The sequence below is a fragment of the Metabacillus sp. RB-C-LZQ-3-1 genome (assembly GCF_058315175.1).
On the sequence record NZ_JBZFLI010000010.1, the window covers coordinates 1 to 57,671 of the forward strand.

A 57,671-nucleotide genomic window follows, 5' to 3' on the forward strand; every position below is an offset into this window, starting at 1 on the left:
AGAAGAGCGAAAAAGATCAGTAGAGATACTGGTCTTTTTTTGTTGGTAATAAAAGAAAACCGAAGGTTTTCCGTAAAGAGGTAGAGACAAAATACAATTCCTAGCCTGAGGCTTGGGAGAAGCAAGAAGATCTAGGAAGCGCAGAAAGAGAAGACCGGAGTGTGCGTAGTTGGCACATGAGGACCTGAACGAACAAGCTGACGCGGAGATTCGCCGCTTATCGCAAGCCGAAATCCGAACACGGAAGTTAAGCTCTCAGCGCCGATGGTAGTTGGGGGTTTCCCCCTGTGAGAGTAGGACGTTGCCAGGTAAGGAAAAAGGAACAGTAGAGATACTGGTCTTTTTTTCGTTAAAAATAGGCACAAGCAAAAGGTAAAGATAAGGTTTTGTGAGAAGCAAGTTAAAAGATTACTAGAATAAATTTGATTCAGGGAATTGATTTATCCTTAAATAAAATCTCCAATTTCTTACAACTGTTGTGTTATATTAAAGAAAACATATAGGTAGGTGCGAAATGGAGAGAAGAAATCATTGGGATGCACATTTATACGATCAGCATCATTCATTTGTCTCTGAGTATGGTCAAGATTTAGTGAAGCTGTTAAATCCGACGTCGGGAGAGAGAATACTTGATGTTGGATGTGGTACAGGTGATTTAATGAATTCCTTGGTTCACCTAGGTGTATCTGTATTAGGTGTGGATCTATCTGAGGCGATGATAGTGAAAGCCAAAGAAAAGTATCCGGAATTAAACTTTGCAGTTAGGGATGTTTTGGAGCTGGGTTTTCAAGAAGAGTTTGATGCTGTTTTTTCAAATGCCACTTTACATTGGGTAAAAGAGCCGATGGTAGCTTTAGAAAAGATGTTTGATAGCTTAAAGGCAGGAGGACGTTTTGTTGCAGAGTTTGGGGGAGCAGGGAATGTGGAGCTGATTTTGAGTGAGTTTAGAAATCAGTGTAAACAAGAAGGGTATCCTGTGACAAGTGAATCACTTCCGTGGTATTTCCCTAGTATTGGTCAATATACTTCATTAATGGAGGATGTTGGTTTTAAGGTGACGTATGCTATACATTTTAGCAGACCAACGGCTCTTGATGGCGAAGAGGGGCTTAGAAACTGGTTACGAATGTTTATGCCAGATTTCCTTCATTTATTGCCTGATGATGTGGAAATGAGGGTGTTAGCGAACGTAGAAAATAGCTTACGTTCAATTTTATATAAGGATCAGCAATGGGAAGCAGATTATAAACGTATTAGGGTTATGGCTATTAAGGAGTAAAGTTATTCAATTATGTTAAGGGAGCTTGTTCAATGATAAAGGGGATAAACCATCTTTTATTTTCTGTATCAAACTTAGAGATTTCGATTGATTTTTATCAAAACGTTTTTGGGGCAAAATTACTAGTCAAGGGTAGAAGTACTGCTTATTTTGATTTAAGTGGGATTTGGTTAGCTCTTAATGAGGAAAAAAATATTCCGCGCAATGAAATTGAGGTCTCTTATACACATATTGCATTTTCAATAGATGATGAAGATTATGAACGGTTATATAGAAAGTTAACTGATTTAGGCGTTCGGATTTTAGAAGGGCGTCAGCGAAATGAAAAAAAAGATAAAAGGTCTATTTATTTTACTGACCCTGAAGGACATAAATTTGAATTTCATACTGGGACTCTTCATGATAGATTAACGTATTATAAACAGGAAAAACTTCATATGGAATTTTTTGATGATGAGAATGACTAACTTGGGATATTTCCCAAGTTAGTCATTCTTTTTTTTGATTTAAATAGTCACTTTTAATTTAAAGGATATATCCTCATAAAAAGTGGTAGAATGTAGAATACATAGGATTGTGAGCATGGAGGTAAGAAGATGACATCAAAGCCAAAAAAGAAGAAATTTGTTGTTGAGGAAAATGAGACGATTGATGACTGTCTCAACAGAATGAGTAAGGAAGGCTATATGCCTATTCGAAGAACTGAACAGCCAATTTTTAAAGAAGAGATTCGAGATAATGCAGTTGAGCATGTACCATGTGGAAGAATGATTACATTTGAAGGGAAACTTCTGTAAAAGCCGAACAATAATGAACTATTAAAATAAATCGTTCGATTTTACGTTGACATTGATAAGCTTCATTGTTAATATAAAACATGTAAATAAGTAATTAAAGTGAACCTCATATATAATTGGGAATATGGCCCAGAAGTTTCTACCCGATAACCGTAAATTATCGGACTATGAGGGAAAGTGAATGTATATACGATTCGGAATTAAGCAAAGTCCGAAGCTCGATATATCTAACTTTCTCTATTAGTGGAGAAGGTTAAATATCGAGCTTTTTTTGTACTATAAAATAGGATAAGAAAAGATTTAATAAAGGTGGGGAAAAGATGGATCCGGTTGTTGGAGTCATTATGGGAAGTACATCTGACTGGGGGACTATGAAATTTGCTTGCGATATACTAGACGAGCTTGGTATACCATATGAAAAAAAAGTAGTTTCTGCACATCGTACACCAGATTATATGTTTGAGTATGCTGAGAATGCTAGAAACAGAGGCTTGAAGGTTATTATTGCTGGTGCAGGTGGAGCCGCCCATTTACCAGGTATGGTTGCAGCAAAAACAACTCTGCCGGTCATTGGTATTCCTGTTCAATCAAAGGCTTTAAATGGTCTAGATTCATTACTTTCAATTGTTCAAATGCCAGGAGGTGTTCCTGTAGCAACTGTTGCAATAGGCAAAGCCGGAGCTACAAATGCAGGGCTGTTAGCTGCTGAGATCCTCTCGACAAATGATCAATCACTAGCTGATAAATTAGATTCAAGAAGAGAAGAAGTACGCTTAAAAGTTTTGGAGAGCAGTGATGAGCTTGAATAATCAAACGATCCTACCAGGAAGTACTATTGGCATAATCGGCGGTGGACAGCTAGGAAGAATGATGGCAATTGCAGCTAGACAGCTAGGCTATCGTATTGCTGTTTTAGACCCAACTAAGGATTGTCCTTGCGGTCAAATTGCTGATATAGAAATAACAGCTAGCTATGATGATTTAGAAGCCATTAAACAGCTAGCTGAGGTTAGTGATGTGATCACATATGAATTTGAAAACATTGATTACAAAGCTTTGCGTTGGTTAGAAGAAAATGCATCATTACCACAAAAAAGCTCATTGCTTTTACTAACTCAAGATCGTGAAACTGAAAAGGCTGCGATCGAAAAGGCTGGATGTCAGGTAGCTCCTTATAAGATTATCCACTCAGAAGAGGAGTTACGTCAGGCTGTGGAAGTTCTCGAATATCCATGTGTTCTAAAAACTTGCCGAGGCGGGTATGACGGTAAAGGACAAGTGGTGCTTCGAAATGACCAAGCTCAATTGAGAGCTAAACAATTGCTAACTCACGGTACTTGTATCTTGGAAAAATGGGTTCCATTCGAGAAAGAAATTTCAGTAATTGTGACAAGATCAGTTAACGGAGAAACAAAGGTGTTTCCAGTAGCTGAAAATATTCACAAAGACAATATTTTATATCAAAGCATCGTGCCTGCTAGAGTATCAGAAAGTGTTATCCAAAAAGCAGAAGAATTGGCTATTAAACTTTCAAATAGCTTTGAACTTGTAGGAACGCTTGCTGTGGAAATGTTCTTAACGAACGATGAAGAAATTTATATAAATGAGTTAGCACCTCGACCACATAACTCTGGACATTACACAATTGATTTATGTGAAACAGATCAGTTTGAACAACATATACGTGCTGTATGTAATCTTCCTTTAGGTCAAACGAACCTACTGCAAAGTGGTATGATGGTGAACCTTTTAGGGGAAGATTTATCAATAGTTAGTGAAAATCTTTCTCTCCTGCAGTATGCTAAACTTCATCTTTACGGCAAAAAAGAGCCCGCCTCTAAACGTAAGATGGGACATATAACATTTATTATTGAACCAATTCAAGATAATATAGAGAAGATCAATAAAATTTGGGGTCAAAATTGAACGGAGGCAAAAGAAAATGATTGAACGTTATACAAGACCAGAAATGGGTGCAATTTGGACGGAAGAGAACAAATTTAAGGCATGGTTGGAAGTTGAGATCCTTGCATGTGAAGCTTGGGCAGAGCTTGGAGTTATTCCAAAGGAAGATGTAGCTCTACTTCGTAAAAATGCATCTTTTGATGTTAATCGCATAAATGAAATTGAGCAAGAAACACGCCATGATGTTGTAGCATTTACAAGAGCTGTTTCTGAAACACTAGGTGAAGAACGTAAATGGGTTCATTACGGTTTAACATCAACAGATGTTGTTGATACAGCTTTATCTTATTTATTAAAACAAGCAAATGATATTTTATTAAAAGATATCGAAAACTTTATCCAAATTTTAAAAGAAAAAGCGCAAGAGCATAAGTATACAGTCATGATGGGACGTACGCACGGTGTTCATGCTGAACCAACAACATTTGGATTGAAGCTTGGTTTATGGTATGAGGAAATGAAGCGTAATTTAGATCGTTTTAAACGTGCAGCAGAAGGTGTAGAGTACGGGAAGATATCTGGTGCGGTAGGAACTTATGCAAATATCGATCCTTTTGTTGAAAAATACGTTTGTGAAAAGTTAGGTACTAAACCGGCTCCAATCTCAACACAAACTTTACAACGTGACCGTCACGCTGATTATATGGCCGCAATTGCTTTAGTTGCAACATCAATCGAGAAGTTTGCAGTTGAAATTCGCGGGTTACAAAAGAGTGAAACACGTGAGGTGGAAGAGTCATTTGCAAAAGGTCAAAAAGGATCTTCAGCAATGCCTCATAAACGTAATCCAATTGGTTCAGAAAATATGACCGGTCTTGCACGTGTCATTCGCGGTTATATGTTAACAGCTTATGAAAATGTTCCGTTATGGCATGAAAGAGATATCTCTCACTCTTCTGCTGAGCGTATTATCTTACCAGATGCTACGATTGCACTTAACTATATGTTAAATCGTTTTGGCAACATCGTGAAAAACTTAACGGTATTCCCTGAAAATATGAAGCGGAATATGGAACGTACACAAGGTCTTATTTACTCTCAACGTGTTTTACTAGCTTTAATTGATACTGGTATGACAAGAGAAGAAGCATATGATCTTGTTCAACCAAAAGCAATGGAAGCTTGGGAAAAACAAGTACCTTTCAGAGGCTTAGTAGAAGCAGAAGAAAAAATTACTTCCAGACTTTCTAAAGAAGTAATTGCTGATTGCTTCGATTATAACTACCACCTAAAAGGTGTAGACACAATTTTTGAACGTCTTGGTCTTTAAAATAAAATAGTAGCAAGGGTCAGCAAAAGTCCCTTGCTATCTCTTTGAAAAAATAACATGGTAAGAAAATGTAACAAACAATAATCTAAAGGTTCCCAATATTCAGTTTAGGAGGGCTTCCATGAGTACAGAAAAGCTTGAATTACTATACGAAGGTAAAGCGAAACAGATTTACAAAACGAATGAACCTAATATTCTATGGGTCTCTTACAAAGATTCCGCAACTGCCTTTAACGGGGTGAAAAAGGAAGAGATTACAGGTAAAGGTCGTTTAAATAACGAAATTTCAACATTAATTTTTGAAAAGTTAACAGCAAACAACATTGAAAATCACTTTGTAAAAAGATTATCACCGACAGAGCAACTTGTTAAGAAAGTAACAATCATTCCTTTAGAGGTTGTTGTAAGAAATGTTGTAGCAGGAAGTCTTTCTAAACGAATTGGTATTGAAGAAGGAACAGAGATTAAGAATCCATTAGTTGAGTTTTACTATAAGGATGATGACTTAGGGGATCCACTAATAACAGAAGATCATATCGCTTTATTAGAAGTGGCGACACCAGAGCAGGTTCAAACATTGAAATCACTCGCTAAGCAGGTAAATGAAGTACTTAAGGCTCACTTTCTTTCCTGTGATGTACGCCTAATTGATTTCAAACTAGAGTTCGGTATCACTGATGAAGGCAAGATCATTCTTGCTGATGAAGTATCACCTGATACATGCCGTTTATGGGATATCAACACAAATGAGAAGTTTGATAAAGATGTTTTCCGTAGAGATATTGGTAGTTTAACAGATGCATATGAAGTTATTTTAACTAGACTTGGAGGCCAATCAACATGTACAAAGTAAAAGTTTATGTCACGTTAAGAGAAAGTGTATTAGATCCACAAGGAAGCGCAGTAAAGAGTGCATTACACAGCATGGACTACAAAGAAGTTCAAGATGTCCGTATCGGGAAATACATGGAGTTAACAATTGAGAAGTCAGATCGTGATCTAGATGTAGCTGTTCGTGAAATGTGTGAGAAATTACTTGCTAATACAGTGATTGAAGACTTTAGCTACGAGGTACAGGAGGTTGTCACAAAGTGAAATTCGCTGTGATCGTATTCCCAGGATCTAATTGTGATATTGATATGTATCATGCAATTAAAGATGAGCTCGGTGAAGAAGTAGAGTATGTATGGCATGATGAAACAGATTTAAGCCAATTTGACGGAATTCTTTTGCCTGGTGGTTTTTCATACGGAGATTACTTACGCTCAGGAGCTATTGCCCGCTTCTCAAATGTGATGCAGGAAGTCGTGAAAGCTGCTGAAGCTGGTAAGCCTGTACTTGGTGTATGTAATGGATTCCAGATTTTATTAGAAGCTGGATTACTTCCAGGTGCAATGAAACGAAATGAAAACTTAAAGTTTATGTGTCGCCCAGTTAATTTAAAGGTTGTAAACAACCAAACAGCCTTTACTTCAGCTTATGAAAAGGATGAGGTAATCTCAATTCCTATCGCACATGGAGAAGGGAATTATTATTGTGATGAGCAAACACTTCAAACGCTTAAAGAAAACAATCAAATCGTGTTTACGTACGAAACGAATCCAAATGGCAGCTTAGTTGATATTGCAGGGATTACAAATGAGCGCGGAAATGTATTAGGGATGATGCCACATCCTGAGCGTGCTGTTGATGAGCTGTTAGGAAGTGCAGACGGGTTAAAATTATTTCAATCGATCGTAAAAAACTGGAGGGAATCTCATGTCACTACTGCTTGAACCAACTAACCAGATGATTAAGGATGAAAAAATCTACAGACAAATGGGTGTAAGTGATGACGAGTTTGCTCTGATTGAAAAAATTATTGGACGTCTTCCAAATTACACAGAAATCGGGATTTTCTCTGTTATGTGGTCTGAGCACTGCAGCTATAAAAACTCTAAACCGATTTTAAAGAAATTCCCTGTAACAGGTGAAAAGGTATTACAAGGTCCAGGTGAAGGTGCAGGGATTGTCGATATTGGGGACAATCAAGCGGTTGTATTTAAAATCGAAAGTCATAATCACCCTTCAGCGATTGAGCCTTATCAAGGCGCAGCAACAGGTGTAGGTGGAATCATTCGTGATGTTTTCTCAATGGGAGCTAGACCGATCGCAATCTTAAACTCACTTCGCTTTGGAGAACTAAAAACACCTCGTGTGAAATATTTATTTGAAGAGGTTGTTGCAGGTATTGCGGGTTATGGTAATTGTATCGGAATTCCAACAGTTGGTGGAGAGATTCAATTTGATGATTCATACGAAGGAAATCCACTTGTTAACGCAATGTGTGTTGGGTTAATTAATCATGAAGATATTAAAAAGGGTCAGGCTAAAGGTGTTGGCAATACAGTTATGTATGTTGGTGCGAAAACTGGTCGTGATGGAATTCATGGTGCAACATTTTCTTCTGAAGAATTAACCGACGATTCTGGTGCAGATCGTTCAGCGGTACAAGTTGGCGATCCATTTATGGAGAAGCTTTTATTAGAAGCTTGTCTTGAAGTCGTTAAAAATGATGCCTTAGTAGGAATTCAAGATATGGGTGCTGCTGGTTTAACAAGCTCATCTGCTGAGATGGCAAGTAAAGCAGGCTCTGGTATTGAAATGAACTTAGATCTTATTCCACAACGTGAGACAGGTATGTCAGCTTATGAAATGATGCTTTCAGAATCACAAGAAAGAATGCTGCTTGTTATCGAAAAAGGAAGAGAGCAAGAAATCATTGATCTTTTCAAAAAGTATGACTTAGAGGCTGTAACAGTAGGAAAAGTAACTGATGATAAAATGCTTCGTCTTTTCCATAAAGGTGAAGTGGTTTGTGAGCTTCCTGTTGATGCGCTTGCTGAAGAAGCTCCGGTTTATCATAAGCCTTCTAAGGTACCTGCTTACTTTGAAGAGTTCCAACAAATGGATGTTGCTCCTCTACAGGTGGACAATTATAAAGAAACACTTATGAATTTACTAAAGCAACCAACAATTGCTTCTAAAGAGTGGGTTTATGATCAATATGATTACATGGTACGTACAAATACAGTTGTAGCACCGGGTTCTGACGCTGCTGTTGTTCGTATTCGTGATACGAAGAAAGCATTAGCGATGACAACTGATTGTAACTCTCGTTATCTATATTTAGATCCGGAAGTTGGCGGTAAAATTGCTGTAGCAGAAGCAGCACGTAACATCGTATGTTCTGGTGCTACTCCATTAGCCATTACAGATAACCTAAACTTCGGTAACCCTGAGAAACCAGAAATCTTCTGGCAAATTGAAAAAGCAGCAGACGGTATTAGTGAAGCTTGCCGAGTATTAAATACGCCAGTTATCGGCGGTAATGTTTCTTTATACAACGAAACAAATGGAACAGCAATCTATCCTACACCAGTAATCGGTATGGTGGGATTAATTGAAGATACAGATTATATTACAACGCAAGATTTTAAATCAGCTGGAGATCTAATTTATCTAGTTGGGGAAACAAAAGCAGAATTCGGTGGTAGTGAGCTGCAAAAGCTTGTACACGGAAAAATCTTTGGTCAATCACCAGAACTAGATTTAGAGAAAGAAAGCAAAGTATTAGGCCAGCTTTCAGCAGCTATTCGTGCAAAGTCAGTGGCGTCTGCCCATGATGTTTCTGAAGGTGGAGTTGCGGTTGCATTAGCAGAACCATTATTCGGCTGTAAAGGTTTAGGGGCAGAAGTGACTCTTAACGGTGATGCAACAGCAGCACTGTTTAGTGAATCACAAACAAGATTTATTGTATCTGTGAAAAAGGAAAACAAAGAAACATTTGAGCAATTAGTTGAAGCAGTATGTATCGGGAAAGTAACAGACTCTGGCAAACTAATCATTAAAAATGAACAGGATGAAACACTTGTCGATGCATCTGTTGAAGAATTAAAAGATGCATGGAAAGGAGCTATCCCATGCTTGCTGAACTCAAGGGATTAAACGAAGAATGTGGTGTATTCGGAATCTGGGGTCACCCGGAGGCAGCACAAATTACGTATTATGGCTTGCATAGTCTTCAGCATAGAGGTCAAGAAGGTGCTGGGATTGTGACAAGTGATGGTGAGAAACTAACAGGTATGAAAGGGTTAGGGCTCATCAACGAAGTATTTGCGAACGGGAAATTAAATGAATTATCCGGTAAAGCGGCTATCGGTCATGTTCGTTATGCAACAGCTGGCGGGGGCGGATATGAAAATGTTCAGCCCCTCCTTTTCAAATCTCATAGCGGCAGTTTAGCTCTTGCCCATAACGGAAACCTTGTCAATGCAACCCAGGTTAAGCATCAGCTTGAAAGCCAAGGAAGTATTTTTCAAACAACTTCTGATACAGAGGTGTTAGCACATCTAATTAGAAGAAGCGGCTATAAAGATATGAAGGAAGCTGTGAAAAATGCTCTTACAATGATTAAAGGCGCCTATGCATTTTTAATCATGACAGAAAATGAAATGATGGTTGCACTGGATCCTAATGGATTAAGACCATTGTCAATCGGAGTCATGGGTGATGCGTACGTTGTTGCATCTGAAACATGTGCATTTGATGTTGTCGGAGCAAAATACGAACGAGATGTTCAGCCAGGTGAGCTGTTGATCATCAATGATGAAGGTATTCGCTCTGAGCGCTTTTCAATGAATATTAACCGTTCAATTTGTAGTATGGAATATATTTATTTTTCACGCCCTGATAGCAATATCGACGGTATTAATGTTCATACAGCACGTAAAAACCTTGGGAAACGCTTGGCTGTTGAGTCTGAGGTAGAAGCAGATGTTGTAACAGGTGTACCTGACTCTAGTATCTCAGCAGCGATCGGTTTTGCTGAGTTAACGGGAATTCCATATGAGTTAGGATTAATTAAAAATAGATATGTAGGCAGAACATTTATCCAACCTTCACAATCATTGCGTGAGCAAGGTGTAAAAATGAAGCTCTCTGCTGTTCGTGGTGTTGTTGAAGGAAAGCGTGTTGTCATGGTTGATGATTCCATTGTACGTGGAACAACAAGTAAACGAATTGTGAATATGCTCCGTGAAGCAGGAGCTACAGAGGTTCATGTGCGTATCAGTTCACCGCCAATTGCTAATCCATGCTTCTATGGAATTGATACTTCCACACATGAGGAATTGATTGCTTCTAATCATTCAGTAGAAGAAATTAGACAAATTATTGGGGCAGACAGCTTAGCTTTCTTAAGTGTTGAAGGCTTACTTGAAGGTTTAGGTCGACCATATGAAGGTGAAACAAGAGGTCAATGCTTAGCCTGCTTTACTGGCCGCTATCCTACTGAAATTTATGCAGATACAGTTTTACCGCATGAAAAAGCGTAAATAGAAAAAAATGTGATAGGAATCGAATGCTCGATTCCTGTCTTACTTTAAATTGAAAGATAAATAGATTAGTTTTTTTAGGAGGATCACACATGTCTGACATTTATAAGCAAGCTGGTGTTGATATTGAAGCTGGCTATGAGGCTGTTACAAGAATGAAAAAACATGTTGCCAAGACGATGCGCGCAGGTGTATTAGGCGGACTGGGCGGCTTTGGTGGAATGTTTGATTTAAGTGAATTAAATTATAAAAAACCTGTACTTGTTTCAGGAACAGACGGTGTTGGAACAAAGTTAAAGCTTGCTTTTATGGCTGATAAGCATGATACGATCGGAATTGATGCTGTTGCCATGTGTGTGAATGACATTTTAGCTCAAGGAGCAGAGCCGTTATTTTTCCTGGATTATTTAGCGCTTGGAAAGGCAAAGCCAGAAAAAATTGAGCAAATTGTAAAAGGAATTGCAGATGGATGTGAGCAATCTGGATGTGCCTTAGTTGGCGGGGAAACAGCTGAGATGCCAGGATTATATGAGGAAGAGGAATATGATGTTGCTGGCTTTTCTGTAGGAGCAGTTGAAAAGGATCTAATCGTAACAGGGGAAAATATTAAACCAGGACATGTATTAATTGGTCTATCATCAAGCGGAATCCACAGTAACGGATTTTCATTAGTTCGTAAAATCCTTCTAGAAGATCAAAAGTTAGACTTAGGAACAGTTTATGAGCCCTTTACACAAAACCTAGGGGAAGTATTACTTACACCAACTAAAATCTATGTGAAGCCTGTTTTAGACGTTGTTAAAACCTATCAAGTCGATGGAATGGCCCATATTACAGGTGGCGGTTTTATTGAAAATATTCCAAGAATGCTGCCAGAGGGAACAGGGGCAGAAATTGATCTTGGTTCATGGCCGAAGCTGCCGATCTTTGACTTTTTAAAGGAGAAAGGGCAGTTAGATAGTGAAGATATGTATAATGTATTTAACATGGGAATTGGCTTTGTCCTTGCTGTGAAAGAAGATATATTACAAGATGTGCTCAAGCAACTAGATGCAAATGGTGAAAAAGGGTATGTCATTGGTCGTGTCATTGAGGGCTCTGGAGTAACATTTAATGGAGGAGCGTTTTGATGAAGAAGTTAGCTGTTTTTGCATCAGGGAATGGCAGTAATTTTCAAGCAATTTTAGACAAAGTGAAAAGTGGTGCCTTAGAGGCAGAAATTAGCGTAGTTGTTTGTGATAAACCTCAAGCAGGAGTTATTGCACGAGCGGAAACAGCGAATATCCCGGTTTTCTGTTTTATACCGAAGGAATATGAAACAAAGGCTCAGTTTGAACAGGAGATTTTAGCTGTTTTACAAAAACATCAAATTGATTTTGTTATTCTCGCAGGGTATATGAGGTTAATTGGTGAAACGTTGTTAACTGCTTATGAATCGAGGATCATCAATATTCACCCATCGCTGTTGCCGGCTTTTCCAGGAAAGGATGCAATTGGCCAAGCATATGAAGCAGGGGTAAAAGTAACTGGAGTGACTGTCCATTATGTTGATGCAGGTATGGATACAGGTCCAATTATTGCTCAAAAGGCAGTAGAAATTTCAAAGGAAGATACTGCTGAATCAATTGCCGAAAAGATCCATGCAGTAGAACATGTTTTATATCCAAAAGTCATTCAAGAGCTAGTCATAAAATAAAGCATAGAGGTGAGGAATCATGTCAGTAAAACGTGCACTTGTTAGTGTGTCAGATAAAGCAAATCTTGTTCCTTTTGTGAAAGAACTAATTGAACTAGGTGTTGAAGTCATTTCAACTGGTGGAACAAAATCATTACTAGAAGAAAATGGACTAAATGTTATTGGAATTTCAGAGGTCACAGGCTTCCCGGAGATTATGGATGGACGTGTTAAAACCCTACATCCTAATATCCATGGCGGATTATTAGCTGTGCGTAACAATCCTAGTCATATGAATCAGTTAAAGGAAAATAACATTGAAACAATTGATATGGTTGTGGTGAATCTTTACCCGTTCAAAGAAACCATTTCTAAACCAGATGTTCAATTCCAAGATGCGATTGAGAACATTGATATTGGCGGACCTTCTATGCTTCGTTCTGCTGCTAAAAACCATGAAGATGTCACAGTTGTTGTTGATCCGGCAGATTATCAAGCTGTACTAGATGAGCTTAAAGCTTCTGGTGAAGTTTCATTAGCACAAAAGCAACGCTTAGCAGCAAAAGTATTTAGACATACAGCTGCATATGATGCCTTAATTGCTGAATTTTTAACAAAAACAATTGGAGAAGAAAATCCAGAAACGGTCACATACACATTCGAGAAAAAGCAATCATTACGTTATGGCGAAAACCCACACCAAAGTGCGACATTCTATCAAAAACCATTTGTCCCAACAGCTTCAATTGCAAATGCAAAACAATTACATGGGAAAGAGTTGTCTTTCAATAATATTAAAGATGCTGATGCGGCACTACAAATCGTGCGTGAGTTTACTGAGCCGGCAGCGGTTGCTGTTAAGCATATGAACCCATGTGGAGTTGGCGTTGGAACATCAACATATGAAGCATTTACGCGTTGCTATGAGGCAGATCGAACTTCAATCTTCGGTGGGATTGTTGCATTGAATGAAGAAGTTGATGTTGAAACAGCCAAGCAATTACATGAAATTTTCCTAGAAATTATCATTGCTCCATCTTTTAGTCAAGAAGCATTGGATGTTTTAACAAGCAAGAAAAACCTGCGTTTATTAACAATTGACGTAAAAGCACCATCTAAACCCGATAAAGTTCTTCAATCTGTACACGGTGGGTTACTTGTACAAGACGAAGACACACTATCACTTGATGATGTGGAAGTAACAATTCCAACAAAACGTGAGCCTTCTGAAGAAGAGTGGAAGGATCTTAAACTAGCTTGGAAAGTAGTGAAACATGTTAAATCAAATGCGATTGTCTTAGCAAAGGATGAAATGACAATTGGCGTTGGTGCTGGTCAGATGAACCGTGTTGGTGCAGCGAAAATCGCTATTGAACAAGCTGGCGTTAAGGCGCAAGGAAGTGCGCTAGGTTCAGACGCATTCTTCCCGATGTCTGATACAGTAGAAGCAGCTGCAAAAGCAGGTGTAACAGCGATTATCCAACCAGGCGGTTCGATCCGAGACGAAGATTCCATTCGAATGGCTGATGAGTATGGCATTGCAATGGTATTCACAGGAGTACGTCACTTTAAACATTAAGAACAAAAGCGCAAGCGCCTTGATCAGCCTAGGGCAATAAGAGGCAAATGAATAGAAGACGTTTTTAGTCTTCAATTCATTTGTAGCTTATGACTTCGAGGGGTTAGGCGCTGGCAGTCAAAACACGTGACGTCCTGTCGCACTGACTGCACTTGCACATCCTTTTGCTTCGGAGCTGGATGTCAAAGCGCTTATCAACAGTTCAAGAATTTTATAAATTCCTAAACAATGAATATGGAGCCAGTTGAACTGGCTCTTGTATGTTTTAAAAACAAGAGCGGGGTGTAAACATGAAAGTACTGATTATCGGGCAAGGCGGACGTGAGCATGCATTAGTATGGAAGGCGGCACAAAGTAAACTTGTAGAGGAAGTCTTTGTTGCACCTGGTAATGATGGAATGGATGAGCTGGCTACAAGAGTAGACATCAGTGAAACGGATAACCAATCATTGATTTCTTTTGCTAAAGAGAAAAAGATCGATTTAACAATTGTTGGTCCGGAAGTTCCTTTACTTAATGGAATTGTAAATGATTTTGAAGCTGCAGGCTTGAAAATATTTGGCCCAAGAGAAGAAGCTGCACTTATTGAAGGTAGTAAAAACTTTGCTAAAGAACTCATGATTAAATACAATATTCCGACAGCTGAGTATCAAACCTTCACAGATGTGGAAAAAGCAAAGGCCTATATTCAAGAAAAAGGAGCACCAATTGTCATTAAAGCAGATGGGTTAGCTGCTGGGAAGGGTGTAACTGTTGCTGAAACACTTGAGGTAGCGTTAGATAGTGTGACAGATATGCTTGAAAATGCAAAATTCGGTGATGCATCAAGTTCTGTGGTCATTGAGGAATTTTTAGCTGGAGAAGAGTTTTCATTAATGGCATTTGTTAAAGGTGAAAAAGTCTTTCCAATGGTCATAGCTCAGGATCATAAACGTGCCTATGATAATGATGAAGGGCCAAACACTGGTGGAATGGGTGCTTATTCTCCGGTACCGCAAATTCCTGAAGAAGTTGTTGAAACTGCGATTGAAACGATTTTAAAGCCAGCGGCAAAAGCACTTGTCACTGAAGGACGTTCATTTACAGGGATTTTATATGCCGGACTAATTTTAACAGCAAATGGTCCAAAGGTCATTGAATTTAATGCACGTTTCGGTGACCCTGAGACACAAGTTGTTTTACCACGATTGGAATCTGATTTAGTAGAATCATTATTAGCGATTCTAAACGACGAACCTGTCGAGTTAAAATGGTCTGAGCAAGCAGTACTTGGAGTAGTTCTTGCTTCAAAGGGTTATCCAAATGATTATGAAAAAGGACTACCAATTGGCACTCTTACTGAGAAACATGAGGAAGCCGTTATCTTCCATGCAGGAACGAAAAAAGTTGAAGAGCAGTTTGTCAATAATGGAGGACGTGTGCTTGTTGTATCAGGATATGGTTCAACAATTCAAGATGCACAAAAACAAGCATATGAACTAGTTGAACAAATATCAGCCCCTGCATTGTTCTACAGAAAAGATATTGGAAATAAAGCCATTAAGCACGTCGTTTCTTAATATAGACATAAGCCAAAGCAATAATGCCTCCAACTAAGGCTATGAGAATAAAAGACATATCTGTTAAATATTCTAAAAACATATGAAACACCTCCGGATAGAATATGGGGCTGGCTTGTGCCAGTCCCATTTTTTTAATCATTATGGAAATTTTGTACTTAGTTTTAGTGTCTAGCTCCAGGCGCCCAGCAACTAGTGAACTTCACACTCCTCCTTACGATAAGTCAACATCGAATCGCTATCGCTCTTCGTGTTTCCTTTATCTCATACGGAGTGCTCCAGTTCATACGTTGCTAACGGGAGCCTTCCGCTTTTCTAATTAAGAAGGATTATACGTAACCTCTTCCACATCCCCATCAAAATAATCTTCATCATCGTCTTCAAAGAAATAGCTGTTTCTATTTTCGAAAAGGTATGTGATTGGACAGAAACGAAGAATTCCTTCTCCAACCTTCATAGCACCAAGAATAATCGCGATAAGATAGGCATCTCTCCAAGGTTTCTTACAATACTTTGAAGTAGCCCATGCTAAAACAGAAAAACCACACGTTATTCGAATAAGCGCATTTACAATCCCTATATTTGGTCTAAACATGATAATCCCCCTAATTGTCATAAAATTGAAATAAAATCTTTAATGCGTTAATAAATTCCATATGTTAACATAGTATCTAAGTAGTAACTAGAAAATGGAGGGTCTTTTATGCCCGAACAATGGAAAAACAGTCAGATACGTAAACAAATAGAGGTATTAACAAACGACTTAGCACCTACAGTTGTTCTGAAAGATGCAACCTATCTTAACTCATACTTAAGGCAATGGATGAAAGCTAATCTCTGGATTTATGAAGATCGAATCGTTTATGTGGGTGATAATTTACCTGAACAGACTTCAGACATGGAAATAATTGATTGCACTTCCAAGGTGATTGTTCCAGGTTATATTGAGCCGCATGCTCATCCATTTCACTTATATAATCCCCAGTCATTAGCAAAGTATGTGTCACAAACAGGAACAACAACATTCATAGGTGATAACCTTTTTCTACTTTTACAGTCCAACAAAAAGAAAGCGCTTACTTTTATTGATGATATGAAAAAGCTGCCGTACCATTTTTACTGGTGGGCTAGGTTTGATTTGCAAACAGAGGTACATTCTGAGGAAAAGGTCTTTTCTCATGACTTTGTCCGAAAATGGTTGGAACATAAGGCTGTTCTTCAAGGCGGAGAATTAACAGGATGGCCGAAGCTTGCTGATGGAGATGATTGGATTCTATATTGGCTACAGGAAACAAAGAGAAAGGGAAAACGTTTGGAAGGTCATTTTCCAGGGGCTTCTGAAAGAACACTGATGAAAATGAAATTATTTGGAATCGATAGTGATCATGAATCAATGACAGGTAAAGATGTGATGAATCGATTGAAAATGGGATATACAACTGCGTTAAGGCAATCATCTATCCGCCCGGACCTCGAGAAATTAATAAAAGAAGTACAGGATGCGGGGCTTAAAGTATATGATCATTTATATTTCACAACAGATGGTTCAACACCAATGTTTTATGAAAATGGAATGATCAATAAATGTATAGACATTGCATTAGACTGTAATGTCCCTGCAATTGATGCCTATCATATGGCGTCCTTTAATATTGCTCGATATTATCAGTTAGAAGATCGTATTGGAGTGATTGCTCCAGGTCGTGTGGCAACATTAAACATACTTGAAAATATTGATAATCCTGATCCTCTATCGGTAATGTCAAAAGGTAAATGGCTCCTTAAAAACAAAGAGGTTCAACGATTTAAGGATGATGTTGATTGGGGGCAATACGGTTTAGAGCCTGCTGAAATAACATGGGATCTGCAAATTGATGATCTTCAGTTTTCTATGCCAATGGGAATGAAAATGCGCAATGCTGTAATTATGGAGCCTTATTCTGTTACGATTGACAGCTCTAGTAACGATCTTTCAGAACATCACGATGAAAGCTTTTTAGCATTAATTGACCGTAATGGTGAATGGAGGGTTAATACTGTTATAAAAGGTTTCTCTAAAAAAGTGCAAGGTTTTGCTAGTACCTATTCAACAACAGGTGATATTATTGTTATCGGAAAAAACAAAAAAGAAATGCTAGCAGCTTTTACGAAAATGAAAGAAATTGGCGGAGGGATTGTTTTAGCAGAGAATGACCGCATCATATTTGAGATGCCATTACTGTTAAACGGCGGGGCTTCTAATGAGGCTCTTGAAAAGGTCATTACAAAACAAAAGGAACTAAGTCTCATGTTAAAAGAGCGGGGCTATCCATTTGATGATCCAATTTATTCTTTGCTTTTTTTATCGGCAACTCATTTACCATATATCCGAATCACCCCAAGAGGCATTTTTGATGTGATGAAAAAAACGGTACTCTTTCCGTCTATAATGCGTTAAAATATAAAAGTGGAAAACGAGATAAGGTTGTGTTAGCTTGAGGAATGTAAAATATGTGATAGCCATTTTATCATTGTTAGTTATTGTGGGTGCCTGCAGTAATGATGAATCACAAGAGCAAAATACTCCTAATAGTGACGAAGTTTCCGAACAAGTAGATGAACCAGCAGTCGAAGTAATTGAAGAAAGCGTTGTCTCACCTTTAACGGGGTTAAAAGGAGACGAACAAAGTCTGGCACAACGTCCAGTGAGTGTGATGGTGAATAATCATCCCGCTGCAAGGCCGCAATCAGGCTTAACAAAGGCTGACATTGTGTATGAAGTCTTAGCTGAAGGTAGTGTTACTAGATTTTTAGCTATTTATCAAAGTGAAATCCCGGATATCATTGGACCTGTAAGAAGCGCCAGGCCCTATTATATTGATTTAAGTAAAGGATATGATGCACTTTATGTCGCTCATGGCTATAGTCCAGATGCGTTAGAAATGCTATCAAGCGGGGAAGTGGATTCCCTTAATGGGATGGAATATGACGGCACGCTTTTCTGGAGAGCTACCCATAGAAAAGCACCACATAACTCCTATATATCAAAAGAAAATATTTTAGAAGGTGCTGTTTCTAATCAATATGAAATTGCGGCTGAAGTGGAGCCCATTGATTTCTTAACTGAAGAAGAAGTGCAAAAGCTAGAGGGGAAACAAGCAAACAAGTTTGTTATTAAATATGACAAGTCTCAAACCTGGAATGCAACTTATGAGTATAATCAAACTGAGAAGATCTATAATCGATATAGCGGCAATCAACAATCAGTTGATCTTGAGAGTGAAGAACCAGTCGAACTTTCAAATGTTTTTGTAGTAGAAATGAAGCACAACATAGTTGATAACTATGGAAGACGTGGAATTGATTTGACGTCTGGAGGAAAAGCGTTCTTGCTTCAAAATGGTTTGATGCAAGAGGTAGAATGGGTAAATAAAGATGGTAGAATTCTCCCTGTAAAAGACGGGAACATCATAAAGTTTGTACCGGGAAGAACATGGATTCATATTGTACCAAATCTAGATATGTTTTTAATTCAATCGTAAGAACAAAAGGAGAATGATATATGCAAATAGAAAAGCTTCGCGGAAAAGAGCTTGATCAGCTATTTCAATCTATTTTATCCTTAAAGGATCTTGAGGAATGCTATCGTTTTTTTGACGATTTATGTACAGTTAATGAGATCCAATCGCTAGCACAAAGGCTTGAAGTTGCCAGAATGCTGCGTGAAGGATATACGTATCATAAAATTGAAACAGAAACAGGGGCAAGCACAGCTACTATTTCTCGAGTAAAGCGTTGTTTGAATTATGGAAATGATGCGTATACAATGGCATTGGAACGTGTTCATGGTAACAAAGAATCAGATGACGAAACTGAGTAATGATAAAACACCGCAAAATTGCGGTGTTTTTCTTTGCACAAAGAAAAGATAGTATAAAATTTGTACTAGTGTCTAGCTCTGAAGCACAGGACATGCAAGTATCAATCATGGAGATTGATGTCACGTATCTTCACTGCAAGCCCCCGACAACTTGCGAACTTCACACGCCTTCTTATGATAAGTCAACATCTACGCTTGCGCCTTCTTAAGTAAGAATAAATCATTCATTTAAAACTTCAAGGATCTTCCTTCTGTTTTAAGTTTTTTGCTAGCAGGTAATTTGCTATAATAGGGAAATGGATGTTTTGAATGGAGGAATCCAGTATGTACGATATTACCGAGTGGAAGCATGTGTTTAAGCTCGATCCTGATAAAGAAATAAATGATGAAGATTTAGAAAAGATTTGTGAATCTGGTACAGATGCCATTTTAATCGGTGGAAGTGATAATATCACAGAGGATAATGTATTGAATTTAATGTCGAGAATTAGACGATATCTTATCCCTTGTGTTTTAGAAATTTCAACAGTAGAATCGATTATCCCTGGTTTTGATTTGTACTTTATTCCAACTGTATTAAATAGTAAAAAAACAAAATGGATGATGGAGCTTCATCAAGAAGCTGTTAAGGAATATGGCGAGATCATGAATTGGGATGAAATACTTGTCGAGGGCTACTGTATTTTAAATCCTGCATGTAAAGCTGCAGCTTTAACAGAGGCAAATACGGATTTATCAATTGAAGATGTGAAAGCTTACGCCCGCGTAGCTGAGAATATATACCACCTCCCGATTTTCTATCTAGAGTATAGCGGTAAATTGGGGGATATTTCTGTTGTAGAGCAAACAAAAAAAGTGCTTGATAAGACAAAGCTTTTCTATGGCGGCGGGATTAAAACCCCTGATCAGGCAAAGAAATATGCTCAATATGCAGATGTGGTTGTAGTTGGAAATGTTATTTATGAAAATCTGCCTGAAGCATTGAAAACAGTTGATGCTGTAAAAGGATCTATTAAAAATTAATTCTTTTTATATGATTAAATCACCTTGTTGTTGAAGGTTTATTATAATAACGATAAAATAGAACGTATGTTTGTGTAAAGGATGGTGAGGATGTTGCAATTTTTATCAAATCAGTTACTAACAGGTTTGAATGATATGCAACAAAAGGCGGTAAAAACAACAGACGGACCTTTATTGATTATGGCAGGTGCCGGCAGTGGTAAAACGAGGGTGTTGACACATCGTATTGCATATTTAATGACAGAAAAACAGGTTGCGCCTTGGAATATATTGGCGATTACGTTTACGAATAAGGCAGCACGCGAGATGAGAGAGAGGATTCAAGGAATTCTAGGTTCCGGCGGAGATGATATTTGGATTTCTACTTTTCACTCAATGTGTGTAAGGATTTTACGACGAGATAGTGACAGAATGGGAATAAACCGTAACTTTTCCATTCTTGATACGACAGATCAATTGTCAGTCATAAAATCAGTTTTAAAAGAAAAAAATCTTGATCCTAAAAAGTATGATCCAAGAAGTATACTAGGATCTATTAGTAGTGCCAAAAATGAACTAATAACACCAGAAGAATTTGATAATCAAGCAGGAAGTCATTACGAGCAAATCGTAAGTGATATTTACAAGGATTATCAAAAGAAACTCCGAAAAAACCAGTCACTTGACTTCGATGACCTTATAATGACAACCATTCAATTATTTCAACGTGTTCCTGAAGTGCTAGAGTCATATCAGCGGAAATTCCAATATATACATGTTGATGAGTATCAAGATACGAACCGAGCACAGTATATGCTTGTAAAGCTTTTAGCTGCAAGATTTCAAAACTTATGTGTAGTAGGGGACTCTGATCAATCGATCTACCGTTGGCGTGGTGCAGATATTGCCAACATTTTATCCTTTGAAAAAGATTATCCTCAAGCAAATGTCATTTTATTAGAACAAAACTATCGTTCAACAAAGCTTATATTAGAAGCTGCAAACGAAGTGATTAAACAAAACTCAAATCGCAAACCGAAGAAGCTTTGGACTGATAATCCGCAAGGGGCAAAAATTACGTACTACCGTGCTGATAGTGAGGCAGCAGAAGGACAATTTGTTGCAGGGAAAATAAAGCAGCTAGTTGATTCAGGACAAAGAAAGCTTTCTGATATTGCCATTCTTTATCGTACAAATGCACAATCTCGTATTATTGAGGAAGTTTTGTTAAAGTCGAATTTAAATTATACGATTGTTGGAGGCATTAAGTTCTACGATCGAAAAGAGATTAAGGATTTACTTGCTTACCTTCGTTTAATCGCTAATCCTAATGACGATATTAGTTTAGCACGTATTATTAATGTACCGAAACGTGGAGTCGGCTCAACATCTTTTGATAAGATTGCGAACTACGCGATTGACAATGACTTATCTTTATTCCAAGCTCTCGATGAAATTGAGCAAATTGGGGTAAGTGCAAGAGTCATCAATGCAATGGTAGAGTTTCGTGAATTAATTCGTAACCTGGGTAATATGCAGGACTATCTTTCTGTTACAGAGCTTGCAGAGGAGATTATCGAAAAATCAGGTTATAGAGATATGCTGAAGCAAGAAAAAACGCTTGAAGCTCAAAGTCGTTTAGAAAATATCGATGAGTTTCTATCTGTTACCCAAACCTTTGAGAAACAAAATGATGACAAAAGCCTTGTTGCCTTTTTAACTGACTTAGCTCTAGTATCTGATATCGATAAGCTTGATGAAGAAGAACAAGAACAAAGTGATGCACTTGTTTTAATGACATTACACTCTGCAAAAGGACTAGAGTTCCCAGTTGTCTTTTTAATAGGACTTGAGGAAGGGGTATTTCCACATAGCCGTTCTTTAATGGAAGAAGATGAGATGGAGGAAGAACGTCGTCTAGCATATGTAGGTATTACAAGGGCTGAGCAAGAGCTATATCTAACAAATGCTCAAATGCGTACATTATTTGGTAGGACGAGCATGAACCCAGAATCACGATTTATCTCAGAAATTCCTAGTGAGTTAATTGAGAACTTAAATGAACAAGCTAAAAAAGCTGCTCCATCATTTAGTGCTGCCCGCAGACAGGAGAAGCGTCCACCAGTAACAAGACCTGTTGTCACAACAACCTCCACTGGTGGAGATGAGGTTTCTTGGGCAGTTGGAGACAAAGCCGAACATAAAAAATGGGGAATTGGTACGGTAGTAAGTGTAAAAGGAACCGGCGAGGGAAAGGAATTGGATATTGCGTTTCCTAGTCCGGTCGGGATTAAACGTCTCCTTGCTAAATTTGCTCCTATTAATCGTGTAAACTAAAGTTACGGTAGAAAGGATTGGACATCTGAATGGATAAACAATCAGCAACAAAGCGAGCTCAAGAGCTTCATGAGTTATTAAACACTTACAATTATGAATATCATGTTTTAGACAATCCGAGTGTTCCTGATTCAGAATATGATCGACTCATGCAAGAACTTTTAAAGCTTGAGGAAGAGTTTCCTGAAATGAAAACACAAGACTCTCCGACCCAAAGGGTTGGAGGTGTTGTGTTAGAAGCCTTTCAAAAGGTTGTTCATCGTACACCTATGTTAAGTTTAGGGAATGCATTTAATGAACAGGACTTGCGGGATTTTGATCGAAGAGTCAAACAAGCGGTTGGAGATGATGTACAGTATGTTGTTGAATTAAAAATAGATGGATTGGCTGTTTCTCTTCGCTATGAAAATGGCTATTTTGTTCAAGGTGCAACACGTGGAGATGGAACAACGGGTGAAGATATTACGGAAAATTTAAAAACCGTTCGCTCGATACCGTTAAAGCTTAAATCGGATGTGTCTTTTGAGGTGCGCGGTGAAGTATTTATGCCGAAAAAATCTTTTGAAAAATTAAATGAACTCCGATTAGCTGCTGAGGAAGAGCCGTTTGCAAATCCACGAAATGCTGCGGCAGGTTCAATTAGACAACTGGATCCTAAGATTGCTGCCAAGCGAAATCTCGATATCTTTGTGTATAGTATCGCTGATCTAGGCGGAACTGGAATTGAAAGACATAGTGAAGCACTTGATTTCCTTGAAAATGAAGGCTTTAAAACAAATAAGGAACGTAGAAAATGTGAAAGCATTGATGAAGTGATCACTCTGATCGAAAATCTCCAAGAAAAACGTGCAACACTCCCTTATGATATTGATGGAATTGTTATTAAGGTAGATTCCTTAGCTCAGCAGGAAGAGCTTGGATTCACTGCGAAAAGTCCCCGTTGGGCTGTTGCATATAAGTTTCCAGCTGAGGAAGTCATGACAAAGTTACTTGATATTGAATTAAGTGTTGGAAGAACAGGTGTTATCACACCAACAGCTATATTAGAACCAGTAAGGGTTGCTGGTACAACCGTTCAGCGTGCATCTCTACATAATGAAGATTTGATTAGAGAAAAAGATATTAAAATCGGTGATACAGTTGTCGTCAAAAAAGCAGGTGACATCATACCAGAGGTTGTAAATGTTCTGGTGGAACACCGTACCGGTGAGGAAAAGGAATTTACAATGCCGACACATTGTCCGGCTTGTGAAAGTGAGCTAGTAAGAATTGAAGGAGAAGTCGCACTTCGATGCATCAATCCGCAATGTCCTGCTCAAATCCAGGAAGGCCTTATTCACTTTGTTTCTAGAAATGCGATGAATATTGATGGTCTTGGAGAAAGGGTTGTTTCTCAATTATTCCACGCAGGGTTAATTAAAGATGTGGCAGATTTATATCGATTAACAAGAGAGCAGCTATTGCAGCTTGAAAGAATGGGTGAAAAGTCTACAGATAACCTATTACAAGCCATTGAGCAATCTAAGGAAAACTCACTTGAAAGGCTTCTTTTTGGCTTAGGGATTCGTCATGTGGGGGCAAAAGCGGCTAAAACATTGGCTCAACAATTCGAAACCATTGAAAAGCTCCAGCAAACTTCAATGGAAGAGCTTGTAGCCATCAATGAAATCGGTGAAAAAATGGCGGATGCGATTACGACGTATTTCCAAAACCCGGATGTCCAGCACCTTATAACAGAATTACAAGCACTAGGTGTTAACACAACCTATAAAGGTCCAAAGCTAGTAAAAGCAGAAGATAGTGATTCTTATTTTGCTGGAAAAACGATTGTGTTAACAGGGAAGCTGGAGCAATTATCAAGAAATGAAGCGAAAGAAGGCATTGAAGCTCTTGGTGGAAAAGTTACTGGAAGTGTTAGCAAAAGCACAGATCTTGTCATAGCTGGTGAGGCTGCAGGAAGTAAATTGAAAAAAGCTGAAGAGTTAAATATTGAAGTGTGGAATGAAGCTCAATTGGTAGAAGAGTTAAACAAATAATCGTCAAAACCAGTCCTAGCGAAATTGGATAAAAATAAGAGGTGTGGACTTACATTGAAAAAGAAACTAGTTATGGTGCTAACAGGTTTGTTGTTGTTAACGGCTTGTGCACCTAATTTCGGAGAGCAAGAGGAAATCGTACAGGAAACCGAGGATGAATCAAAAGAAACAGCGATTATTCCAAAGTACAATATTTCAGATTCATACTACAAAATGATCCTGCCATTCAAGCAAGGGGAAGCAAGAGGGTTAGTTTCTCAACAACTAAATACTCGACTAGATATTGATGAATTTGAAACAGGATTAATGAGAGTTGCTCAGGATACATTTGCACCAGATAAATATCTATACCAAGAAGGTCAATATTTAAAAGGTGACGTAATTACAAGTTGGTTAAGAAGAAAACTAACAGGGGAAGCCCTTGCACAAGCAAAAGCTGAAGCAAAGGAAAATGGTGAGGAGTTTGTGGATTTAGGCTTAAACCCCGCTTTATCTGGTGAAGGTGGATTAGAAAAACAAAATGCAGAAAACCCGATTTACTTAGCCCATATGCTTGAGCATAACTATTTAGTACGTGAAGGTGATACAGTTGAGCTTGGCGGGGTTGTTATTGGGTTAGCCATGAATTCTGTCCATTATTTTAATCAAGAGGATGGATACGCTAGAGAGCACAAAATTAGTAGAAGTGAAATTTTAGAAAAGGGAAAAGAGATTGCACAAGAAGTGACGAATCGCCTTAGAAATACAAATGGTTTAGAAAATGTCCCGATTGTTATTGCCATATACGAGCAAGAAAAGAAGTCTTCTATTGTACCTGGTAATTTTATTGCTAAAACGACTGTAAAGCAGGGGACGAACACTTTAGGGAAATGGGAAGCAATAAACGAGGATTATTACTTCTTTCCATCAACAGAAGCAACCAATGACTATAGAGACGATGCTCAAATGTTTAATCGCTTTAAGCAGGATATCGAAGAGTTTTTCCCAAATTACACAGGGGTCATAGGAAAGGCCTTCTATAAAAATGATGAGCTAAACTATTTAGATATTGAGATTCCAATGCAGTTTTATGGGAAAGCAGAGGTTGTGGCATTTACTCAATTTGTTACAGGAAAAGTGATGGAATACTTCCCGAGCTATATGACACTTGAAGTTAATATCATGTCAACATCCGGCCAGGAAGCACTTGTATTAAAAGAGCCAAACCAAGAGGAGCTAACGGTTCATATTTATAAATAATGAAAAAAGCTTGGATGGAAAATCCAAGCTTTTTTAGTATAGAAGTGAAAAGTACTTCCTGCTTATAATAAAAGTAAAATAGAGACTATTACATATCCTTCGGTTTTATCTAATAACTCATGCTTACCCATTCCAATACAGACGATCATTTTGCGTATGCTCATAATTAGAGATTTCATCCTCAATGGGTTCCTCTAACGGTTTAGTTTCATTCTGTAGCGGTTGGAGGTGAGTATGACTTATTTTCTCAATTGAACCATTGGTTGTTAAAGCATCAATTAATTGAGATGTGAGATCATTTCTTTTTTCATATGCATTTAAAAAGGCGACGAGAGCAATAATAATGCCTCCGCCTATTAAAGCCATTAAATAAGGTCCGAGCGAGCTAACCATTTGAAGTATCATGAATTGAACAGAACCACCATACATTTCTCTTTCTGTTTCAACAGCTTTAAACGTTAAAGAAATATGATTTATCAATCCAACTGTACCTAGGAGTATTAATACCCCGCCAAAACCGATTAGGAATTTCTTCATTACACCACTCCTGACAAGATGATCTTGTCCAATTTTACCATATAACTAGCAATGCCTCCAGAAAATAGAAAAAGCATACATCAATTCAGACAAGTGAATGGAGAAAAATAAAATATTATATCATGAAATTCTATGCCCTAAAAGACAAAAATCTTCAAAATGATTGCGCAAAAACACGATTATTGCGAACTTAATTTTATAAATTTTTATGAATAGATATAATCTATAATAGGATATGTTGCCTATATAATGCGTTTTTGTGTATAAATATTCATGCAGAGAGTTATATTAAAAACAGAAAATTGTTCGCTTTGTCAAATTGTGTTACGATGTTATAAGAGTTCTGCCTATTGTCATCCTAGTAAACTATTTATATCATTCATCATGAAATTGCATAAACTTGCATAAGGATTTGGTGATAGCTAATTTAGGAGGTGAAGCAATCGTGGAACATGCATTAACAGGAGCAACATGGTTTTGGTTATTCGTACCGATGTTAACTTTAGTGGTAATATCAATTATTACAGTATTCACAGAGAGGAGTGACTAATAATGGAAACAGGCGTATTAATAACTTTTATAATTTATTTAGTGGGTATGTTAGGTATTGGTGTAGCTGCATATAAAATGACAAGCAATCTTTCAGATTATGTTTTAGGTGGTAGACGATTAGGTCCTGGTGTGGCAGCTTTAAGTGCCGGTGCCTCAGATATGAGTAGTTGGCTATTATTAGGATTACCTGGTGCTGTCTATGCTGCAGGTGGTATGAACCAAATCTGGTTAGCAGTTGGTTTAGCGGTAGGTGCGTATCTAAACTGGCAATTCGTTGCAAAGCGATTACGTACTTATACAGAAGTAGCAAATGACTCTATTACAATTCCGGATTTCTTTGAAAATCGTTTTAAAGATGGATCAAAGCTTTTACGTGTTATTTCAGCATTGGTTATCTTAGTGTTCTTTACGTTCTATACCTCATCAGGTATGGTTGGTGGAGCAAAGCTTTTTGAAGCTTCATTTGGCTTATCTTACACACAAGCACTTTGGATTGGTGCAATTGTCATCATTTCTTACACATTCCTTGGAGGTTTCTTAGCCGTAAGTTGGACTGACTTTATTCAAGGGATTCTAATGTTCTTAGCATTGATTATTGTACCAGTTGTTGCAATAAACAAACTTGGTGGTTGGAATGAAACTGTAAATGCAGTTGGAGAAATTGATCCGATCTACCTTGATGCATTTTCAGGTATGTCAACATTAGCGATTATCTCATTATTAGCATGGGGATTAGGTTACTTTGGTCAACCGCATATCCTTACACGTTTTATGGCATTACGTTCGAAAAAAGATGTTCCTAAAGCTCGTATGATCGGGACAATTTGGATGATCGTTTCATTATTTGGAGCCATCTTTACTGGTTTTGCAGGTATCGCATATTTTGCGGATAACCCGCTTCCAGATGGAGAACAGGTTTTCATCTTGTTTACTCAAGTATTATTTGACCCATGGGTATCAGGTATTTTATTAGCCGCGATTTTAGCTGCTATTATGAGTACAATTGATTCACAGCTTTTAGTTTCTTCAAGTGCTGTTGCAGAGGATTTCTATAAAGCTATTTTAAGAAAAGATGCTTCTGAGAAAGAACTAGTATGGGTAGGTCGTATATCTGTTGCGGCAATTGCGTTAATTGCTATTTTATTAGCCATGAACCCAGAAAGCTCTGTATTAGATCTTGTAAGTTATGCCTGGGCAGGATTTGGCGCTGCATTTGGTCCTGTAATCATTCTCTCCCTTTTCTGGAAACGTATGAATCGTTGGGGAGCATTGGCAGGAATGATCGTAGGAGCAGTTACAGTTGTTGTATGGCAGAAATTAACCGCTGCAGAATTAATTCCATTTAGCCTATATGAAATTGTTCCAGGATTTGTCTTCGCGTGGATTGTTGCTATGGTAGTAAGCTTAGTAACAGAAGCTCCTTCACAAGAAATAGAAGAAGAGTTTGAACAAGCGAAACTATAATAATAGAGGAAGATAGGGGGATCCCTATCTTCTTTTTTTGAGGCAATTTTCTTCAATAGTCATACGATATAAAGAAGATGACTAGAGGAGGGATTTGCTCTGAGTAATGATCCAATGAAGATGATCAATGAGTTTTTTCAAAGTCGACCTAAGCGAACGCTGTTAGATTCTATCGATCAAGTGTTTAAGAAATCAACTTCTATGGCCAGTTTTTCTTTAGAGGTAAAAGAAACAACCGATCACTTTATCATTATTGCTGAACTTCCTGGTGTCCCGAAAGAGGATATAAGTGTAGAGCTAAGTGGGAATGATGTGGTCATAATGGTGAAGGAACAACGTCACCAAGGCCGGAGAATCGGTGGAGTCAACAGTGTTTCATTACCTCATTATGTAATAAGGCAAAATATGAAGGCTATGTACAATCATGGATTGTTGGAGATTCAGCTGGATAAAAAGAAGCCAAGGAAAATTGAGATTGAGTAGTATCTCGAAAAAGTGCCGCTAGTATAGAGCTAGCGTTTTTTTGTTCCTAAAAGGGGGATTTTTCGAATAGTCGATAAATTGGAAAAATCGAAGATAAATCTAAAATAATTGTTGATTAATCATCAGAATCGAAGATAAAAATTATTTTGAGCTTCAAGTAAGGTAGCTTTTCTCTACAATTGTTGATTAAATATATGTTCATTTGGTATCATCAGAGTATTGTGATTGTACGATTTTGTGGAGGTGAGTGTTAGATGTCTAGAATTTCAATTGATCAAGTAAAGCATGTTGCGAACTTAGCTCGTTTGGCTATTTCGGAAGAAGATGCTGAGCTTTTTACAAAACAATTAGATGCGATTATTACGTTTGCAGAGCAATTAAATGAAGTCGATACTGAAAATGTAAAACCTACATCTCATGTGTTAGATATGAAAAATGTGATGAGAGAGGATGTTCCGAAAAAAGGATTAGACAATGAAGAGGTTGTCAAAAACGCACCAGATCATGCTGATGGTTATATTCGTGTACCATCTATTTTAGAATAAAGGAGGGACAAGCATGGCATTATTTGATCGGAAAATATCAGAATTAAAAGAACTTTTACATAAGAAGGAAATCACCGTTTCTGATTTAGTAGATGAATCATATAAACGCATCCACGCGGTTGATGAACAAGTTGGAGCGTTTCTTACATTAAATGAAGAAAATGCGCGTACATATGCGAAAGAATTAGATGAAGCGCTAGGCAGTCGTGATGAGTTTGGATTATTGTTCGGTATGCCAATCGGTGTCAAAGATAATATTGTCACAAAAGGTTTACGTACTACTTGTGCAAGTAAGATTTTAGAAAACTTTGACCCTATCTATGATGCGACAGTTGTTAAACATCTTCAAAATGCTGAAGCTGTTACGATTGGAAAATTAAATATGGACGAGTTTGCGATGGGTTCATCCACTGAGAACTCTGGATTTAAGCCAACTCGCAATCCATGGAATTTAGAGACTGTACCAGGCGGTTCAAGTGGTGGATCTGCTGCCGCTGTAGCTGCTGGTGAAGTTCCATTTTCACTAGGATCAGATACTGGAGGATCCATCCGTCAGCCAGCTTCCTTCTGTGGTGTTGTTGGGTTAAAGCCTACATATGGTCGTGTTTCACGTTTTGGATTAGTTGCATTTGCATCTTCTTTAGACCAAATTGGACCGATTACACGTACAGTTGAAGATAATGCATTTCTTTTACAAGCCATTTCCGGTGTGGATGAAATGGATTCAACGTCCGCAAATGTGGAAGTGCCAGATTTCCTTTCTTCATTAACCGGTGATGTGATAGGCTTAAAAATTGCTGTACCAAAAGAATACCTTGGTGAAGGTGTAAAAGAAGAAGTAAAGCAGTCTGTTCTTGATGCTTTGAAAGTGTTAGAAGGGCTAGGAGCAACATGGGAAGAAGTATCATTGCCACACTCGAAATATGCTCTTGCAACTTACTATTTATTATCTTCATCTGAAGCTTCTGCAAACCTGGCTCGTTTTGACGGAGTTCGGTATGGATACCGTTCAGATAATGCAGAAAACTTAATCGAATTGTACAAGCAAAGCCGTGCTGAAGGCTTCGGTAATGAAGTGAAGCGCCGTATTATGCTTGGAACATATGCATTAAGCTCTGGTTACTATGATGCTTACTATAAAAAAGCACAAAAAGTACGTACATTGATCAAAAAAGACTTTGAAGACGTATTTGAAAAATATGATGTGATTATTGGACCAACAACGCCAACACCTGCTTTTAAAATTGGTGAAAATGTAAAAGATCCAATGACAATGTATGCAAATGATATTTTAACCATTCCAGTTAACCTTGCAGGTGTACCAGGAATTTCTGTACCTTGTGGCTTATCTAATGGATTACCACTGGGGTTACAAATTATCGGAAAGCATTTCGATGAAAGCACAATCTACCGCGTTGCTCATGCGTTTGAGCAAGCAACAGAACATCATAAAGCAAAACCTGAATTGTAAGGGGTGAAAAACAATGGAATATGAAACGGTCATTGGACTTGAGGTCCACGTTGAGCTGAAAACAGATTCGAAAATCTTTTCAAGTGCACCAAACCACTTTGGAGCAGAACCGAACACGAATACAACAGTGGTTGAGCTAGGCTACCCTGGTGTATTACCTGTACTAAATAAAAAAGTCGTTGATTTTGCGATGAAGGCATGCATGGCCTTGAACTGCGAAGTTGCAACTGAGACGAAATTTGATCGTAAAAACTACTTCTATCCTGATAATCCGAAAGCATACCAAATCTCACAATTTGATAAACCAATTGGGGAAAATGGCTGGATTGATATTGAAGTGAATGGTGAAACAAAGCGTATTGGCATCACACGTATTCATATGGAAGAGGATGCAGGGAAATTAATCCATTCAAATGATGGCTACTCTTTAGTTGACTTAAATCGTCAAGGGACACCTCTAATTGAGATCGTGTCTGAGCCAGATATTCGTACACCTGAAGAAGCATATGCTTATTTAGAAAAGCTTAAAGCGATTATTCAATATACTGAAGTCTCTGACTGCAAAATGGAAGAAGGGTCACTGCGATGTGACGCGAATATTTCTTTACGTCCTGTAGGGCAAAAAGAGTTCGGTACGAAAACAGAGCTTAAGAATTTAAACTCCTTTGCGTTCGTCCAAAAGGGATTAGAATATGAAGAAAAGCGTCAGGAAAAAGTTCTTCGTTCTGGTGGTGTCATTGAGCAAGAAACTCGCCGTTATGATGAAGCAACAAAGAAGACCATTTTGATGCGTGTAAAGGAAGGCTCTGATGATTACCGTTATTTCCCGGAACCAGACCTTGTTGAGCTTTATATTGATGAGGAATGGAAGGAAAGAATTCGTTCATCAATTCCTGAGCTTCCAGATGCACGTCGTAAACGTTATATGGAAGAGCTTGGCTTACCGGCGTATGATGCACAGGTGTTGACAATGACAAAAGAAATGTCTGATTTCTTTGAAGCAACTCTTGAAGCAGGGGCAGAAGCGAAACAAGCATCAAACTGGATTATGGGTGAAGTATCTGCTTACTTAAATGCAGAAGGGAAAGAATTAAATGATGTTGCCCTTACTGCAGAAGGTCTAGCTGGTATGATTAAGCTCATTGAAAATGGAACTATTTCATCAAAAATTGCGAAACAAGTATTCAAAGAGCTTATCGAAAACGGAGGAGATCCGGAAAAGATTGTAAAGGAAAAGGGTCTAGTTCAAATTTCTGATGATGAAACATTACGTAAATTTGTGAACGAAGCAATTGATGCAAACCCGCAATCTGTCGAGGACTTCAAAAATGGTAAGCAAAAAGCAATTGGCTTCTTAGTTGGTCAAATTATGAAAGCAACAAAAGGGCAAGCAAATCCACCAATGGTAAACAAGCTATTGATGGAAGAAATACAAAAAAGATAAAAAAAGGAGAGATCTGCACATAGGTGTGGATCTCTCTTTTAGGTAGAACGATGATTTAATAAGTGATAAATAAGACGATCTTTGTCCTCGAAGAACTGTTTCATTAAACGGAAATGGTTCGTATCCTCAAGCTTTGTTTCATGGATTCCTTCTTCTGTTAGTTCATAAATTTTTGCGGAAGGATAAGCCATAATAATCGGTGAATGGGTCGCAATAATAAATTGTGAATTTTCGTGAACAAGCTCATCAATTCTAGATAACATTGATAATTGCCTAAGTGGTGAAAGAGCTGCTTCAGGTTCGTCTAATAAATATATGCCTTGTCCGCGAAATCGGTTCTTAAAGGTAGCAAAGAAGGACTCGCCATGTGATTGTTCATGTAAAGATACTCCGCCGAACCCATCGATGATTGGGGGACCTCCATCCTCTTTATCTAATTCTTCGATATTCGAAGCAACATTATAAAAGCTTTCAGCTCTTAAGAAAAATCCATCCTTAGGTCTAACAGTGCCTTTAATTAGTCTTATGTAATGATCAAGGTTTGAATGTGAATCATAGGTAGAAAATGTAAAATTGAGTGAACCACCTTCAGGATTAAAGCCAATTGCAATCGCGATTGCTTCTAATAATGTGGATTTTCCCATTCCGTTTTCTCCAACTAGAAACGTAACATTTGGATGAAGAGTTAATTCTTCAAGAAATTTTACACTTGGCAGATCAAAGGGATATTGATGAAAAGAAGGAACAAATTCTCTTAAAAGATGAACTCGTCTAATATATTGGTCATCCAAACCATCCATGTGTATACCTGCTTTCCTTATGATTTGCTCATAATTGTAACAAAAATGCGAACAGGATAATACTTTGCAATGAGGAAATGTAATGAAAAACTTTACTTTTTTTATAAAACATGGTGATAATGGTAGTTGGGTTAAAATGTTTTGCACTCATGAAAATGGGAGACAATGATAGTAGGATATAACTTATTTTAAATAAAACGAATATTATTTCATTAATAATAGGATGATGTATATGAAAAAGGCTAGAATTATTTATAATCCAACCTCAGGCCGAGAACTTTTTAAAAGGCATTTACCAGAGGTTTTGCAAAAATTTGAACAAGCTGGCTATGAAACCTCTTGTCATGCCACAACTTGTGAAGGAGATGCAACAAAGGCAGCGAAGGCAGCTTGTGAACGTGGATTTGATATGATTGTTGCTGCAGGGGGAGATGGAACGATCAATGAGGTCGTTAATGGCATGGCTGATCTAGAGAACAGACCAACACTCGCGGTCATTCCTGTTGGAACAACAAATGATTTTGCACGAGCAATAGGTATTCCTTTAAATAATGTTCTTCAAGCAGTCGATGTAATCCTAGCGGGTGAACCGAAAAAGATAGATATTGGAAAAGTGAATGATCATTACTTTATTAATATTGCCGGCGGCGGTCGTCTTACAGAGCTCACATATGAGGTGCCAAGCAAGCTGAAAACGATGGTCGGTCAGCTAGCATATTATTTAAAAGGAATGGAAATGCTCCCTTCTATACGCCCTGCTGAGGTAGAGATTGAATATGATGGTAAGCTTTATCAAGGAGAAATCATGCTGTTCCTTGTTTCTCTTACAAACTCCGTTGGCGGTTTTGAAAAGCTTGCACCTGATTCAAGATTAGACGATGGTATGTTTGATTTGTTAATTTTGAAAAAAACAAATCTAGCAGAATTCATTCGAATTGCCGGTTTAGCTATAAGAGGCGAGCATATTAATGATGAGCATATTATTTATACAAAAGCAAACCGTGTAAAGGTCCACAACAAAGATAAAATGCAGCTAAATTTAGATGGAGAATACGGTGGTATGCTTCCCGGAGAGTTTGTGAATATGTACCAACATATTGAAGTGATTATGTCAGCTGAAAAAGTAAAACAAATGGAAGAATAAGAAACTTGGCATATGAAGATAGCCAGGTTTTTTATACTATCGGAGAGAAAAATTTTATGGATAATAGGATAAGAAAAACCAGGGCTTTCGCCATTAGGACTTGGAGACAAGCCGAGTTTTTCAAACTTTAAAGTAGACTATGGTAAAATAGTGAAAATTATTGTACGTAAAGGAAGAACTACATGTCAAAAATTCAAGCACCTGTATTAAAAAATGAATATTATGATGTTATCTTTGAGGATTTAACACATGAGGGCGCAGGCGTAGCTAAAGTAGATGGCTTCCCTATCTTTGTAGAAAACGCCTTGCCAGATGAACGAGCAAAAATAAAGATCATCAAGGTGAAAAAGGGCTTTGCCTTTGGACGTTTAATTGAGCTTTATGAACAAAGCAAAAACCGAATTGATGCTCCCTGTCCCATCTACTCACAATGCGGCGGCTGTCAGCTTCAACACCTTAGATATGAAGGCCAACTCGACTTCAAGAAAAAGCAAGTAGAGCAGGTCTTAACACGAATAGGAAGGCTTGACTTAACAAAGGTAAAGGTACATTCGACCTTAGGAATGAAAGATCCCTGGAACTATCGAAACAAAGCACAGGTCCCTGTTGGTGAACGTGAAGGAGGACTTGTAGCAGGTTTTTACCAAAAAAGAAGCCACGACATTATCGATATGGAAAGGTGCCTCATTCAACAAGCTGAAAACGATGAGGTTGTCCAAGCTGTAAAGAAAATATGTGAAGGCTACGGTATCCGAGCATATAACGAAGAAAAGCATAAAGGATGGCTTCGTCACATCATGGTTCGCTACGGCCTTGTTACAAAGGAAATAATGCTGGTATTTATTACAAGAACGGCAGATTTTCCACATAAGGCTGACATTATAAAGAAAATAAATAATCAATTTCCACAAGTAAAATCAATTGTGCAAAACATTAATACTAAACGAACGAATGTTATTTTCGGTGAGGAAACAAAGGTGCTATGGGGAGAAGAATATATTTACGATAAAATCGGTGACGTAAAATTTGCGATTTCAGCGCGCTCTTTTTACCAAGTAAACCCAGAGCAAACGAAGGTCCTTTATGATAAAGCACTAGAATACGCTGGGCTCACTGGTGAAGAATCTGTTATCGACGCCTACTGTGGAATTGGCACAATTTCGTTGTTTTTGGCTCAAAAAGCTAAGAAAGTATTTGGTGTTGAAATCGTTCCAGAAGCGATTGAGGATGCAAAACGAAACGCTGAATTGAATGGCTTCACCAATGCTGAATTTGCTGTTGGTGAAGCCGAAGTTGTTATTCCTGAATGGTACAAACAAGGGAATAAGGCAGATGTGATTGTTGTTGATCCTCCTCGTAAGGGCTGTGATGAGGCACTGCTGAAGACGATTTTAGACATGAAGCCTAACCGTGTTGTTTATGTGTCTTGTAATCCCGGAACGTTAGCAAGGGATTTGCAGGTGCTTGAGTTAGGTGGATATAAAACGGTTGAGGTGCAGCCAGTGGATATGTTTCCGCATACGACACATTGTGAAGCAGTTGCGAAGATTGAATTAAAATGATTGAAAATTAGATGCCTGTTGCTTTACGTGACAGGTATTACTTATAAAAAGGAGGTCAAATGATGGATAATAACGATATTTTAATTCGATTGAGATACGCATTAGAAATAAAAAATAAAGAAATGGCAGAGATATTTAAACTTGGCGGTGTGGAGGTATCAGTGCCAGAGGTGATACAGATACTTACAAAGTCTAGTGATGAAGATGAAAATGAAGATCAAATAAAATGCACGAACAGTATGTTAGATTCATTTTTAAACGGCCTTATTATTTCGAAAAGAGGAAAACAAGAGCCGAAACAAGGTCAGCCTAATACACCAGAACCAGCTTCTAAGAATAGTGAACACGTTAATAATCTTCTTTTAAAGAAAGTCAAAATAGCATTGTCATTAACTACAGAGGATATGCTTGATATATTTGAAGATGCAGGAATAACAGTAACAAAGGGAGAACTTGGAGCCTTATTAAGAAAAGAAGGTCATAAGAATTATAAGGAATGTGGAGATAAATTCGCCAGAAACTTCTTAAAAGGATTAGCTGTCAGATACAGGGGATGATATGGTACATACATACTTAGGTAAGACAATCCAATTTGAGATAAAGTACAAAAACCGAACCTCTATAGGGATAACGATAGGTAGCTATGGAGAAATTGAAGTACAGGCTCCGAAAAAAACACCTGATGAAAGAGTGTTTCAGGTTTTAGAGGATAATTGGGATCTTATTCAGCAAAAATTAAAGAAAATAAAAGATAGGATAAATGGGCCGCAGAACAAGTTATACAAGAATGATGAGAGCTTTCTTTATTTAGGTAAAACTTATCCCATTAAGATTATTCAAGATATAAATATAGAGCAAGACCGTGTTGTGTTTGAAGGAGAAAAGCTGTATGTATATGTGAAGCAGCTTAATGAAGAAAAATATAAACAAGCATTAAAACGATTTTACTACCAGCAGTGTAAGGTGTTGGTGGAGAAAAGTATTTCGTCATATCAAAGTCATTTCAAAACAAAACCACGTTCGATACGTATTTCAGACAGTAAAAAGACATGGGGAACCTGTGATTCGAAACTTCAATTAACATTTAATTGGAGGCTGGCAATGGCCCCGCGTGAGGTCATTGACTATGTGGTTGTTCACGAGATGTGTCACATGGTCCATCTCAATCATGACCGCTCTTTCTGGCGTCTTGTTGGAAAAATAATGCCTGACTACAAGGAAAAAGAAAACTGGTTGGCTTTAACGAGCTGGAAAATGACAGTTTAGGAACAAGTGAAAAGAAAGCATAAGAAAATCCCCCTTTTTTTAGGAGGATTTTCTTTTTTATTAAGTTTTTGGTATTACCCTAAGAGGTATTTTCTGTGGTCTCAGAAAAGTTATACCAATATGTGCTTATCTTACACCTTTCATAAAGACCTGAATCTTTGGTGAGAGCAGGAAAAGGATTATCGCAAGAATGATTGCCACTCCGCCAATCGTACCAAAGTAAAGGTTCTCAGTTTCAGGTGTATAGAATCCTACAATTTGTGCATTTATTGCTTGAGCAGCAGCACTTGATAGGAACCATAAACTCATCGTCTGAGCCGAAAAGGCATTAGGTGCTAATTTTGTGGTAGCTGATAGCCCTACAGGTGATAAACAAAGCTCGCCAAGTACAACAATTAAATAACTTAGTACGAGCCATATTGGACTAACCAATGCTTCTTCACCAGAAAAGTAACCTGGTACAAGAATGACAATAAAGGATAAACCAGCAAAAAGTAACCCAAGTGAGAATTTTTGAGGAACAGATGGCTGACGGTCTCCCAGCTTTACCCAAAGACCAGCAAATACAGGTGCTAAGATGATGATGAATAATGGGTTTAATGATTGAAACCAAGCAGGTGAAATGGTGAATCCTAAAAATTCTAAATCAGTTCGTTTATCGGCATAATGAGCAAGGATGGTAGATCCTTGTTCTTGGATCGCCCAGAACATAACAGCCGCGATAAATAAAGGAATATAAGCGATGATTCTAGAACGCTCAGTTTCTGTTGTTTTCGGACTGCGGTACATAACAATAAAGTAGATTGTTGGGATTAGAATCCCTAGAATACCAATAAGGGCAATGAATGTGTCAACTGTAAGGATGCCCATTGGAATTGTTATAGCAATGACGATAGCTAATAGAACAGTACTTAAGCCTATCGCAGAAAAAACTTTTTTCTTTTCGGTTGGTGACAGAGGGTTTGGAACAACTGTACCAGCTAGGCCAAGATTTTTCTTTTTTGTAAAAATAAATACTAGTAATCCGAAAAACATACCGATTGCCGCTATACTAAAGCCTAAGTGAAAGTCATGCTTTAATCCAACTTCTCCAACAATTAACGGTGACAGGAATGCTCCAAAGTTAATACCCATGTAAAAGATACTAAAGCCTGCATCACGGCGATGATCGCCCTCGCTGTAAATATCACCAACAACACTCGAAACATTAGGCTTTAGCAAACCTGTACCAAGCACGATTAGTACCATGGAAATAAAGAACATAGATAAGTTTCCAGGTATTGCTAGTGCAATGTGTCCAAGCATAATGAATATTCCGCCATAAAAAATAGCCTTGGATGTCCCGAATATCCGGTCAGCAAGCCAACCGCCTATAATTCCCGACATATAAACGAGTGCCCCATAAATAGACATAATCGCTAAAGCGGTATTCTCATCCAGTCCTAATCCGCCTTTTGACACTTCATAGTACATATAGTAAACGAGAATAGCCCGCATTCCATAATAAGAAAAACGTTCCCAGAATTCTGTGAAGAAAAGAGTGAATAATCCTTTAGGATGTCCAAAAAATCCTTTTTGGGGGACGCTTTCCACAATTTTCTGTTTATTTAAATCTGACATCTTACAACCTCCTAATGTTCTACTAATATAATATATTTCGGGGCTGTAAGTTGTCAAAAAACAGAATATTTATAAAATATGTGTAATTTTGATAATATTGAATACTTTTCTAAAAAAACTTAAAATACAGCAAGATTTGGAAAGTTTCACCAGCTTTATTTTGATATCTTATAGTTATTCAAACTAACTTAATTAATTAGAAAGGAGAAAAATGAGTAGTGATTACTTTAAAAATCTGAATCAATAGGGAGTTTTTTGATAGGTGTATAGATGTTGTAGGCTGAATCAAGGTTGTGAATATTATCAAAAACCTGAATAAGTTCGATATGTGAATTCTCTGATTCCTGTTTTGATATTTTTAAAAATCTTGCAAAATCTGTTATTAAGACATCTCCTATGTCAAGTAAATCACCAAAATATTTGAACTTGGCACAGAACAGTTGCGGTATATCGACGGTGAAATAAAAAGGTTTATCTATCTGTAAATCATGTGGAATTCCGAAAAGAACCTTGAATCTGGTTGAATCTGGTTGACAGTCTGAATAGATGACATAGCATGGGCCACTAATTGTTTCATCAATGCTATTTAATAGCATTTTCGAGTGAGAGCGGATCTTCTTCTTGTAATCATCTGTTGCAAGATCTACCTCAAAGGCTATCCCGCTAACCCTGATTGTTTCGAATTCGCTTAACGTAAAATCGGTGACGATATCACCATTTATGTTTTTAATAGGTCTTTTAACGATTGAAGGTATTGGTACTTGAGGTATGGTCTTATCCTTAACTCTAAGAGAGCTTGGAGCTATACCATATTGTCGTTTGAACGCACGGGTAAATGATGATGGAGTTCCAAAGTTTAGCTGATAAGCAATATCTGTTAAAGAAAAGTTATCGTTCTGAATTAAATTTAGTGAGGCATTTAATCTTCTGGAAAGGATGTAATTGTTTAATGAACAACCCATCATGGCAGAAAAAAGTCTATGGAAATAGTATTTTGACATGCTAAAGTTACCAGCAACTGACTCCAATGATAAAGGGTGATGTATATTGTTTTCTATATAGATCAAAGCATTCTCGATTACATCGTAATGGTCCATAATAACTCCTTATAATAAGTGTATTTATGAAACTCGTAACTAGTATAACATGGGTAATGATATCAAGGAGGTAAAAATAATGACACAGGACAGAATGAATGGAATGATCATAGGTTTTTTATATATAGCAGCTGCAGTTACATCCATTATAGCTGTTTTCTTTTATCAGACGGTATTGTCAGAACAATGGTATTTGGCTGTGGCAAATGGATTTCAAACAAAGGTTTTGGTCGGTGTTATAAATGATTTTTTACTTGTCGTGACAGCAATTGGGACAGCTGTTATGTTGTTTCCATATCTTCGCCGTTGGAATGAACATATTGCATTAGGGTACCTTTGTTTTCGATTTATGGAAGCTGTTTTTATTTCAATTGGCATAGTAGGTATATTAAGTTTATTACATCTTAGTATGTATTATGACGCTGGCAATTTAATAGGAGAAGAAAATCTTCTACCTATAGGTTTAATGTTGCAAGCTGTTCATCGGTGGACTTCTATATTAGGTCCAAATCTTATGCTTGGCTTAAATACACTCATGTATAGTTATTTACTTCTTAGAACAGGTTTAGTGCCCAAATCGTTAGCACTATTTGGGATGATTACGGCTGTTTCAGTATTCATAGCCGGTTTACTAGATATGTTTGGTATGATTGAACCTTTCTCAACAGCAAAAGGACTAATTGCTCTACCTGTGGGCGTTTATGAGATGAGTTTGGCAGCCTGGTTAATTGTGAAGGGTTTTCATAAAGAAAGACTTGAAAAACGATAAATTCGCAATTGTAACTAATGATAATATCAAAAAGTATTAGCTCAACTGGCTGCTTGGTAGTAACGGCAGCCAGTATATGTTAATTTTTTCCGTAATGGATGCCAACTAATGTGTAAAGTGTACAACCAATATATTTCCCTCAGTCATCATATCCTTCTTAATCATTGTTATCTTATTGTAAGGTTGGGGCTTTAATATTATCCGAAAAAAGAAAAATGTAAACATTTACAATTAAAATGGTTTTAATTTGAAAAAAAGGAAGAAAGTTTCTTGTGAAGAGTTGTTTTCAGAGGTACGATGTAAAGGATTACTTGAAAGTGAGGTGTAGCGATGGACAAACTCTTCCCTTATATTGTTTAAGAAACTTTCTAGAGACTTTTGATTATTTTGTATCCGGTGATCATGATCAATGATCTAGCAGTAGTAATATCTTTGGCCCAGATACCTCTTCAAATGAACCCACACCAACTATCTACAGAGATCACCAAAACCATTTTCATTTAAAAAAATTACAGTGTATTGAATCACTCAACATCCATACTTTGCAGAATCAGGTATAGAGGTTCGTAAGGGTGCTACTTATGACTCAGGATAAACTCCCTGTGTATTTTTCTTCAATAGAAATTATTGAAATACAGCCTATGAACATTTTCCTTGAAGATAATACCTGAAATGGAACTAGGATCTTACAAATATATTATTTTCTAAAAGTATTATTTTCTGTTCATATTGCCTCACTTTTTAACAAAGTCCTAATTTTGTCAGGGGGAAAAACATGTTTAAAAAATCTAAAGCTTTACTAGCTGCTGCTTTAACATTATCAATGGTGTCTGAATTTATTCCATTAAAAGAACCTGTAAATGTATATGCTGAAGAAGTACATACAAGTCTATCAGCTCCTAGCGGAATTGAAATTCCTTCTGTAACACAAACCTCTATTTCTTTAAAATGGAACGAAGTAGATGGGGCTGAAAGTTATAATATTTATAGAGCTAGATTGGGATATAAGAATTTTAAACTAATTGGTAACTCACAAACGGCGGATTTTGTTGATGAAAATATTGAAAGCGATTCCACTTATTTGTACAAGATTTCATCAGTAAATGGCAAAGGAGAAGGCGAACAGTCTGCTGAGGTGTTAGGAATGACAGAATGGTCTTTCCCAAACTTGATAAGTAAGATAGATATAAGTGCAGCAGGCACTGGAAATAGAATGCGTATTGGAGATATGAATGGAGATGGCCGCCATGATATTTTAATGGTACAGCCAGCCTATGAAAGCCGTGATGCTTATAACCCTCGTTATGTTGGCCATTTAGCGGCATATGATATTGAAGGAAACTTATTGTGGTCACAAGGAACTGTAGATCCGAGAGTTACAACTAGCGGAGCAGATGAGCCAGTTCAGGTTTATGATATTGATGCAGATGGTGAAAATGAAGTGCTTGCCGTTATGAAGCTGGGAGAAGATACAGAAAAGTATTTTTACATTTTCGACGGTAAAACCGGTGAGATTGAGAAGAAGCATAAACTTCCAGATCAAAGAGCACACGATTCCATTTTTATCGCCAATTTCTCAGGGAACGAAACTCCTCAAGACATTCTATTGAAGGATAGATATTCAAAAATCTGGGCTATGGACAAGGAGTTTAATCAACTATGGTACTATCCGGGAGACACTGGACATAGTTTGCTGCCTTTTGATTTTGACGGAGATGGAAGAGATGAATTAGTAAACAACTATTCTTTAATTTCTCACGATGGCAAGGAGTTATGGAGAAAAGATTTACCGGATCATGTAGATACCCACTGGGTAGCAGATATTAATAATGATGGAGAATATGAAATCATTCTGGGAGGTTCTGATACTTTTGCATTCGATGTAAATGGTAATCAGCTATTCAGAAATGGTGATACAGTAGAGCCGCAACAGATACTTGTAGGTAATTATCGCATAGACTCACCTGGCTTAGAGCTTGCAGGACTGGATAGAGTTAACAGAGGAAACCCTGGTCAGGATGGGATGTTTCTTTTCACCTCAGAAGGCAGGACTTTGTACCATGAACAGCGTGCTATGGGAGATTGGGGAAGTATAGTACGTCCTCTTGATAACTGGACGGGAAGCTATACACCGCTTATTACTGCATACAGAAGAGGTAAAGATGCGGACAATCCAGATGGAGTTGTACCAAAGCTTTACGATGGTTATTTTAATCCTATTGTTACCTTTAATGAACATACGGATTCAAAAGAGCAAGTAATGGTAGCAGACATGGCTGGAGATTCTAGAGACGAGCTTATTGTTTATAATCTGACAGGTGATCTTACAGTATCTATTTATTCAAACGGTACAAGTAACTTAAAGGAACATATTACAGGTGAAACCCGAATGCCGGACTTCAGAAACTACAATTTTAGCAGATATGATTCACGTCGATATGATTTAACAATTAAAAACCTTATCCCTGCAGGAATAAAGGCAGATGTAAATAATGATGCTGATATTAATGTAAGTTGGATTCCTGTATTAGGTGTAGAAAACTACAATATTTATCGTTCATCAACACCAAATGGTGAATATACAAAGATTGGGACTTCTGCAATCCCAGAGTTCACTGATAGTACTGCACCTATTGGTACATCTTATTATAAGGTAACATCTGTAAACAATGAGGGGGAATCTAATTTACCGATTGTAGCAGCAAGTGAAACTATTGATACCAGCGGAATCCTTTCGCCTATTAAAACAGATGAAACGACTACCTATAACGCGGGTAGAACACTCCCAGTTAAATTTCAGTTGATGGATGAAGATGGCAACTATCTAACAGGAGCAACTGCAAAGATTTATATAGAAGGCGCTAATGGAGAATCGGCAAGTTCTGCTGAACAAGAAAATCTATTCAGATATGACTCTACTGAAAATCAATATATTTTCAACCTCAGCACCAAGTCAATGTCTGCAGGTAAATATCACATAAGAGTAGATGTGGGTAATCGTACAATCTCCTCTTTCGATATTATATTAGAATAATTGTTTTCGAATGATTAAGTTTTATCAAATAGAGGCTGTGCCAAAAGGTGATGTTTCCTGGCACTAGCCTTTACCTATTAACTTGCTCTTTTCGACGGAATTGTTTCTTAGAAATATGAAACGATAACATTTACAAATTGAGAATAAAGCTGTAAAGAAAGATCTTAAGGAGGACAAGATGGAAAAGGGGATTTTGTTGAAATCATTAAGCATGCTGTTATTGATCGCAGCCTTATTTACCGGATGGGGTCAACCTGTATACGCAGAACCAAGCGATTACAAGTTTGATTTTGGTGATGGTGAGGTTGAAAAAGGGTTTATTGGTGTTAGTGCGTCTGATAAATATGACGAAAAGAAACGTTATGGTTTTAACTCTCCTGAGAATATGGTGAATGTTCCGGCATCAGGAACAGGTGAAGCAAGTGATGCGGTTCGGTTTCTTGAATTTGGCACTAAAAGTGAAAATACCTTCAATGTGGATCTGCCGGATGGCTTATATGAAGTAAAAGTAACATTGGGAAATATAGCAAGAGCCAGCATTGCTGCAGAAGGGGTTTTCCAGGTGATGAATATGACGGGGAATGGAGCTGCAGATACTTTCCAAATACCTATCACCGATGGTCAATTAAACCTGCTTGTGACAGAAGGAAAAGTTGGAACTGCTTTTACATTAAGTGCTCTGGAGATTAAAAAACTCTCACGCCATCCAGAAACAAATAGAACAATTTATATTGGAGGCGACTCTACCGTTTGTAACTATTATCCTTTAGATTCAAGTGTCCAGGCAGGCTGGGGACAGCTGTTTCCTGAGTTTGTTGATCAGGAAGAATTTCAAATTCGCAATATGGCTACAGGCGGACAGTTTGCAAGAGGTTTTAGAGACGACGGACAATTAGAAGCTATACTAAAATATATCAAACCAGGTGATTATTTTATCCTCCAATTTGGCATTAATGATACCGCAGAGAAAAATAATACCACACCTGAACAATTTAAAGAGATTATGAGGGATATGGTTCAGCAGGTAAAGGCAAAAGGAGCAACGGTTATTCTATCTGCTCCTCAGGGAAAGGCACTTGATTTTAATGAACAAGGCATACATTATTCAGAAGACAGATGGTATCGTCATTATACAGTTGCTTTGGCACAAGAGGAAAATGTTCCGTTGGTCGATCTTAATGTTTTGAGTTCGGCTTATTTCACCTCTATTGGAACAGAAGCTACCGGTGAGCACTTTATGCCTGATACATTACATCTAAACCGCAAAGGTGCAACAGAATTAGCTAGAATTGTCGTAGATGAATTGGAAAGACAAGGACTGGATGGATTTGTAGACGAAGACAAGAAGTATTGAAGTTTTTAAGATTGATGTGACAAAGCTAATGAAGGGAATCAAACCTTAATTATTCGGTTGATTCCCTTTTTTATTATTCTCCGTGATTTTAAAATATAAAATATATGTAGAGAATTGCTGGAATTTGTCTAATCGAAAATAAGTTGCTTAATAACGTAAATATGTTTTTGCAATCGACAATAAGTTCCTGTAATCGTAAATATCAACCCAAAAATAGATAATAAATCTCCATTCCGAGAAATAGTTGTTGTTCCATTAACTGTAATTATACCCAATCCGATCGAATAACCCCTAAAAGCTAATCATACTATGTAACGAAAGGGGGCATTGGGACGTTGAATGATCATCGTAATAGTAAAGGTAACAAAAAAGATGAACAATTAGAGCTGTTTAGAGTTGATGATAAAGGCAAGAAACTAACAACTAATCAAGGGCTGAAGATGTCTGAGGATGAGTTTTCCTTAAAAGCTGGTGAACGCGGGCCTACGTTAATGGAGGATTTTCATTTCCGTGAAAAAATGACACACTTTGATCATGAGCGAATTCCAGAGAGGGTTGTTCATGCACGAGGTTTTGCTGCACATGGTGAGTTTCATGTGTATGAATCGATGAAAAAATATACGAAGGCAAAGTTTTTACAGGATCCAACTATAAAAACACCTGTGTTTGTTCGGTTTTCAACAGTGGTTGGTTCACGTGGGTCTGCTGAGACGGTTCGGGATGTTCGTGGGTTTGCGACAAAATTTTATACCGAAGAAGGAAACTATGATTTAGTTGGAAATAATATTCCGGTTTTTTTCATTCAAGACGCAATCAAATTTCCTGATTTGGTACATGCGATAAAGCCCGAGCCAGACAATGAAATTCCTCAAGCCTCATCGGCTCATGATACATTCTGGGATTTTGTAGCGAATAACCAGGAGTCAGCTCATATGGTGATGTGGCTAATGTCGGATCGCGCCATACCAAAGAGCTTCCGAATGATGGAAGGGTTTGGTGTACATACCTTCCGTTTTGTAAATGAAAGGGGGAAAGCTCATTTCGTAAAATTCCATTGGAAGCCAAAGTTGGGAGTACACTCGCTTGTATGGGATGAAGCGCAAAAAATAGCCGGGGAAGACCCTGACTTCCACCGCCGTGATTTATGGGAGAATATCGAGAAAGGCAATTATCCTGAATTTGAATTAGGTGTTCAAATTATTGGTGAAGAAGATGAATTTAAGTTTGGGTTTGATATTCTAGATTCGACTAAAATTTGGCCTGAGGAAGATGTTCCAGTACAAATTATTGGAAAAATGATCTTGAATCGCAATGTTGATAATGTGTTTGCTGAAACAGAACAAGTAGCTTTTCATCCAGGCCATATTGTACCGGGAATTGACTTTACAAATGATCCATTACTACAAGGGCGGTTATTTTCTTATACTGATACACAGCTTATCCGCCTAGGTGGACCTAACTTCCATGAAATCCCGATTAATAGGCCAGTATGTCCTTTTCATAATAATCAGCGAGATGGTTACCATCGCCAAACAATCAATGTCGGAAAGGTAAGCTACCATAGAAATTCATTAGCAGGGAATACTCCGTCACCTGCTAGTCCAGCGGAAGGTGGTTTTGCTCATTATCAAGAAAAAGTGGAAGGACGTAAAATCCGTGCAAGAAGTGATAGTTTTAAGGACCACTTCTCTCAAGCAACCCTTTTCTGGAATAGTATGAGTAAACCAGAGAAAGAACATATTATTGATGCATTTAGATTTGAGCTTGGTAAAGTGAAAAGTCTTTCGGTTAGGCAGCAGGTTGTGGATATGTTTGCGAATGTTAGTCTTGAACTAGCAAGAGCATTTGCTGAATATATCGGAGTGCAGCCACCTAAAGGCGGGGGATCACCAATCACGAAGTCCTCACCTGCTCTGAGTCAATTAAATACAAGGAAAAAACCAGACACTTTAAAACTGGCTGTAATCCTAACAAACGGGTTTCATGGACCAGATGTCAAATATGTATTAGATCGCTTAAAAGCCCGGGGTATTCAGATTGAAATCATCAGTGAACAGCTTGGCAAAGTAAAAGGTACAGGCGGAATTGAATTTGAAGCTGATCATACTTTCTTAACAACTAAGTCAGTTCTATTTGAAGCTGTTTATATGGTAAGAGGAAGCCGCAAAAGCAAAACATTCAATGTACAGGCAGCACATTTTATATTTGAAGCATTTTCTCACTATAAGGCGATTGGTGCCACACATGAAGGGAAAAAGTGGCTGGAAGTGAATCATATTGGTGATGATGCTGGAGTTGTGATGGCAGATGATATGGATTGGTTTGCAAAGGAATTATTAAAAGCCATTTCTGCACATCGACATTGGAAGCGTCAGGGAGTTTAATAGAAGATAGTACCCCCCTTACTAAAGTTTGTGAAGGGGGTATTTATTTATGTGCGCGCAGATCTAATTGCTCAAGGGGGCAAATGGCGACACGGATCTGAAAGAAGCGGGGCGTCAACACCGCTGATCTAAGGAACATGAGCTATATATTTTGACTTGAATAAAAGCTTTATATAAATCTATGAATAGAAAATATTATCTATAATATAATAATTTCTTAAGATTCACTAGACGAAATTTCATTATATAAAGTATGATATAACAAAATATGTAAGGGTGTAAGGTGAGTTATCTGAATAATTAAAATTCTATTTTTCTAATCATATCGGAGGTCACATGAAGTTTAAAACGAAGCTATATATGAGTATAGGCTCATTACTACTACTAATTTCACTCATTGTTGTGATACTAATGGGCATGCTTGAGCATTCAACAGTTAATATGAATGTGGTTGTAAATGATTTAAGTAATAGAGTGAATTTGGCTACAAATATAAAGTACGAGACCGCTAATATTGGTAGACATGTAAGGGAACTTACTGCAATTAATCAATCTTCCGCAAGAAATAGAGAAGTACTTAATGCTTGGGAAGAGTCACAGACGAACTTAAAGCAGTCGTTAGAGGAACTTGAAAAAAAAGACCCTCAAGAAAAGTCCAAAGAACTAATTATAAAGTATAAAACATTACATGAGTCTTATTTACTTAGTGTTCAGCAGCTTTTATCATTACAAAAACTTAATAGTGATACGAAAGTTATTACATCTCTATGGAATGAAGCAGAGCTTACTAGAAAAAGAATGATTCAGATTGCGGAACTTCTTCAAGGACTGCAGGAACAAGAAATGAAAAATGAACTTTTAAGATCAAGAGATACATATAATTGGGCTGTTAAAAATATTTATATATTTTTAGCAATTGGCTTACTTATTGGAGTAGGATACACGATATGGATTATCAAACGGATGACTAATAATCTAAATCATGTTACGTCAGTGATGAAAAGTGCTGCAAACAGTCATTTTGATCATTTACCTAGAATTGAGATTAATCAAAAAGGGGAAATAGGAGAAATAGCTCTTGCGTTTAATAAAATGGCAATTGCCTTAGAGAATCATAGTAAGCTTGAAAAGAAATTAAAGGAAGAAGCTGAGGAAAATAGCTGGCTTAAAACTAAAGTTGCCGAAATAGCGACGATGTATCCTGAAGTTGAAAATATCAAAATGTTATCAGAAAGGTTGATAACAACGATTGTCCCTATGGTAGGTGGAAGTTTGGGTGTTTTTTATGTTAAGGAAGTGAAAAAAGGTGACCCGATTTTAAAGAGAATGGCTTCATATGCTTTGGTAGATGAAAATAATAAATTTGAATATTTTCGTTTTGGAGATGGGCTAGTTGGGCAAAGTGCAGCTGAAAAGAGACCAATTTTAATGAAGAATATTCCAGGTCATTATATAAATGTACATTCTGGTTTGGGAAGGGGAACACCCAAAAATATCATGATCGTGCCTGTGCAATTTGAAGGTAGTGTACTAGCTGTTATAGAGGTTGCCTCATTTGATGTCCTTAATAGCTCTCATATTAAGCTTTTAGAAGAAGTGAGCAATAATATAGGAATTACAATTAATAGTATTATGAACAGAATGAAAGTAGAACAATTGTTACAAGAATCACAAGCGCTAACAGAAGAACTCCAAGCACAATCTGAGGAATTACAGGTACAACAAGAAGAATTAAGAACAACAAATGAAAAGCTTGAGGAACAGTATGAAACTTCTGAGCAGAAGAAACAAGAGGTTGAAAGGATTCGAGAGGCACTCGAGGAAAAAGCGCAACAACTAGAGATAAGCTCTCAATATAAAACTGAATTTTTGGCAAATATGTCCCACGAATTAAGAACACCGCTTAATAGTTTATTAATTTTAGCGAAAATCTTATCAGAAAATAGTGAGGGTAACCTTACTCTTAAACAACAAGAGTATGTTCGTACGATTTTCTCTTCAGGTAATGATTTATTGCAACTCATTAACGATATTTTAGATTTAGCAAAAGTCGAATCTGGAAAGTTAGAGGTAATACAAAAGGAGGTTAATTTGCAAGCAGTAAAAGAATTTATTATTGGGCAATTCTCCCCAATTTCCCGTCAAAAAGACGTAGAATTTACAATTGAGTTACAAGCTGATTTACCAGAAACTCTTTTGACAGATGAACAAAGGTTACAGCAAATACTTAAAAACCTTCTATCAAATGCGTTTAAATTTACTGAGCACGGAAGTGTTTTATTATCAGTTCAAAAGGTATATAAGGAAAGGATAAAAAGTAACCAAGTGACAACAATGATTGCATTTTCTGTCACCGATACTGGTATTGGTATTGATGAAGAAAAACAAGAAGCAATATTTGAGGCGTTTAAACAAGCGGATGGGACAACGAGCAGGCAATATGGCGGTACTGGACTTGGACTTTCAATTAGTAAGAATATAGCTTACTTATTGGGCGGATTTTTAGAGGTGAAGAGTAAGAAAGGTAAGGGTAGTACCTTCACATTATACCTGCCTCTTGATGAACAGAAAAACACAATCATTGATCTTCGCTCGGTAGAAGAAGCAGCAGTGACACGTGAGGAAAACTACTCATTGGATGTAAATAACAACGAGAGCGGGGATATGGATCGTCATATAAAGGAAAAGGGGAAATCATTACTTAAAGGTAAAAAAATTCTTATCGTTGATGACGATATTCGAAATGTATATGCGTTAACGGTAGCACTTGAAAAATATGAGCTGGATATTGTTATTGCGGAAAATGGAAAAGAAGGAATTGAAGAGCTGCTTCATAACCCGGATGTGGATTTGGTTCTTATGGACATTATGATGCCGGAGATGGATGGGTTTCAGGCGATAAGAGAGATCAGGAAAATACAAAGATTTAACCATATACCAATCATTGCATTAACAGCAAAGGCGATGAAACATAGTAGAGAGCAATGCCTAGAGGCTGGAGCAACGGATTATATTAGCAAGCCAATTAACTTAGATCAGCTATTCTCGTTAATGCATGTTTGGTTGTACAGCAAGGAGGGGTAGGAGATTTCAGGTAGAATACAAAATCACTTACTAGTTGATGAGGTAGAGAAGATAGAAATAGATTTACTATTAGAAGCTGTTTTTCGTTATTGTGGTTATGATTTCAGGAACTATGCCTTTCCCTTTATTCAAAGGAGAATCGCTCAACGTGTGAAAAAAGAAAGTTTGAGTAGCATATCTGCATTACAAGAAAGTGTACTGCGGGATAAAAAGGTGATGGAAGATTTAATTTCGGATTTTTCGATCAATGTAACAGAAATGTTTAGAGATCCCCAATTTTTTTACAGTTTTCGAAAAAATGTAATCCCGATTGTAAAGAATTTCCCTAAAATACGAATCTGGCATGTGGGGTGCTCTTCCGGTGAGGAAGTTTATTCAATGGCAATCTTGTTACATGAGGAAGGACTTTATGATAAGACGAGGATTTTTGCTACAGATATAAATGCTCATGTTTTAGAAAAAGCCAAAAACGGCATTTTTTCAATAGATGGAATGCAACTCTATACAAAAAATTACTTTGAAGCAGGTGGAAAGAGCTCATTTTCTGAATACTATAAGGCAGTTGATGATCAGGTCTATTTCCACCCCTTTCTTCTTAAAAATGTTGTGTTTGCACAGCATAATTTAGTAACGGATCATTCATTTAACGAGTTTGATATTATTATTTGTCGAAATGTCCTAATTTATTTTAATAAGCGTCTTCAAAATGATGTCCATAAACTAATTTATGATAGCCTGAGCGTATCGGGATTTCTTGGTTTAGGTAAAAGAGAGGGGATTAAATTTACAAGTTATGAGAACTGTTACCGAGAATTTGATGGACCGCAAAAACTGTACCGAAAATACAAATAATAAATCTAGTAAAAAGGTTAATATTTTAATGGTTGATGATCATCCTGAGAATTTGCTAGCATTGGAAGCTGTACTGTCATCTTCAAACTATCATTTAGTCAGTGCAACCTCAGGTAAAGAGGCGTTAAAGTATATGTTGAAACAGGATTTTGCTGTTATCTTATTAGATGTTCAAATGCCTGGGTTAAATGGTTTTGAAACTGCAAAACTTATTAAATCAAGGGAGAAAACAAGAAATATACCGATTATTTTTATCACAGCAATAAGTCAAGAAGTAGAGCATGTAAAACAAGGCTATTCGGTCGGTGCTATTGATTATATTTTTAAGCCTTTCCATCCAGAAACTCTAAGACAAAAGATTGAACAATTTGTACAGCTTCATCAAAAACATGAAGAAGAAATAGTTGAAAGTGAAAGAAAACAGAAGGCTAAAATTAATGAAGTTCATAACAGATTAGACCAGGTGAAAATTAATTTACAAAGATCTGAGGCGTTATCAAAAGTAATAGGTGAAACAATACTAGACACAATTATTACATTTGATGAGGATGGATCTATTTTATCGGTAAATCCAGCTGTAAGGAATATGTTTGGGTATTCCCCTGATGAATTGCTGGGGAAAAATACAATGATGCTTTTTCAGACTGAAGATGAGTCTATCAAGACGAAGCTTTCTTCCATAAAACACTCTGTGGGAAAAGTAATAGAGGTAGATGCGTTGCGTAAGGATAACCGTTCCTTTCCTGCTGATATTCAAATTGGGAAAACAATAGTGGAAAACCAGCGGATATTTGTTTGTACTATTCGTGATGTAACGGAGAGAAAGCAAATAGAAAAAATGAAAGAGCAAAAGTTTAATTATATGGAAAATATGGTAGAAAAACGTACATTAGAACTTATAAAGGCTAATGAAGAGTTAGAAAAAGAAATCAAAGAACGAAAAAAGATAGCAGATGATTTATATCTTTCCCAAGATAGGTTCAGGAAGATTTTTGAATCTAGCCCTTGTTTAATGGCTATTTACTCGTTGAAATATAGGTCGATTCTTGATGTTAATCCAAACTGGTTGATGTTCACAGGCTATGCTCTTGACGAGTTGAAGAAAACCAAAGGTTTGGATTATGTAGTTGATTCAGAAAAGAATCAAATTGATCTAGAGTTAACATTCAGAAACGAAAAAATATGTTACAAGACAAAAAATGGTGATATTCGTAATGGATTGATGTCAACGGAAATGATCGAGATTCAAGGTGAACCTTGTACACTTATTGTTATAACAGATATAACAGAAAGGCTTCACTTAGAAAAGGAAATGTATCGATTAGATCGATTAAATTTAATAGGGGAAATGGCTGCAGGTATTGCTCATGAAATCCGAAATCCAATGACCACAGTCCATGGGTTTTTACAATTAACGAAAAATAGCAGCGGCTTTTCAAATGAAATTCTTGATTTAATGCTTGAGGAACTAAATAGGGCTAATACAATTATTACTGAATTTCTAAATCTCGCTAAAAATAAGGTTAGTCTTAAAAAGAAGCAAAGTATAAATAAAATAATATATGCTTTATCTCCTTTAATCCAGGCCGAAGCATTGCGCTCTAGTAAGCTCATTATCTTAGAATTAAATAATTGCAGTGATATTTTCATCGATCAAAAGGAAATTAGGCAAATGATATTAAATATAGCTTTAAATGGTCTTGATGCAATGGATTCAGGGGGCAAGCTCACAATAAAAACCTTTGAAAAAAAAGGTGAGGTAATCTTGGAAATTAGAGATCAAGGTGTGGGAATCAGCCCGGAAGTACTAGAGAAAATAGGAACTCCATTTTTCACAACAAAAGAAAATGGTACAGGCTTGGGGTTAGCTATTTGTTATAGTGTTGCAGAACGTCATAATGCTGATATAAATATACAAACAGGTGACGGAGGGACTACGTTTTCTATTCATTTTAAAGTGAATGATTAGATCAAAGGACAAGCTGTCTAAATCGTGTTTGATAAAGTATGTAGAGAACTTATTTTCATGATAATAGACATTATCCCTATAATATTTTAAAAGTTAGGAGGGGAGATATTATTGACTCAAAAAAGTAAAATTATCCTTATCATTTTAAGTTTCATTACTTTAGGGACTGTAGGTATAGTATCCAAAACATTTGGAGATGAAAAGCCAAAGGTTGTTGTGGTTCTAAAAGAATTAGACACAGAATATTGGAAAATCATTAAAGCTGGTAGTGAAAGGGGCTTTCAAGATTTTGGAATAGAGGGTGAAGTCATTGCTCCAGAATATGGGACTACAGAGGAACAGATCTTATTATTGGAAGGTAAGTTAAAGGAACTTCCGGATGTCTTAATTGTTTCTCCTATTGTACCAGACGAGGTTATTCCGATTTTAAATAAGTTTGTTGAAAAAGGTGTTCCAACTTTGTTAATAGACACTGATGACCCTTGGAAGAATAAGACATCTTATATTGGTACCGATAATTTAGAGCTAGGACGAAGAGCTGGACAATTATTAGCTTCCCAGTTACAACCCGGGGATAAAGTAGCTGTATTTGGGGAAGAAGACGGAGTAAGATTAATAAGTGAGCGAATACAAGGGGCTAAACAGAGCTTAAAAGAAGCAGGCATTGATGTTGTAACAAAAAGTGCTGGTGTTTCTCAAGATGAAAAGCAGCTAGTAAAAAAGGGAATGGAGGAAGTCCTGCAAGACCATCCTGACCTTAAAGGGGTAATGGCTGTAACGGACATCGTAGCCTTAAGTGTACAAGAGGTTCTAAAAAATCATGGACTAAGTATGCCAGTAACTGGAGCGGATGGAATAACAAAAATGCTAGAGTTAATTGAGGATGGAACAATACCAGGTTCAGTTTCTCAGAATCCCTACGATATGGGGTATTTAAGTGTAGAAGCTGCAGCAAAAGCTATAAAGGATGAAAAGGTTGAAAAAAACATAGATAGTGGTGTTGATATTATTGTTAAAGAGAATGCGAAAAGAAGATTGAATTTTCTGAGGGATGCGTTAAATTAATGAGAGAATCTTTATCTATTCTTAAAGGCAGATGATATGAATGGATTGCAAAACGGCACATCGATATTGGGACCGTCAGGTCGTAAAAAATAAAGCAACAGTCCACTTCTTTAGTAAAAGACGGGCTGTTGCTTTTTTTATACTATCAGAAGGTATAGAATTTTGTACTTAGTTTTTGTGTCTAGCTACAGCGCCTATCGCCTCTCAAACTTAAGATCATCTCCTTACGATAAGTCTCGCTTTATCTCAGTCGATTCTCCTCTTAGTTTGTACGGCGATGATCGAGACGCTTGCGCTTTAAAAAAAGCCTAAATGGTAATTTCCTTACCTTCCTTACGCATTTTAGCGTATTCTGCAGTTGCTGTATACAGCACGTCTGAGGAAGAGTTAAGGGCTGTTTCACAAGAATCTTGCAGAACACCAATGATGAAACCTACTGCAACAACCTGCATGGCAACATCATTTGAAATGCCAAATAAGCTGCTTGCTAGAGGAATAAGCAATAGTGAACCACCTGCAACACCTGATGCACCACAAGCGGACACAGCTGATAAAATGCTAAGAATGAATGCCGTTCCCATATCAACTTCAATTCCAAGTGTATGAACAGCTGCAAGAGTTAAAACGGAAATCGTAACTGCTGCGCCAGCCATATTAATTGTAGCACCTAATGGAATTGATACAGAATACGTATCCTTATCTAAATCTAGTTTTTCACATAGACTCATATTTACTGGGATATTTGCTGCTGAGCTACGGGTGAAGAACGCTGTAATTCCACTTTCCTTTAAACATTTAAACACAAGCGGGTATGGATTCTTACGAATATTAATAAACACAATAATAGGATTTACGACAAGTGCTATGAAAAACATACATCCAAGTAAAACTAATAGTAATTTTCCGTAATCAAGCAGTGCAGACAGACCATTTGTGACAAGAGCTTCAAAAACAAGTCCCATAATTCCAAGTGGTGCTAAATTAATGATCCATTTCACAAGTTGAGAGATTGCATCTGAAAAACTAGCAAGCATGTTTTTCGTTGAATCAGGAGCATTTTTTAATGCTATCCCAAGAAGTACAGCCCAAGCTAGAATACCGATATAATTCGAGTTAATAAGTGCATTAACAGGATTGTCAACAATATTAAAGAGCAATGTTTGAAGCACCTCTGTAATGCCGCTAGGAGGTTCAAAGCCCTCTGCTCCTGTCTTAAGAGTTAAGGTTACAGGGAAGATAAAGCTTGCAACAACGGCAACAAGTCCTGCAAGAAACGTACTGATCACATAAAGGATAATAATAGATTTCATATTTGTCTGCTGGCCGCTTCTTTGCTTGGAAATAGCGTGCATAACTAAAAATAAAACCAATACAGGTGCCACAGCTTTTAGTGCACCTACAAATAAAGAACCAAAAATAGTCACCCATTTTGCTCCCTCAGGAACTGATACTGCAAGGATAACACCAATAATAATCCCTACAATAATTCGAGTTACCAAGCTGAGTTGGTTCCATTTGTGTAATAAACTCTTCATTTAGCGTTCCTCCGATTCTATATTGAAGCTGAAAAATGCTTCATTACGTTGATACATTAATACGTATAATCATACATAGATGTTAGTTTAACACGAATAATGTCGAATGTGAATGAAAGGAAAAAATTGTTGTTTAGAATTTTATGAAAAATGAACTATTAACACAAGGGGGGATAAATAGACTATATAGAAATCAGTAAGTTGTTGGAATTTTAAGCAGAGTAGATAGAAGATCATCCTAATGAAAGATTCGGCTAGAGATTATAAATCAATAAAACAAAATGTTTGTTAAATACTCCATCTTGTAATGATTACCAAAAATTTCTTGACCCCTTTTCGAAAAGGGGGTATATTTTAATTAACAAATTGTTAATTAAATGGCGGTGCAAGAATTGAGTGAAAAATCAAGAAAATTCATTACTCCAGATGGATATACAAGTGATATTGCTGTTTTCACTATTACTTCTGAATATCACGGAGATCACAAGCCTCCACTAAAAAAGTTAAAAATTATGCTAATTAAACGAAGTGATACAGACCATGAAGGAAATCTAAATGTTGAAGCTGGAAAGTGGGCGTTACCGGGAGGGTTTGTTCGTCCAAACGAAACAGCACTTCAGGCAGCAGAGCGCAAGCTTAAAGAAGAGACAGGAGTTAGCGGGGTACGAATAAAGCACTTTGGTATTTATGACTCTCCAAGCAGGGATGAGAGAGGGTGGATTATTTCAAACGCTCATTATGTTATTGCGAATGAAGAAGCATTGAATGGCCGTAAAAAGACGAATGACGCAACAGATATTCAATTGTTTACAATCACAGATGCTCTCAACCTTCCTCTTGCTTTCGATCATCGTCAAATCATTGATGATGCAATATGGTTTATAAAAAAAGATATGGCTCTAACAACACTGGCTAAACACTTTTTACCGACAGAATTTGTTCTATCTGAATTGCAAGGAGTTTTGTTAACTGTTTTGGATGATCCGTCTATATCAACAGATGCTGCTTTTTTTAGAAAAGCCCCGAAGCTGCCGTTTATTGAAGCAGTAACAGAAAATGGAAAACTTAAGAAATCAAACCGGTACTCTAAAACACCAGCCCAGCTTTACCGATTTACTAATTTTCAACCGATTGTTTCAGTCTTTAGCCAAAAACTTAAGGGATAAAGGGAGAGAGCTGAGATGTTGAGAGATTGGACGTTATTCGAAAAGTTATGGTTACTCATCTTTACAGCTGTGAATGTTTATCTTTTCTTTGCTTGGTCAGATTCACTTATTGGCTTAATTTCTTCGATAACAGGCATGCTCTGTGTCGTGTTAGTAGCTAAAGGGAAAATAGCAAACTATTATTTTGGAATTATACAAACTTCAACGTATGCTTATATATCATATGGATACGGGCTTTATGGAGAAGCAATGTTAAATGGTTTATTTTATCTGCCGGTTCAATTCATCGGGATCTATTTATGGAATAAGCATAGAACCGAACAAGGGGTACAAGGCGAGGATGTAGAGGTAAAGAGGTTATCAAAAGCAGGATGGGTCTATACAATATCGATAGCTGTCATTCTCATTATTGGTTATGGATTTTTTCTGAAGTATTTAGGCGGGAGTAATATATGGGCAGATTCAGCGACAAATGTATTGTCAGTGATGGCACAAATTTTGA

General features: G+C 37.3%; 48 protein-coding genes and 1 riboswitch (1 of these 49 running past the window's edge). Of the genes, 41 read left to right on the forward strand and 7 right to left on the reverse strand.

Features of this window, described 5'->3' with window-relative positions:
- Positions 1 to 514 precede the first annotated feature (514 nt).
- From AC4GZ8_RS15980 to purD, 15 genes are all read left to right on the forward strand, one after another.
- Positions 515 to 1,279, forward strand: a complete 765-nt coding sequence (locus tag AC4GZ8_RS15980; RefSeq protein ID WP_491082889.1) for a class I SAM-dependent methyltransferase — start codon at positions 515 to 517, stop codon at positions 1,277 to 1,279.
- Positions 1,280 to 1,311: 32 nt separating this feature from the next.
- The gene (gene fosB / locus AC4GZ8_RS15985; protein ID WP_491082890.1) at positions 1,312 to 1,746 is read left to right on the forward strand and encodes a metallothiol transferase FosB; all 435 of its coding nucleotides are present in this window, start codon (positions 1,312 to 1,314) and stop codon (positions 1,744 to 1,746) included.
- A gap of 129 nt (positions 1,747 to 1,875) precedes the next feature.
- Entirely contained in the window at positions 1,876 to 2,076 is a 201-nt protein-coding gene (locus AC4GZ8_RS15990; protein ID WP_491082891.1) for an NETI motif-containing protein, read from the forward strand.
- Between the two features lie 86 nt (positions 2,077 to 2,162).
- A riboswitch (purine riboswitch) is annotated at positions 2,163 to 2,264 on the forward strand.
- 132 nt (positions 2,265 to 2,396) lie between these two features.
- Positions 2,397 to 2,885: a 5-(carboxyamino)imidazole ribonucleotide mutase gene (gene purE, locus AC4GZ8_RS15995; RefSeq protein ID WP_491082892.1), complete on the forward strand. Its 489-nt coding sequence runs from the start codon at positions 2,397 to 2,399 to the stop codon at positions 2,883 to 2,885.
- Entirely contained in the window at positions 2,872 to 4,002 is a 1,131-nt protein-coding gene (purK, locus tag AC4GZ8_RS16000) for a 5-(carboxyamino)imidazole ribonucleotide synthase (RefSeq protein WP_491082893.1), read from the forward strand. Before purE ends, purK begins: the two co-directional genes overlap by 14 nt.
- A gap of 16 nt (positions 4,003 to 4,018) precedes the next feature.
- Positions 4,019 to 5,311, forward strand: coding sequence for an adenylosuccinate lyase (gene purB / locus AC4GZ8_RS16005; RefSeq protein WP_491082894.1), 1,293 nt, complete (start codon positions 4,019 to 4,021; stop codon positions 5,309 to 5,311).
- 121 nt (positions 5,312 to 5,432) lie between these two features.
- Complete coding sequence (purC, locus tag AC4GZ8_RS16010) at positions 5,433 to 6,164, forward strand: phosphoribosylaminoimidazolesuccinocarboxamide synthase (protein WP_491082895.1); 732 nt, start codon at positions 5,433 to 5,435, stop codon at positions 6,162 to 6,164.
- Positions 6,152 to 6,406: a phosphoribosylformylglycinamidine synthase subunit PurS gene (gene purS / locus AC4GZ8_RS16015; protein ID WP_098797711.1), complete on the forward strand. Its 255-nt coding sequence runs from the start codon at positions 6,152 to 6,154 to the stop codon at positions 6,404 to 6,406. Before purC ends, purS begins: the two co-directional genes overlap by 13 nt.
- On the forward strand, positions 6,403 to 7,086 hold the full coding sequence (gene purQ, locus AC4GZ8_RS16020) for a phosphoribosylformylglycinamidine synthase subunit PurQ (RefSeq protein ID WP_491082896.1): 684 nt from the start codon (positions 6,403 to 6,405) through the stop codon (positions 7,084 to 7,086). The genes purS and purQ overlap by 4 nt, the downstream gene beginning before the upstream one ends.
- The gene (gene purL / locus AC4GZ8_RS16025) at positions 7,070 to 9,298 is read left to right on the forward strand and encodes a phosphoribosylformylglycinamidine synthase subunit PurL (protein ID WP_491082897.1); all 2,229 of its coding nucleotides are present in this window, start codon (positions 7,070 to 7,072) and stop codon (positions 9,296 to 9,298) included. Before purQ ends, purL begins: the two co-directional genes overlap by 17 nt.
- The gene (gene purF, locus AC4GZ8_RS16030) at positions 9,274 to 10,686 is read left to right on the forward strand and encodes an amidophosphoribosyltransferase (protein ID WP_491082898.1); all 1,413 of its coding nucleotides are present in this window, start codon (positions 9,274 to 9,276) and stop codon (positions 10,684 to 10,686) included. Before purL ends, purF begins: the two co-directional genes overlap by 25 nt.
- A 92-nt stretch (positions 10,687 to 10,778) precedes the next feature.
- Positions 10,779 to 11,816 (forward strand): phosphoribosylformylglycinamidine cyclo-ligase, encoded by a 1,038-nt coding sequence (gene purM, locus AC4GZ8_RS16035; protein ID WP_491082899.1) that lies wholly within the window; start codon positions 10,779 to 10,781, stop codon positions 11,814 to 11,816.
- A complete protein-coding gene (gene purN / locus AC4GZ8_RS16040) occupies positions 11,816 to 12,382 on the forward strand; it encodes a phosphoribosylglycinamide formyltransferase (RefSeq protein WP_491082900.1) in 567 nt (188 codons plus the stop codon). The genes purM and purN overlap by 1 nt, the downstream gene beginning before the upstream one ends.
- A 19-nt stretch (positions 12,383 to 12,401) precedes the next feature.
- Positions 12,402 to 13,940 (forward strand): bifunctional phosphoribosylaminoimidazolecarboxamide formyltransferase/IMP cyclohydrolase, encoded by a 1,539-nt coding sequence (gene purH / locus AC4GZ8_RS16045; protein ID WP_491082901.1) that lies wholly within the window; start codon positions 12,402 to 12,404, stop codon positions 13,938 to 13,940.
- Between the two features lie 290 nt (positions 13,941 to 14,230).
- A complete protein-coding gene (gene purD, locus AC4GZ8_RS16050) occupies positions 14,231 to 15,499 on the forward strand; it encodes a phosphoribosylamine--glycine ligase (RefSeq protein WP_491082902.1) in 1,269 nt (422 codons plus the stop codon).
- On the opposite strand, the gene AC4GZ8_RS16055 is transcribed toward purD, so the two are convergent.
- Both AC4GZ8_RS16055 and AC4GZ8_RS16060 read right to left on the reverse strand, forming a co-directional pair.
- Positions 15,480 to 15,641: an EYxxD motif small membrane protein gene (locus AC4GZ8_RS16055; protein WP_491082903.1), complete on the reverse strand. Its 162-nt coding sequence runs from the start codon at positions 15,639 to 15,641 to the stop codon at positions 15,480 to 15,482. The two genes, purD and AC4GZ8_RS16055, sit on opposite strands and share 20 nt — an antisense overlap.
- A 177-nt stretch (positions 15,642 to 15,818) precedes the next feature.
- Complete coding sequence (locus AC4GZ8_RS16060; RefSeq protein ID WP_491082904.1) at positions 15,819 to 16,094, reverse strand: YgaP family membrane protein; 276 nt, start codon at positions 16,092 to 16,094, stop codon at positions 15,819 to 15,821.
- 108 nt (positions 16,095 to 16,202) lie between these two features.
- Between AC4GZ8_RS16060 and AC4GZ8_RS16065 the strand changes: the two genes are divergently transcribed.
- The 7 genes from AC4GZ8_RS16065 (at position 16,203) to AC4GZ8_RS16095 (ending at position 25,972) form a co-directional block, all read left to right on the forward strand.
- Positions 16,203 to 17,936: an adenine deaminase C-terminal domain-containing protein gene (locus AC4GZ8_RS16065; protein WP_491082905.1), complete on the forward strand. Its 1,734-nt coding sequence runs from the start codon at positions 16,203 to 16,205 to the stop codon at positions 17,934 to 17,936.
- A 37-nt stretch (positions 17,937 to 17,973) separates the two neighbouring features.
- Positions 17,974 to 19,020 (forward strand): DUF3048 domain-containing protein, encoded by a 1,047-nt coding sequence (locus AC4GZ8_RS16070; RefSeq protein WP_491082906.1) that lies wholly within the window; start codon positions 17,974 to 17,976, stop codon positions 19,018 to 19,020.
- Between the two features lie 20 nt (positions 19,021 to 19,040).
- Positions 19,041 to 19,358 (forward strand): YerC/YecD family TrpR-related protein, encoded by a 318-nt coding sequence (locus tag AC4GZ8_RS16075; RefSeq protein ID WP_491082907.1) that lies wholly within the window; start codon positions 19,041 to 19,043, stop codon positions 19,356 to 19,358.
- A 324-nt stretch (positions 19,359 to 19,682) separates the two neighbouring features.
- On the forward strand, positions 19,683 to 20,381 hold the full coding sequence (pcrB, locus tag AC4GZ8_RS16080; protein WP_491082908.1) for a heptaprenylglyceryl phosphate synthase: 699 nt from the start codon (positions 19,683 to 19,685) through the stop codon (positions 20,379 to 20,381).
- A 93-nt stretch (positions 20,382 to 20,474) separates the two neighbouring features.
- Positions 20,475 to 22,697, forward strand: a complete 2,223-nt coding sequence (gene pcrA, locus AC4GZ8_RS16085) for a DNA helicase PcrA (protein ID WP_491083059.1) — start codon at positions 20,475 to 20,477, stop codon at positions 22,695 to 22,697.
- 29 nt (positions 22,698 to 22,726) lie between these two features.
- On the forward strand, positions 22,727 to 24,733 hold the full coding sequence (ligA, locus tag AC4GZ8_RS16090) for an NAD-dependent DNA ligase LigA (RefSeq protein WP_491082909.1): 2,007 nt from the start codon (positions 22,727 to 22,729) through the stop codon (positions 24,731 to 24,733).
- A 54-nt stretch (positions 24,734 to 24,787) separates the two neighbouring features.
- The gene (locus AC4GZ8_RS16095) at positions 24,788 to 25,972 is read left to right on the forward strand and encodes a CamS family sex pheromone protein (protein WP_491082910.1); all 1,185 of its coding nucleotides are present in this window, start codon (positions 24,788 to 24,790) and stop codon (positions 25,970 to 25,972) included.
- Between the two features lie 123 nt (positions 25,973 to 26,095).
- On the opposite strand, the gene AC4GZ8_RS16100 is transcribed toward AC4GZ8_RS16095, so the two are convergent.
- The gene (locus AC4GZ8_RS16100; RefSeq protein WP_491082911.1) at positions 26,096 to 26,509 is read right to left on the reverse strand and encodes a hypothetical protein; all 414 of its coding nucleotides are present in this window, start codon (positions 26,507 to 26,509) and stop codon (positions 26,096 to 26,098) included.
- A 552-nt stretch (positions 26,510 to 27,061) separates the two neighbouring features.
- Between AC4GZ8_RS16100 and putP the strand changes: the two genes are divergently transcribed.
- The 5 genes from putP (at position 27,062) to gatB (ending at position 32,468) form a co-directional block, all read left to right on the forward strand.
- Complete coding sequence (gene putP / locus AC4GZ8_RS16105) at positions 27,062 to 28,525, forward strand: sodium/proline symporter PutP (RefSeq protein ID WP_491082912.1); 1,464 nt, start codon at positions 27,062 to 27,064, stop codon at positions 28,523 to 28,525.
- Positions 28,526 to 28,639: 114 nt separating this feature from the next.
- Complete coding sequence (locus AC4GZ8_RS16110) at positions 28,640 to 29,008, forward strand: Hsp20/alpha crystallin family protein (RefSeq protein ID WP_491082913.1); 369 nt, start codon at positions 28,640 to 28,642, stop codon at positions 29,006 to 29,008.
- 254 nt (positions 29,009 to 29,262) lie between these two features.
- On the forward strand, positions 29,263 to 29,553 hold the full coding sequence (gene gatC / locus AC4GZ8_RS16115) for an Asp-tRNA(Asn)/Glu-tRNA(Gln) amidotransferase subunit GatC (protein WP_491082914.1): 291 nt from the start codon (positions 29,263 to 29,265) through the stop codon (positions 29,551 to 29,553).
- Between the two features lie 13 nt (positions 29,554 to 29,566).
- Complete coding sequence (gene gatA / locus AC4GZ8_RS16120) at positions 29,567 to 31,024, forward strand: Asp-tRNA(Asn)/Glu-tRNA(Gln) amidotransferase subunit GatA (protein ID WP_491082915.1); 1,458 nt, start codon at positions 29,567 to 29,569, stop codon at positions 31,022 to 31,024.
- A 13-nt stretch (positions 31,025 to 31,037) separates the two neighbouring features.
- A complete protein-coding gene (gene gatB / locus AC4GZ8_RS16125) occupies positions 31,038 to 32,468 on the forward strand; it encodes an Asp-tRNA(Asn)/Glu-tRNA(Gln) amidotransferase subunit GatB (RefSeq protein WP_491082916.1) in 1,431 nt (476 codons plus the stop codon).
- 38 nt (positions 32,469 to 32,506) lie between these two features.
- On the opposite strand, the gene AC4GZ8_RS16130 is transcribed toward gatB, so the two are convergent.
- On the reverse strand, positions 32,507 to 33,268 hold the full coding sequence (locus AC4GZ8_RS16130) for an AAA family ATPase (RefSeq protein ID WP_491082917.1): 762 nt from the start codon (positions 33,266 to 33,268) through the stop codon (positions 32,507 to 32,509).
- Between the two features lie 232 nt (positions 33,269 to 33,500).
- Here AC4GZ8_RS16130 and AC4GZ8_RS16135 point away from each other — a divergent pair, with 232 nt between their 5' ends.
- The 4 genes from AC4GZ8_RS16135 to AC4GZ8_RS16150 all read left to right on the forward strand — a co-directional run bounded on the left by AC4GZ8_RS16135 (position 33,501) and on the right by AC4GZ8_RS16150 (position 37,240).
- Positions 33,501 to 34,412, forward strand: coding sequence for a diacylglycerol kinase (locus tag AC4GZ8_RS16135; protein WP_491082918.1), 912 nt, complete (start codon positions 33,501 to 33,503; stop codon positions 34,410 to 34,412).
- A 182-nt stretch (positions 34,413 to 34,594) separates the two neighbouring features.
- On the forward strand, positions 34,595 to 35,974 hold the full coding sequence (gene rlmD / locus AC4GZ8_RS16140) for a 23S rRNA (uracil(1939)-C(5))-methyltransferase RlmD (RefSeq protein ID WP_491082919.1): 1,380 nt from the start codon (positions 34,595 to 34,597) through the stop codon (positions 35,972 to 35,974).
- Positions 35,975 to 36,036: 62 nt separating this feature from the next.
- Positions 36,037 to 36,531, forward strand: coding sequence for a YehS family protein (locus tag AC4GZ8_RS16145; RefSeq protein WP_491082920.1), 495 nt, complete (start codon positions 36,037 to 36,039; stop codon positions 36,529 to 36,531).
- A gap of 1 nt (position 36,532) precedes the next feature.
- Positions 36,533 to 37,240: a M48 family metallopeptidase gene (locus tag AC4GZ8_RS16150; RefSeq protein ID WP_491082921.1), complete on the forward strand. Its 708-nt coding sequence runs from the start codon at positions 36,533 to 36,535 to the stop codon at positions 37,238 to 37,240.
- A 126-nt stretch (positions 37,241 to 37,366) separates the two neighbouring features.
- Here the strand turns inward: AC4GZ8_RS16150 and AC4GZ8_RS16155 are convergent, their stop codons facing one another.
- Both AC4GZ8_RS16155 and AC4GZ8_RS16160 read right to left on the reverse strand, forming a co-directional pair.
- Positions 37,367 to 38,860 carry a peptide MFS transporter gene (locus AC4GZ8_RS16155; RefSeq protein WP_491082922.1) on the reverse strand — a complete coding sequence of 498 codons (1,494 nt, stop codon included), beginning with the start codon at positions 38,858 to 38,860 and terminating at the stop codon, positions 37,367 to 37,369.
- Positions 38,861 to 39,087: 227 nt separating this feature from the next.
- Positions 39,088 to 39,957 (reverse strand): helix-turn-helix transcriptional regulator, encoded by an 870-nt coding sequence (locus tag AC4GZ8_RS16160; RefSeq protein WP_491082923.1) that lies wholly within the window; start codon positions 39,955 to 39,957, stop codon positions 39,088 to 39,090.
- 79 nt (positions 39,958 to 40,036) lie between these two features.
- Between AC4GZ8_RS16160 and AC4GZ8_RS16165 the strand changes: the two genes are divergently transcribed.
- The 8 genes from AC4GZ8_RS16165 (at position 40,037) to AC4GZ8_RS16200 (ending at position 54,468) form a co-directional block, all read left to right on the forward strand.
- Complete coding sequence (locus tag AC4GZ8_RS16165; protein WP_491082924.1) at positions 40,037 to 40,726, forward strand: DUF4386 domain-containing protein; 690 nt, start codon at positions 40,037 to 40,039, stop codon at positions 40,724 to 40,726.
- Positions 40,727 to 41,501: 775 nt separating this feature from the next.
- Complete coding sequence (locus AC4GZ8_RS16170) at positions 41,502 to 43,760, forward strand: PxKF domain-containing protein (RefSeq protein ID WP_491082925.1); 2,259 nt, start codon at positions 41,502 to 41,504, stop codon at positions 43,758 to 43,760.
- Positions 43,761 to 43,971: 211 nt separating this feature from the next.
- Positions 43,972 to 45,114 (forward strand): rhamnogalacturonan acetylesterase, encoded by a 1,143-nt coding sequence (locus AC4GZ8_RS16175; protein WP_491083060.1) that lies wholly within the window; start codon positions 43,972 to 43,974, stop codon positions 45,112 to 45,114.
- A gap of 335 nt (positions 45,115 to 45,449) precedes the next feature.
- Entirely contained in the window at positions 45,450 to 47,498 is a 2,049-nt protein-coding gene (locus AC4GZ8_RS16180) for a catalase (protein ID WP_491082926.1), read from the forward strand.
- A 336-nt stretch (positions 47,499 to 47,834) separates the two neighbouring features.
- Complete coding sequence (locus AC4GZ8_RS16185; RefSeq protein WP_491082927.1) at positions 47,835 to 50,582, forward strand: ATP-binding protein; 2,748 nt, start codon at positions 47,835 to 47,837, stop codon at positions 50,580 to 50,582.
- 3 nt (positions 50,583 to 50,585) lie between these two features.
- Positions 50,586 to 51,434, forward strand: a complete 849-nt coding sequence (locus tag AC4GZ8_RS16190; RefSeq protein WP_491083061.1) for a CheR family methyltransferase — start codon at positions 50,586 to 50,588, stop codon at positions 51,432 to 51,434.
- Positions 51,376 to 53,403, forward strand: a complete 2,028-nt coding sequence (locus tag AC4GZ8_RS16195; RefSeq protein WP_491082928.1) for a PAS domain S-box protein — start codon at positions 51,376 to 51,378, stop codon at positions 53,401 to 53,403. Before AC4GZ8_RS16190 ends, AC4GZ8_RS16195 begins: the two co-directional genes overlap by 59 nt.
- A 111-nt stretch (positions 53,404 to 53,514) precedes the next feature.
- Entirely contained in the window at positions 53,515 to 54,468 is a 954-nt protein-coding gene (locus tag AC4GZ8_RS16200; RefSeq protein ID WP_491082929.1) for a sugar ABC transporter substrate-binding protein, read from the forward strand.
- A gap of 308 nt (positions 54,469 to 54,776) precedes the next feature.
- On the opposite strand, the gene sstT is transcribed toward AC4GZ8_RS16200, so the two are convergent.
- Positions 54,777 to 56,003 carry a serine/threonine transporter SstT gene (gene sstT / locus AC4GZ8_RS16205; protein WP_491082930.1) on the reverse strand — a complete coding sequence of 409 codons (1,227 nt, stop codon included), beginning with the start codon at positions 56,001 to 56,003 and terminating at the stop codon, positions 54,777 to 54,779.
- A gap of 392 nt (positions 56,004 to 56,395) precedes the next feature.
- On the opposite strand from sstT, the gene AC4GZ8_RS16210 reads away from it, so the two are divergent.
- Together AC4GZ8_RS16210 and pnuC are read left to right on the forward strand one after the other, a co-directional pair.
- The gene (locus AC4GZ8_RS16210) at positions 56,396 to 57,169 is read left to right on the forward strand and encodes an NUDIX domain-containing protein (RefSeq protein WP_491082931.1); all 774 of its coding nucleotides are present in this window, start codon (positions 56,396 to 56,398) and stop codon (positions 57,167 to 57,169) included.
- A 15-nt stretch (positions 57,170 to 57,184) separates the two neighbouring features.
- On the forward strand, positions 57,185 to 57,671 hold the 5' portion of the coding sequence (gene pnuC / locus AC4GZ8_RS16215; RefSeq protein WP_491082932.1) for a nicotinamide riboside transporter PnuC. Its footprint extends 203 nt past the window's final position; only the first 487 of its 690 coding nucleotides appear in the window; its start codon is at positions 57,185 to 57,187; the stop codon falls past the right edge of the window.

Coding starts and splice junctions, on each gene's coding strand:
- AC4GZ8_RS15980 (WP_491082889.1), top strand. CDS start 515: ATGGAGAGAAGAAATCATTGGGATGCACATTTATACGATCAGCATCAT.
- fosB (WP_491082890.1), top strand. CDS start 1,312: ATGATAAAGGGGATAAACCATCTTTTATTTTCTGTATCAAACTTAGAG.
- AC4GZ8_RS15990 (WP_491082891.1), top strand. CDS start 1,876: ATGACATCAAAGCCAAAAAAGAAGAAATTTGTTGTTGAGGAAAATGAG.
- purE (WP_491082892.1), top strand. CDS start 2,397: ATGGATCCGGTTGTTGGAGTCATTATGGGAAGTACATCTGACTGGGGG.
- purK (WP_491082893.1), top strand. CDS start 2,872: ATGAGCTTGAATAATCAAACGATCCTACCAGGAAGTACTATTGGCATA.
- purB (WP_491082894.1), top strand. CDS start 4,019: ATGATTGAACGTTATACAAGACCAGAAATGGGTGCAATTTGGACGGAA.
- purC (WP_491082895.1), top strand. CDS start 5,433: ATGAGTACAGAAAAGCTTGAATTACTATACGAAGGTAAAGCGAAACAG.
- purS (WP_098797711.1), top strand. CDS start 6,152: ATGTACAAAGTAAAAGTTTATGTCACGTTAAGAGAAAGTGTATTAGAT.
- purL (WP_491082897.1), top strand. CDS start 7,070: ATGTCACTACTGCTTGAACCAACTAACCAGATGATTAAGGATGAAAAA.
- purF (WP_491082898.1), top strand. CDS start 9,274: ATGCTTGCTGAACTCAAGGGATTAAACGAAGAATGTGGTGTATTCGGA.
- purM (WP_491082899.1), top strand. CDS start 10,779: ATGTCTGACATTTATAAGCAAGCTGGTGTTGATATTGAAGCTGGCTAT.
- purN (WP_491082900.1), top strand. CDS start 11,816: ATGAAGAAGTTAGCTGTTTTTGCATCAGGGAATGGCAGTAATTTTCAA.
- purH (WP_491082901.1), top strand. CDS start 12,402: ATGTCAGTAAAACGTGCACTTGTTAGTGTGTCAGATAAAGCAAATCTT.
- purD (WP_491082902.1), top strand. CDS start 14,231: ATGAAAGTACTGATTATCGGGCAAGGCGGACGTGAGCATGCATTAGTA.
- AC4GZ8_RS16055 (WP_491082903.1), bottom strand. CDS start 15,641: ATGATTAAAAAAATGGGACTGGCACAAGCCAGCCCCATATTCTATCCG.
- AC4GZ8_RS16060 (WP_491082904.1), bottom strand. CDS start 16,094: ATGTTTAGACCAAATATAGGGATTGTAAATGCGCTTATTCGAATAACG.
- AC4GZ8_RS16065 (WP_491082905.1), top strand. CDS start 16,203: ATGCCCGAACAATGGAAAAACAGTCAGATACGTAAACAAATAGAGGTA.
- AC4GZ8_RS16075 (WP_491082907.1), top strand. CDS start 19,041: ATGCAAATAGAAAAGCTTCGCGGAAAAGAGCTTGATCAGCTATTTCAA.
- pcrB (WP_491082908.1), top strand. CDS start 19,683: ATGTACGATATTACCGAGTGGAAGCATGTGTTTAAGCTCGATCCTGAT.
- ligA (WP_491082909.1), top strand. CDS start 22,727: ATGGATAAACAATCAGCAACAAAGCGAGCTCAAGAGCTTCATGAGTTA.
- AC4GZ8_RS16100 (WP_491082911.1), bottom strand. CDS start 26,509: ATGAAGAAATTCCTAATCGGTTTTGGCGGGGTATTAATACTCCTAGGT.
- putP (WP_491082912.1), top strand. CDS start 27,062: ATGGAAACAGGCGTATTAATAACTTTTATAATTTATTTAGTGGGTATG.
- AC4GZ8_RS16110 (WP_491082913.1), top strand. CDS start 28,640: ATGAAGATGATCAATGAGTTTTTTCAAAGTCGACCTAAGCGAACGCTG.
- gatC (WP_491082914.1), top strand. CDS start 29,263: ATGTCTAGAATTTCAATTGATCAAGTAAAGCATGTTGCGAACTTAGCT.
- gatA (WP_491082915.1), top strand. CDS start 29,567: ATGGCATTATTTGATCGGAAAATATCAGAATTAAAAGAACTTTTACAT.
- gatB (WP_491082916.1), top strand. CDS start 31,038: ATGGAATATGAAACGGTCATTGGACTTGAGGTCCACGTTGAGCTGAAA.
- AC4GZ8_RS16130 (WP_491082917.1), bottom strand. CDS start 33,268: ATGGATGGTTTGGATGACCAATATATTAGACGAGTTCATCTTTTAAGA.
- AC4GZ8_RS16135 (WP_491082918.1), top strand. CDS start 33,501: ATGAAAAAGGCTAGAATTATTTATAATCCAACCTCAGGCCGAGAACTT.
- rlmD (WP_491082919.1), top strand. CDS start 34,595: ATGTCAAAAATTCAAGCACCTGTATTAAAAAATGAATATTATGATGTT.
- AC4GZ8_RS16145 (WP_491082920.1), top strand. CDS start 36,037: ATGGATAATAACGATATTTTAATTCGATTGAGATACGCATTAGAAATA.
- AC4GZ8_RS16150 (WP_491082921.1), top strand. CDS start 36,533: ATGGTACATACATACTTAGGTAAGACAATCCAATTTGAGATAAAGTAC.
- AC4GZ8_RS16155 (WP_491082922.1), bottom strand. CDS start 38,860: ATGTCAGATTTAAATAAACAGAAAATTGTGGAAAGCGTCCCCCAAAAA.
- AC4GZ8_RS16160 (WP_491082923.1), bottom strand. CDS start 39,957: ATGGACCATTACGATGTAATCGAGAATGCTTTGATCTATATAGAAAAC.
- AC4GZ8_RS16165 (WP_491082924.1), top strand. CDS start 40,037: ATGACACAGGACAGAATGAATGGAATGATCATAGGTTTTTTATATATA.
- AC4GZ8_RS16170 (WP_491082925.1), top strand. CDS start 41,502: ATGTTTAAAAAATCTAAAGCTTTACTAGCTGCTGCTTTAACATTATCA.
- AC4GZ8_RS16175 (WP_491083060.1), top strand. CDS start 43,972: ATGCTGTTATTGATCGCAGCCTTATTTACCGGATGGGGTCAACCTGTA.
- AC4GZ8_RS16185 (WP_491082927.1), top strand. CDS start 47,835: ATGAAGTTTAAAACGAAGCTATATATGAGTATAGGCTCATTACTACTA.
- AC4GZ8_RS16195 (WP_491082928.1), top strand. CDS start 51,376: ATGAGAACTGTTACCGAGAATTTGATGGACCGCAAAAACTGTACCGAA.
- sstT (WP_491082930.1), bottom strand. CDS start 56,003: ATGAAGAGTTTATTACACAAATGGAACCAACTCAGCTTGGTAACTCGA.